Genomic DNA, 57,671 nt, shown 5'->3' on the forward strand with positions numbered 1-57,671 from the left:
GGAGTTATGGTAAAGCAGTCGTTATGCCAGATTTAGGAGATCTTGCTTTATTGGTAAAAGATGAAGGTTATAGAGGTGAGTTTTTTGAACCTAGCTCAGTGGATAGTTTAGCATTAGCAATTGAATCTATTGTCACAGATGAAGCCAATAGAATCGCATTAGGAATTTCTAATTTTGAAGCGGCAACGGCTTATCCAATGTCGAAAATAGCGGAGATGTATTTGAATAATTTTGATGCTATTATTAATAAGAAATTTACTTTAGTCTCTCAACCTGCTCAAAGTATTATGGTTTAATTAAGTGTTTAAAAGCAGCCTTTTTATTGCCATTCGTGTTAATAAATCCGAAATATTTTTGAGTATTTTTTCGCCAAGGAAGTCGTCCAACGACTTCCTTGGGTATTTCTATAAAGTCGTATAATGTCCAAGACATAAACTGAATGTTGTTTTTGAAAAAGATGGTTTGCGCTTGTTGATGATATTCAGTTTGGTCTTTTTCTGAATTTCCAAAAGGATTCCAAAGCCCTTTGTAAGATGATATACCAAATTCTGTAATGGCTATTTGCCTGTTTGGTATTTCAAGTTTTAAATTTTTATAGACATCGTCTAAGTCATCTAAATCTTTGTAGTAGTGAAAGGTTATTATATCCAATTTGTCTTTGAGGATCGTTGCGCTTTCTACATTAGACCACCCAATAGTAACCGGGTGGTTTGTGTCTATAGATTTTACTAAATCAATCATTTTATCAAGCCAAGCTTTAACCAATGATTCGCCACGATTATCGAAATCTAAATTTGGTTCATTTTTAATATCCCAAGCAAACAGAGCGGGGTGGTCTTTTAATTCGGAAACGATGGTTTCTGCGTGACGTTGATTTAAGGACCAATCTAAAACGGAATAATCGCCATAGAAATCAAATAAAGTTACCATCACTTTTAAGTTGTTCTCTTCAGCTAAATCTAAAACGTCTTTTAATTTTTTAAGCTTTTCAGTATTTACATTAGCTTTTCCAAAATCATCATATTGCACAAAAATTCTAACTGAATTTAAACCAGCATCTTTTATAATTTTAAAATCTTTCGAAATGATTTTAGGATCAAAGGCATCTCCAAACATGTCCCATGGTGTATTTTGTGGATAGTAATTTATTCCATTAATTTGTGTGCTTAGACCAGTAGCAGGAACGAATTTGGTTTTATAATCTTCAACTTGTATTTTAGTAATATGGCGAATGCGCCAAAAACCATCTTCTAAAAGTAAAGTTAATTTGTAGGTTGCTTTTTCTGTTGTTTCTAAGACACACGTTCTATTTTGAAAAACACGTTTGTATTCAATAACATCTTTGTCTGTTATAACTGCTAATTGTCCATCCTCACTAAAAAACTCTAGTGTTGGATGATGTTGTAGCGTTGTACTTTCGATTGAAATTTTCTCAGTAGTATTTAGGTCAATAGTACTATAAATGTTTTTTTTAGCACTTTTAGTATAATAGTCTTCAATTCCAATTGTGGTATTTGTTTTATATGCTATTTGTTTTACATACCAGGCATCTAAGTAATCATTTTCGATACTATTAAGGGTTTGGGCATCCATAAACCTACCTTCGTTGTTTAAAGTTTCCCATTCTATTTTTGGTAAGTATTGATCAATCTTTTTAATTTCGGTATGTAACATGGTGCTTCTGTCGGCGCCCGTGTTTAAATAGCTATATAAATTGCTTATTCCGAAAATTAAGAAGGCCGTAATAATGATATAAGACAGCACTAAAATAAAACGCAATATGTTTTTGTTTATTTCTATCACAGCTTTATTTGCTTAAACGGTTTTTCAATACCTGCGGTTTCTATTTTAAAATTATAAATGTCATTTGTAAAATCATTGGTATTTAATTTAAATGTTGCGTAACCTCCAAACGAACTTTTAAGAAGGGTTTTATGCTTGGTCTTATTTTTAAAAACCGAAAGGGATACTTCTAAACCATCAGGAATCATTTGATTCATAAAACTTTTTAAAGGACCAATCGTAATGGTTCTATTATCTTCAGAAAAAACGACTTGAAAATCTAATAACGCAGGTTTATAATCTAATTCAATAGTGTTACTTTTTGCCATACCCTCGATAATTGCCTTGACTTTCCAGCTGTCTTCGTGGTCAGGATGAATCATTTTAGCTGACGCAATGCCATTTATCGTAGTGCCAGAAGTTTTTAAAATAGCTTTGGATTTGTTTGAGATAAAAAACGCTGCATAGGTACCATCACTAACTATATTTCCATAGTTGTCTTTTATTATTGATGTTGTAAATGAGGTGATTTGGTTACCATCAGCATATTGGTGGTTTCTATCAAAATAAATTTCAAAATCTGTTGGGAGATCTGGTAAAACATTAAGTGTAAATTCTTTAGAATTTTTACCTAAACATTCTGAACTTATAAGCATCCTCCCAGTTTTGGTTTCAGAAAATATGTTCTTATAGCTAATCCCATTTTTTATATAAACCGTATTATTCTCTTCATTATTTAAAAACTGATGTTTTACATTAACCGCGGTACTATCTTGTAAAGGGTTATCAAAACGATCAGTTGGAATTACAACCAACATGCTAAAATCTGTTCTACCAGCGGCAATACTTGGTGGTCCTAAATAGGTTTCCATTGATATTGCCTTGGTTTTTGGCAGAATATGGCATTTACCAGATAAAGTTTGATTATCTGCTAATAATTTCCAATTAACCACCCCAGATTTACTACTTATAGTTTGAGGGAGATTATAGTTTAACATACCCACTTCAGTCACTGGTTTTATAATGGTGTTGCCATAGCTGTAGCTTGCATAAAGCAAAGGTTGTAAACCTCCTGTAGTTGAAAACTTTAAAACTATTGCATCACCTGCTACAAACTCGTTTTTTGTTGCTATTAACTTGTAATCATCATTTAAATCAACAGGCATATCAGTGCTATTTAATGATAAAAATAGCAATGTAGAAATAATCAGATATATTAGTTTAAATTTCATTAATTTGGATTTCCTATATAGGTGTTTAATTCAATTTTGATAAAACTATAATTTGAATTCTTAATAGGCTGTAAAACGCTATGTGTTTGATTTATTTTTCGATTGGGCACAACTTTATTTGATATAGCATCGTTGGGCAAACCGTTTACAAAGCAGTTTTCCATATTACTATTTACTATCTTAATATCGTCATTTTTTAAAACCTTATATGAGAATGATTGTTGACGCTGTTGCCTAATACCTGACTTTAAAAATAAATGGTCTACCCAAAGCATCGTTTTATTTTTATCGTAATAGGTAATTAATAATTGTGGAACGGTAATTTCTTCTAAACCAGAATTAAAAAGTTTTCCAGTTATAATATCTTCAGATACATCTAAATTACTTAACGTAGCACCTTTGTATAAATCTGAACTAGAAACATTACCCGCTACTTGTAAATTAAATTTAGTGGGTTGTTCTTCAAATTCAATAGGAGTGAATTCATCAGGGTTAAAGGTTTTTGGAATAGAGTCTTGAGTTTTAGACCACGCAATACCTTCAAAATTAATTTTAAAAGCACTCACTTCCTTAGGCATAAGTTTGTGCTTTACGTGATATTTAGCGTTGTATGTAGCCAGCTGTTTATTGTCATCATTATATAGTGTGCCTTTTAAAACCACATCCGCAGGAACATTATCTATATTTTGAACTTCACCAATTAACGCATAACTACCATTATGTTTTACCAATTTTGCCGTTAGAATTTCTAAAACGGGTTGTTTTAAAACATCTTCGTGATGGGTTTGTTCTGTAGTAATTCGTCTGCGTCCTTGGTTAAAATAACGTGTGGAATTATCAGAATACAATTGGTCTGGAGGTAAATCTAAATCAATATCTTCTGGTTGGATATACCATTTATTGTTAAGTTTTACTAAAGATCTAAAATCAGTTCTTTTAATTTTTTCCAAAGGTGTAATCCAATTGGTATTAACTTTTACTGTTACTAAACTATCCGATTCTGATGTTATAATGGTTTCAATGGCGTCTAATTTAGCATAGGAGCTTAATAAGCCATCGGTTACTGAAATTTCCAACATATACTGAGCTATTGGCAAATTACTTTCAGGGTTAATTAAGCCATATGTGGTTTCAAATTCTTTAAAGTCTAGGGCATCATAATAAGCTAAAATGGCATTTGTAGGCGAATGATGTGCATCGTTTTTAATATAAAATTTATAAACACCATAAAATATAAAAACAATTAAAATTACAGACCAAATATGCGTTATCTGAAGTACTGTTTTTGAAAAATGAGAATACGTGCTTTTAAAGTTTAAATATTCAGGAATAACTTTAACTTTTCTTTTTAGCGTTCTAATCCAAAGCATTTGAATGTTTAGTATGAATGCAATAATAACAGTAAGAAACGGAATAATACCCCACATAATTTTTTGCCATTTGGCGACATCATCTTTTGGTAATATGGATGAAATTGGCGGTACATTTAGCTTTTCCCATACTTGTATACCATTTTCCAATTGCCTTAGACGTTGCCAACCACAGAAGTATAAAATAGGGTCGTAAAACTTATCATTTGAGAATATATATTTTAGATTGTATTTTTCTGGGGCCGTTAAGAATTGTTGTAAAGAACCAATACCTTCTACACCTTTAAATTTTGAATTCTCTAGGCGCTCAATAGGGCGTGTGGTGAGTTCTGGTAAACGCCTTGCGGAATGATAATTACCATCGACACTCATAGCATTGGTTTGTGCCGCTAACCACGCCATTTGATCGCCAAAGCCTAAAGTCATATACCGCCATTGGTCGTGCTGATCTTGATTTAAGAAGTTTACAATGGGTAACATTTTTATTTTCTGAGGTTGGGATGGTCTAAAATATCCCAAACTCATTGTAAAAACGGTCATAAAAATGAATAGACCAGCCAAAACTCCACCAATTAAACGATGGTAAATTGCTCCAAATTTATTCTGAATACGTGTTTTTAAATCGCCCTCAAAAAACCGAAACACAAATTCACCAAATAGAGGAAGCGACATTATAGAAGCCCAAAGCGTAAAACGGTCTAATGTTAAAATATTAAATGCAGTTTCACCCAAAAAGAGTTTTGGAACAGGGGTTGTACCTCCAGTTCCTAAAACAGTTAGAATTGTTATAGATAAACCAAAAAACAAATAACGCTTGCTATAATATCTATAGAAAATATAGGGTAAAAGCACTAGTAAAATACCCCAAGGAATTAAAAAGAATACTAAACCTGAAGAGGTTATTTCTAAAAAATCATCTCTAGACCCATGTGGTATGGGGACTTGTGTAATAGGGTTGTTTTTTGAGTTTATCCAATAGGGCAGAATACAGCCAATAATAATAATTAATGATAGCATCCCGAAGCTAACAATACGTTTAAAGAGTTTTAAAAAACTGTTTAAAAAGACTTTAAATGTTACCGCTTTCATCGAATCTACTTCCTCCTTTGAAACATCCATTAATACCATGCCTATTAATGGAAAAATAAAAAATATCATCCCAAATATGGGTGTAACATGATGTGAGGTAACCGTAACCGCTATTAATGATAATGATGTTAAAAGATATCTATACTTACCCGTTTTTAACCATAAATAGATTTCTGGTAAAGCATGCATTAAAACCGATATACCAATAATACTTGGTAACTGTCCGAAAACATGTAAGGTTTCTACAAACGAAGATGATAAAACCGCTAAAATTGCGGCATAACCTGCAACAGTTCTATTGGAAGTTATTAACAATGAAAACCTGTAAACCCCGGTTATAAATAGAATAATACTAATTATAGCAACAGTGAATAATCCAAATTTCAAACCACCAATCATAGAAAGTAATCCTATTGATTGATGCACTAAAGGGGGATAACTCATTACTGTAAACCCCGTGTACCACTCATAATTCCAAGGTTCAAACCAGCTGTTCGCATAATGATCTGCAAAAAACAGATGTATTAAGGCATCATAGGTGTTTTCTAAAGTAAAGAAGATGGAAGTCCCATGAAACGCCAAGCCTAAAAGGAGTGCAGTAATTAAGTATTTATTTGAGGTTTCTTTCATTAAAAGCCTAAACTATAACAATACTGTAAATATATATAATTTTTGTAGGGGTTTATTTATTAATTATCTACAGAAAACTGCCATTCGTCGACACAAAGATATGGGTTAAACCAAATAAGAATTTTGTAAACGTCTTTCACAGTACTTTTGAATCATCAATAACAAATAAAATAGCTTATTATGAAAGTTTTAGCAATAGATGACCAACAATTAGTATTACTTCCTTTACAGAAGCGTTTAGTAGAACTTGGGTACGAAGTGAGAATAGAAACTGATTCTAAAAAAAGTTTAGAATTATATGATTCTTTTAATCCAGATTTAGTTATCGTCGACATCAATATGCCTGGGATTTCAGGTTTGGATGTTGTTAAATATATTAGAAGTTCTAAAAATGGCAATACACCAATCATGGTTTTATCAGGTAATACAACGGACGATATAATTACAGCAGGTTTTGATTTAGGTATTAATGATTATATGAAAAAGCCACTAAGCATTAATGAAATTTGTGCTCGTGTTAAACGATTAATTGGTGCTCCAGAAGTTGAGAATAACACGACAACTAATAATGTTATGATACAGCAACGTTGTGTTGGTGTGGTAATACCATGCTACAATGAAGAAGAGCGTTTGTTAAGTAAAGAGTTTACTGATTATATTGATAAAAATTCAGGTTATCATTTGTGTTTTGTAAATGATGGAAGTAAAGATAAAACGTTAGAAATACTTCATGATTTGCAAAGCGGTAGAGAAGATTTTATTACTGTTTACGATTGTGACAAAAATGGAGGAAAAGCCGAAGCGGTGCGTTTAGGTATGTTACATATGGCTAAAAAAGCGGATTTGGATTATATAGGGTTTTTAGATGCTGATTTATCTACAGATTTAACAGATTTTGATGATTTAGTTAAAACTATTGAAAGCTCAGATTTTAAAATAGTAAGTGGTTCAAGAATCTCTAGAATGGGGGCAAATATCACCAAAGAATCTGCTCGTAAAATTATTAGCTTAACGATCAATTTTATTATCAGAAAGATTTTGAAAATGGATTTTAAAGACACACAATGTGGTGCTAAGATTTTTCATAAAGATGTTATCAACGTTGCTTTTAGTAAAAAGTTTGTAACGCAGTGGATTTTTGATGTGGAAATCTTTAAAAGAATGAGTCTTTATTATGGCTTAAAACAAGCAAAAACTATGCTTTGCGAGCAACCTTTAAAAAGATGGATTCATGCAGATGGTTCTAAATTATCTATGAAAGATTCTATAAAAATTGTTGGTCAGTTAGCTCAAATAGCGTGGGTTTATAGAGCAGGGAAAATGGATAAAGTAGTTAATCTAACAGATGCTAAATATACATTGAACCAAAATGTAGCTGCTTAAAACTCGTAGCTAGCTGTCCACTTTTTTGTTGTAAGTCCAATATTTAAGTGAAAGAGTTTAATTTAAAAAATTTGCTTTTATCATAGGATACATAAAGACAGGAACGATTTGGCATCCTCTTTTTTTAAAGTCTTATTAAAAAATACAATAATTCACACAGCGACTAGGAACTATTGAATTTTACGATATAACTCTATAAAAATTAACAAAAGGATGAGCTTCCCTACTGGTATAACTACACGTGGTATACAATTTGACAAATTTTACTCTCAAGAATTACTATTAAATTAATTTTCGAATTCTCTTTTTTACTGTAGCGCTTGGTTATTGATTTTCGTAATGGGTATGAAACAAATTTTAAATAATCAAATTTATACTATTATGAAGAAATCTAAGTTAAATTTTAATAAATTATTTTTGCTGTTTATCCTATTATCCACATCATTACTTCTACAAAGTTGTTCTAATGATGATGATTATGAAGACCAAAGGAGTATTGACAATAGGTTAATTCTTAAATATTTAAGTGATAATGAAATAGATGCCGAAAAAGATAAAAGCGGCTATTATTATGAAGTAATTAAATCTAACACTTCTGGTTCTGAAGTAAAGGATAAAGATATATTGTCGGTCTATTATAAAATGAACCTATTGAGTGGAAAAAAAATAGATAGTCTAGTCAATGGTACTGACCAGCCTGCGAAATTTAAAATTACTGATAAATCACTTATACCGGTAGGGCTTAGATTTGGATCATCAAAAATGAAAGAGGGCGAAAAATTTAGATTCTTTATTCCATCACATCTGGCATATGCTGATTATTCTTACGAAGATCTTTTTCAAGCTAACTCGATATTTATTGTTGAAAGTGAAATAGTAAAAATTGAAACAGAAGATGATCAAAAAACAATTGATAAAGATTCAATTGATGATTACATAACAGAAAATAGCATCGAAAACATAGAGAGACTTACATCCGGACTTTATTATAAAAGAGTAACTGAAGGGGAAGGTGATGAACCTGTAGAAGGAAAAACCGTAAAAATACAATTTGTTGCTAAATATTTAAACGGAGCTACTCTTGATAGTACAAAAGTAGATAGCCCATTTAGTTTCAAAATTGGAAGCAATACCGTAATCAAAGGGTTAGATGAAGGTGTAAAGTTGATGCAGAAAGGAGAAAAAGCAACCTTAATTATTCCTTCGCATCTAGCTTATGATGAAAGTTTACAGATATTCCCTGAAAAAGTACGGGAGGATCTCTTGAAAAAGGAATTGATTTTCGAAGAGACTCCCCCTTTTTCCATTTTAAAATTCGAAGTTGAATTGGTAGAAATCCTTTAATACAATTTATATTACATAGAGTACTGTAGCGTTTTAATGCTTAAGTACGTACAGATAAAATAGAGTAGAATTACAAATAAATGTTTAACTATTTAAAATTAAAATAATGATAGGAAAAGTAATGTTAATTAACAAATATATTATTGTTACAGCCATTTTGTTTTTTGCAGCATCTTGTAGTGATACAAGAGATAATACGGAATTGGAAAATCATAAGAAAGTGAATTTAATTGTTAACAAGCAAGCATTTGAAAAAGCGGAAAACAATCGTAAAAATAGCACTGGTCATGAATTAAGTGATCCGTTTAATATTGAAAGCATTGAACGAGTAGAAGATATTTTAAAAGTGAAAGTGTCCTATTCAGGTGGCTGTAAAGAGCACACTTTTGAAGTAATATATGGAGGTCAAATACTTCTTTCTAATCCGTGTCAGATTAATCTAATTTTAACACAAGACGCAAAGGATGACCCTTGTGAAGCAAACCTTACGGAAACTTTAGAAATTGATCTTAATAAATTGGTTGGTGATAACCAATATAAGGATGCATGCACATATAATGTGTTTAATGTCTTAAATGCCTCAAGTGACCCGGATGGTGTTGTTACCTCATTAGACAATTAACTTCAGATATTTTTTTAATATCCAAACTTAAATAATTCATGAGGAATACTATAAATATTCCTCATGAATTATTTAAGTTTAAGAACTATACGTGAATCACCAACAAATACACTCTATAATAAATTGAAAGATAATTACGAAGATTCTATTGAGTATGAAATCATAGAGGGGTGCAAACTGGAGAAGAGTGAATATCAGGAAAAGTTGTACAAACATTTTTATGGATACGCTTTTAGTATTTCCAGATTAAATACATATTCAAGGGAAGAAGCTGTTGATGTAATGAACGATAGTTTTATAAAAGTGTTCTCAAATATTCACCGATTTGATTTAAAACAGTCTTTTAAAGCATGGATTCGAAGAATTATAATAAACACTGCTATTGACAATTATCGAAAAAATAAAAAACATTACTTTCTATTGGATGTTGTAGAAGTAGATCCTCCAGAAGTAAATGAAAGTGTAATTAGTAAGTTAACTGCTGAAGATATTTTGAAATTATTGGATCAGTTACCAAAACCACACAGATTAGTCTTTAACCTTTATGAAATACAGGGCTTTAACCATAAAGAAATAGCAGAAAAACTCAATATAAAAATAAGTTCATCTCGAACATTTTTAACTCGGGCTAAAAATAAATTGAGAATATTATTAAACGAAAATTTTAAAAACTAAAATGAAAGAAAATTTCAATAATAAATTCAGTCAAAAGGTTAAGGATGTCTTTGAAAATAGACAAGAACCTTACAACCCGGAAGATTGGGAAAAACTCAAAGCAAAAAAGGATGAAAATAAGGATCGTTTCTTGTTTTGGTTCTTTCGTAAATATGCTGCGGTTATTTTACTTTTCATAATAATTGGCGGGACAGGTGGACTGTTATTATATAATACACTTCAAAACACAACTACACCAATTAATGATGAAGGAGAGATAATTATTGGGAATACCAACTCAAATAATAAATCAAATAAAAATATTAACGACTCGATTAATCAGGATTCTCTAAAAAACCCAATTTATAATTCGTATAAAAAAAATATTGAAAATATCATTAATGAAAGTAAAAATAATATTACCAAAACCGATGGTAAAGATGATATAAAAAATAATGGGAAAGAGAATAATAAAACAAATAGAAAGAACTTAAATAATAATCTAAATCAAATAAGTGAAAAGAAAAGGGTAAATAAAAGCAATGCTATTGTTTCCATTCAACAAAAGAACAATAATCAAAAGAAGAAACTCTTATCAGAACAGATTACAAATTCTAGAGATGAAAAAGATAGTGTTAATACCCTGATCAACAAATCTAAAGTTGTTACTGCCAATTTGGACTTGCCTAAAGCCTTAAAGAAATTACAAAAGATTGATTCGACGGATATTATTAATCAAAAAATACTGATAGCAGACTCAAATAAATCAGCACCTCTTGATTCTCTCTCTAAAAAAGATATCAATTCGGAATTAGAAAAAATGAATGTAGATAAGATTAAAAATAATGCTGTTACGTTTAGTCTTGCAATTTCACCAAATATAAATTATGATCAAGCAAATCAAAACACCAATATTGGTCTGGGAGGAGGGGTTTTATTGGAGATCCCCTTTTTTAAAAATTTTGAAATTTACACAGGTTTATTAGTAACCAATCAAAAAATAAATTTTCAGGAGAATGCCTTACAGGAAATTGCAAGTGGTGCCCAATTAAAATCTAAAGAAGCTGTTTTAACTGGGTTAGATATACCTATCAATTTAAAATATAATTTTGAAATGAATAATAACAAAATGTTTGTGGCGGTCGGATTATCTTCTGTAACCTATCTTAAAGAAAATGTTGAATCTACATTCCAGGTGAGTAATACTGTTCTTATAGAAACTGTTGATAATTTTGATAATCCAATAATATTATCTAATATAGAAAACACATTCGAAAAGGAAACAGAAACCCTGGGTTCGTTTAACAACTTTCATTTTGGAAAAATCATTAATCTTTCTTTTGGAGTAGAATTGCCATTTAAAAGTAGTCGTCAGTCTCTAATTATCGAACCGTATTTCAAATATTCATTAGAGCCTTTAACTAGTGAGCAAATTAATTTTTCCAGTGGTGGAATCAACTTAAAATTAAATTTTAATAGTAGGAATAAATCTAAATGAAAAAATCGGAAAGACTTTAACGACACTATTCTAAAAAGTGTGTAAGTTCCATTTTGTTGTTTAGCCTTATTTCAGGACAGGGTCATACTTACTTTCAACTGGTTATTTTAGTTTGAATGAATGGCTTTCCTTATCATACTGCAAAGAACCATTTGGAATACTGGATTAATCAGAACCCGATAAAAATACAGATATTATTTAAACGAATGCTTTTTTATAAGGATTTGATATTGGAATACGTATATCTTAAGTTCCTATGCTAGTGCTTATTTATTGGAAATATTCTAGTGTTAGAAATTTTCAGGATGACGATACTGTTTTAGATAACGACTAGACAGGGTTTATTGGTTAATGGCACTCGTTATAAACGAGCGCTAGCATAGGGACTTACAGATTCGAACTCTTTTAAGATTCAATACGAGGCTTAATTGTTAGGTGTGCTATTAATCTAGAAGCAGACCGTAAAAAACACAAAAACCTTTCAATTTCTCGAAAGGTTTTTATTCAATTTGCTATTAAATTGATTCAGGGGTAAGACTATTATTTTTCCACTAGGGGTGTGAAACTCTTTTTCTTAAACTGTTTAGGGCTATAGCCGTATTCCTTTTTAAAGATCTTGCAAAAATAACTTCGGCTTGTAAAACCAATAGTATAAACAATTTCAGATATATTTAAGTCGGTCGTTTTTAGAAGATGTTCGGCTTTTTTCAAGCGTACAAACCGAATATGCTCCGATACCGTTCTATTAAACATGGCTTTAAAACCAAGCTGTAATTTAGAGGGTGATAGCCCCGAACTTCTGCACAACATATTAACGGTATAGTCGTCTTCAGGATTCGCTATTATGTCTTCTCCCAAGGACTGTACCTTTTCAAGCTCAGAATCTGTAAGGTTCGATTGTGACATAGACGCCATTGTGCTCTCATATATTTGTTTGATATGATTCGCGAAAATGAGATAACTAGCACCTTCAAATCTCATGAATTCTGTTATCGCATTGTTTTCAGTAGAAGGGAACAATTGGTTAACGTACTCTACAATTTCTAAATTGTAAAATTTTAAATGTAATTTATTCCCCTTCTTTTCAATACTTCTAAGCAAACTCAACAGTTTGGATTTAGGAGCATTTTTAGTGCCATTCACATCCTTAAAATAGACCGCTTTATCAATACATATTACGCTAAACGTGGTTTCACATCCGGCTTTTATTAAAATAAAATTCTGGAAATTGTGCTCACTCTCTACAGCTGCAGTCTGCTGTTTGGCAAGCGTATTTGTGGTATGCGAGTTGCAGGATGCGTAAGAGAAAGAGCCATTTAAGCAAGAAATAAAATTTAAAAGCTCAGATTTGGATTGACCAATATTAAAGATAAAGCTACTTGTTAAATGTACATTGGCAAAAATACTTACCAAGCCTTTACCAAACTTTAAAAAGCGGAAGTGACCTTTACCGTTTTCGTTATCAAAATATAATGTTTTGATGCCATTTATTTCTTCAATATGTCCACCAAGACTAGATTGAAGATCCGTCAAATTAAATAATAATTTACTCGTATTAGAACTAGACATAATTATTTAAGCAGATAATGGGTTTTATAACCTTAATACAAGGATATACTGCAAAAGTATAGACACCACCTAAGCTTGATTGCCGTTTTAAAGAAATACTTTAACATTAAGCGGTTTTTTGGGCTTATTTTGCTCATATTTGAAAAATATTAGCTTCTAAATAGTTGAAATTTAACTTTTTAAAACAAAACGTTGACGTTAAACAGGATATTTCGCTTTATCAAATGAGTTCGATATTAATTGAAAGGGGATAATCTAAACGATGATATTTCATTTATTTTGTATAAAAAAGTAACCATGTGTTATAAAATATCAAATACAGCAGACAGAACGGCGATTGAGAGGTCTTTTGATATTTCATTTAAATATCCTAAACTTCACAAACCTAAACCTGTTATAAATGGTTTAGCAGAATCTTCTGTGCTTACCATAAATCAAAACAACCAAAGCGAAGTAACCTTAGCTATTTGGGGTTTATTACCAGAATCTTTTCAAGAAGATTGGCAAGTGTACCAGGACATAAAAAACACGCTTAATATTGATGTAGAGGAAATCGATCAGAATTCAGACTATATTGACGCATTGCAACATAGACGTTGCATTGTTATAGTTACAGGATTCTTTACCTATTATTTACATGATGGCGAATTATACCCATATTATGTATATTCTGAAACAGAAGAACCTTTTGGATTAGCTGCTGTTTACAACGAACTTGAAGATGGCTTTACTACAGCTTCCATATTGGTGTCTGAAGCTAATGATTTTATAAAAAAAATACATAATGCAGATGCGCTCATGCCCGTAATTTTAAACAAAGACGATCATAATTTATGGTTGGATGCTAAAACAGAAAGCACAGACCTGGAACTCCTGTTCCATACGCCTAACCAATTAAAGCTTACAGCGCACCCTATTGCTAAAGAGTTTCACAAGTCTGATATTATATACGATTCTGTATTAGACCCAGTAGAGTACAAAAACATACCAAACATTAAGCGCATTAGAAGAATGGACTAATGCCAATTATATTTATTTACTAACGCTCTTGATTTCTGTTCTATATTGACTAGGGAGAATACCATAGCGTTCAATAAAAATCTTGCTAAAGTAACTTCTGCTGCGTAAACCAATACCATACACAATTTCAGAAATGGTTAAATCTGTTTTTAGCAATTGATCTCTAGCCACCTCAAGTTTTAAATCTCTAATATATTCGTTTACAGATTTTGAAAAAAGAACCTGAAACCCTGATTGTAGTTTCTTGGGGCCTAATCCTGATAGTGTGGATAAAGCTGTTACTGAAAGCGGTTCAGACAAGTTATCTGAAATATAACTGGTAAGTTCATGAATTTTTTTGATATGACTTGACGACAAGGTATCTGGCAGAACGGTTTTGCTTTGGAAATTCTGATGTTCAAGTATTTGCATGGCCATGATTAAGTTAATTTGGCCTTCAATGGACAAGGTTCTAATAATACCCTCATCGTGTGAATTAGACATCTGTTTAATCTGATCAGCGATTTTGAGATTGTAATTTCCCAAATGCTGATAAGAGACGGTGTCATTTTCTTTATTAAAAAGCTGACTTAAAACCTTGTCTAAATACTTAATATTATTATTTTTCTTGCCTAAATAGTCTGAAGTATCTAATTGAATGATGTTTGTTTTTACCGCTTTATCTTTAGGGAATACAAATGTTTTTCGCTTTGCCTTCTTATCGGAAATGATAATGTTTTGGTAACGATTAAATGTTGAGAGTTCTTTATTGGTGCTATAGCCAAATTCTAAACTACCTTCTGACACAAAAATAAATTCTACAAGTTTTCTATTCTGGGAAACAAAAATGATTTTCGTCACTTCTTTAAATGTAACATCAAAATCTATTAAAGACAGTCCCCAATCAAAATCGATTCCTCTAATGACACCATGACCATATTTATTGTCGAATGTTAAAGTAAATTCACCACATGATGAAACAACATGTCCATCCAATACCTCACTTAATTGGCGTATGGTATTTTCGGTATTTGAGTTTTTAATAACAATTTCATGCATAACTTGATGGTGAAATTTTTATTCATTTCAGCATACAAAGAACTGGATATTGTCAATTAGTGTTTAGCGATTCTGAAAGATAAATTAACACTATTGGGCACAAAAAGAACTCAAAAGGGCAAAAATTTGGTTACAAAATACTATGCAGATTTCTCCTTTCTGGATTTAATCATGTAGGCTTTTGGTGAAATACCATATTTTTTTTTGAAGATTTTGGAGAAGTAACTTCTGGAATTTATCCCTATTTTATAGGTGATTTGGGTGATGTTTAAACCCGTAGTTTCCATCAATTTACGGGCTTTCTCTAGTCTGTAATCTCTTATAAATTCTTTTACCGAAGCGTCATATAAATGTTTAAAGCCATTTTGAAGTGCGTTTTGGTTTAAACCCACGCGTTTGGCCAGTACTGTAATATTGGCTACGGTGTCAAGTTCTGTTTTAATAATATCAACAGCCTTCTCAATACTTTTAATGGTAGATTGTCGTAATATCTTTCTGTTTTCAGGGCCGTTTAAATCATCAAGGTACTGTTTAAGCTGACTCATGACAATAGCATATGTTTTACCTTCCAGAAATACCGATTTCATAAAGCCTTCCAATTCGCATTCAACACATTCATCTAAATCCTGAGCGATATCTAAACTATAGTTTCCCTTATAATAAAATTTGTTGACGCCATTAACATCTCTAAACATGCTTATTAAATCATCATCCATTTCAGATAAAAACGTCTCAATCTTTTCTTCAAATTCCTTTCTATTAATTTCTATAGTAAATAAACAAACAGACTTGTTTGCAGGTATTTTAAAGGTGTGATTGTTTTTAGGCGCACTAGCCACAATAGCACTTTCAAGACGGCCTATACTATGTAAATCGTCATCCTGTTCAAAACTGTGCTTAATGGAAGACTCTCTATTGAATATAAATTTTAATGGATGTACAATGTCGTGCTCAAATTCAAGTATAAGTTCTTTTTTCAATGAAAAATCGATATCTACCACACCAACACCATGTTCAAAAGTGGTGGTTTTAATGTAGCCTTTTCCAAATTCTTTAGGAATATTTAAGCAATGCTCATTCTGTGATTCATGATAATCGACTTTGAGCAGTTTAGCCATATCTATTACAATTTGACTAACATCAGTGTCATTAATTTTTAAAGTTGTCTTCAAAGGGATAGCAAATAAGGGTTTTTACAATCTTATAAAGATAGTTTAATTTAATTAGCAAATAAAAATTTTAAAAAAAAAGACCTTGATATTTATATCAAGGTCTTTCCGAATAACCAAATTCTAACTACCAACCACAAACTAACTAACTAATGTCTTCTAGTCTTTTAATTTTGTTTAAATCGCTTTGGATTTGACTCCATTGATTTTTTAATATTGAGGCCGTTCGTTCAGGAAAACGAGGCTCGTTATCGCTTAAGGCGTCTTCATAATCGTCCAACGCAGCTCTTTCTCCAGTTATGGCAGCTTCTAACATAGACTCATCATTATCTGAAGAGAACAGTGCTTTAGTATCCATCCAAGTTCTGTGTAAGGCTCCAGTAACGCTTCCTCCTTTGTCAGGTTCTTGACCGTAAGTTTTTAATTCACTTTTTATCTCGTGTCCGAAAGAATTTCTTTCTGCTGCTTTTCTATTAAAAAAACGTTTCAAGCTGTCTGATTTCGCATTTTCTGCCGCTTTACGATATCCTTTTTCTGCATCGTAATTCTTCTCTAATAAGTCATTTAACTTATTTCCTACTTCTTCTGTATAATCGTACATAATATGTTTTTATTTAAAAATTACAGGTATGTTCTTTTTTGATGCCTACCCTTTAACATCATTATGTTTTGCTTACAGTGTAAATTTACAACCATAATGCGCTCTAACTTTGTTCATTTAATATGGATTTTGACTCATATAAATTTTAAGGGCTTTTTAACATTTTCGAGCGATTTTACTTCTTTCTACAATCGCTCATATAAGCATTATAGTTGTCTGCTAATGTTGTTTTTTGAGATTCGGATAATACTTTTCCAGCAAGTTGAAAAAAGGTATGTTCTTCGTCTTCTAAATGATGCTCTACTTTTTCTTTTAAATTTTTGGCATACTTTAACCACGCAGACGAATCGTAATCTGTTTTTTCTAAGGTTTCAACAATTTCATCTATCTCATGGTGTTCAGCTACTCCATGTCTAGCGTGTGGTTGTGTTTTATCGATATCGATTAACGGCGAGTAAAAATGACGTTCTTCACCATTTGCATGAATTTCCAGTTCGTGCTTCAAGGCTTTAAATGCTCGGTCCCTGGTTTTAGAGTCTCCTTCGGTTTGAACTAATACCTCTAATAATTGTCTTTGTATATCGTGGTCTTTTCTTAAGCTTTCAAAAATATTCATTGTGATTGTGTTTTTAGTTATTTGATAAAAAAAAGTGACTTGAGCATAAGCCTAAGTCACTTTTAAATAATTTATAGTGTAATGGGTTTATGCTAGTCTGAGTATATTTCTCTGTAACCTTCAACCATTTTTTCAACGTCTTTCATACTAGAATAGTATTTATAAGAACTGTTAAAAACTCTATTCGGTCTTTCACCAACTATAATGTGCTTTACATTTAAATCTGGTGCATTTAAGGTCAGTTGATCTGAGATACGTAATTTTTTATCACCTAATGTGGTTTCTTTTTTCTCAAGTTCAGAAACTACAATGATATTATTTTTACTAGCATATACTTTTTTAATCTCAATTTCATGCTCTGTACCATCTACTTCTGCTTCAACTCTAATTGTTCGTTCCTCTTTGTCTCCAAATTCGTCAGGCATATCTACGTCTACATAAGGCACTTCTACTTCTACCTCTTCCATTACAACAACCACTTTAGGTACTTTTACCATTTTAGTTCTTGTTCCTACATTCACATCTGCCCAGTCCACATCAAAAGAAGGTAATTGTCCTGATTCTGCGTCGATATCTAAATCTACTTCTGGTAATTCAGCTTCTTTAGTTTGATCTATTTTGCAACTTGTAGCGAATAATAAGGCTACTGTTGACATTGCTAATATTGTTTTTTTCATAATCGATATTTTAATTAGTTAATTAATCGTTACAGCAAAATTAAGCCCTTAATTCAAGAGGACTTTGCTCTAAAGGATTATATCTTAACTCAAACAAGCAGTCTATTATTATGGAATATATAAACTTACTTTCACATGCTTTTTTTGATTAATTTTGCAAAGGTTGGATTTTATATAGCTCCACATCCTAATAACATTATGATCACAATTAATATTACTGCCAAGAGCACCGAGGGGACAGTTAAACAAATACAAGCGGTTTTAGGCGGCACTATTTCTGAGCGTTGGGGTGAATACGTATTGGATATTGATAATGAAAATGCGATTGGAAGCATTCGCTTTATTACTTTTGATTGGGGCGGTAGCCTATTAGAGTATCGAATTGTGTTTTTTGAAGAGATTGAGCTCATCATGGATACTTCGGAATTTAATCCTATTCACTTTACTTACTGTTTAAAAGGCCATTGTTTCCATAGCTTCAGGAAAGCGGATCAACCTATTAAACTGGAGGAGTTGCAACCTGTTATATTCACTAGTAAGGATGACGGGTACAATTACGGCTATTTCCCTAAGGATATAGAACTGCATATAAACACTATTCAAATAAGTCGTGTCAAGTTTATTAGGAAGCGCTTGAATGATGCGTCCATTTTAAATCAAAAATTATATAAAGTGTTCCATGACGACCAGCATGAAAGGGAATTCTCTTATTTTGGAACCTATAATTTAAAATTGGCCCAACTGGTAAAATCACTTAAAAAGGTGAAACAGGAAGGGATGATTCGTATCATGCTTATAGAAGGTATTGTCTACCAAATATTGTCGCTACATATGATTCAGCATGACAGGGATGTACAGCGCAAAAAAGGAAAGGCACCACTTTTAAAGCGTGAATTAAAAATTATCAGAAAAATTGCAGAGCAAATTACCTTAGATGTTTCAAAGGATTATAATTTGGAAGCTTTGTCTACTCAAACAGGTTTAACTCAGGCCAAGTTGCAAGAAGGCTTCAAGCATTTCTATGCCAGAACGGTTACAGAATACGTGCGGCATGTACGTTTAGAAAAAGCGAGAGATTTAATTATAGAAACCGACCTTAATATTTCTCAAATTGTATACTCCATTGGTTTTAGCAGTAGAAGCTATTTCTCTAAAATCTTTAAAAATAAATATGGTATTAGTCCTAGTGAATTTCAGCAGAATAAAAGAGGATTAGAGATAGTAGCATAAAACCTAAAATTACGTTTCTAATTTTTTTATATTTTAAAAGACAATCCATTTAATGATTTTATGACGAAAATTATTCCCCAACCCATTAAAAAAGAAGTTTTAGAGGCTTTGTCTTTTTTTCCGCAATTGGAAGATGTCAAGATAACTTTTCAGATAAAAAAGAATATTAAAAAATCGACTATGCAAGCGCGTCCAGCATTTGGTAGTTTTTTTAAACGCAGAAAGCATAGAAACTATTTGATACTTATTAGCGAAAAGTTTAAAATAGCAGAAACCTCTTTTTCAACATTACATATTCAATCTGATATTTTAGTGGGTTGGATTGGGCATGAGTTGGGACATATTTTGGATTATGAAGGACGCAATAGGTGGAATTTAATAAAATTTGGCATTAACTATTTGTTTTCTGAAGTGTCTATAGTAGAGGCAGAGCGTTCTGCAGATACCTTTGCTGTAAAACAAGGCATGAAAGACTATATTCTAAAAACGAAAAATTTCATCTTAGATCACGCCGATATTTCTGATGCTTACAAACTTCGAATAAAAAAATACTACTTATCTCCAGAGGAAATTATGGAAGTCGTTAACGAACATGAAAATGCATAATATTCTTATTGCTGACTAACAAAGTCTTCCCATTCGGCAAATTTTTCTTCGTTCATAACGCGTTCCATTTTTACTTGGCCACCTTTCTTCTTGTTGTGCCCGCTCCATTCATGAAATATCTCGCTAGAAATCACATGCACTTTAACACCTTTTAAAGCCTTGCTTCTCGCCACTTTATAGTTTTTATTAGCGCTTTTTAAAAAGGTATCTAGTGTTTCTGCAACTACATTTTCGTCGGCATTCATAGCACTACCTATATACCAAGTATGGTAAAATTCATCATCTTCATAGCGTTTTGCGCAAATGGTATATTCTGAAATTTTAGTATCAAATTCAGATTCTAAATGATTCATCGCATCATCCATTTTATTTACAGATAATTGAGAGCCCACAGTATTTAAAAAGAACTTGGTACGACCTGTAATTTTAATTTCGGCACGTTCTGTGTCTGTAAACTCAATGGTATCACCAATAATGTAGCGCCAGGCACCACTAACGGTACTCATAATGAGCACATAATCTTGATTGGTAGTTACATCTTTTAATGCCACCGTTGGGGCATCATCAGTTAAAGAACCATCTTCGTTGATATACTCGGGCTTAAAAGGGACAAATTCATAATAGATGCCATTGTCTGTAATAAGTTGCATAGCATCCGTTTCTGGTCTGGTCTGGCAGGCGATAAAACCTTCTGAAGCTAAATACGTATCGATAACCGTTACAGGTTTGCCCATTAAAGCTCGAAAACTTTTTTCGTATGGTGCAAATGCGACACCACCAGAGGTATACACTTGTAAGTTTGGCCAAATATCGTGTATGTTTTCAAGATTATGATATTCAATCACTTTTTGAAGCATGAGTTCTATCCAAGATGGAATGCCACTAAGTGCACCAATATCCCATTCTTCGGCACGTTCGGCAATACGTTGTACGCGTTCGTCCCAATCGTCAATTTTAGCAATTTCGACACCAGGTTTATAATAATTTTGAAACCAAAATGGGATATTACTTGCACTAATACCACTTATTTCGCCTTCTAATTTATCATTGCGTTCTTCTAAATCTGTAGAACTGCCTAACATCATGATTTCTTTTTCGAAAAATTCGGCAGGAAAATCAAAATTATTTAATGCCAGTACTTGATTTATTCCGGCCTTTCTTATCGCATCTATCATGGCGTCTGTTACTGGTATTCTTTTGCTTTCCTTTCCTGTTGTACCAGAACTCAAAGCAAAATAAGATGGCTCTTCTGGCCAGGTCACATTGGTTTCTCCTTCATGCAGTTTATGCCACCACTCATCATTAATTTTATTATAATCAAAATATGGTATCGTCTGCGAAAACATTGTACTTGGTGCTTCAGAATCTAAAATAGCTTCAAAATGGTAGAATTCTCCAAACTGCGTATTTTTGGCTTCTGTTAGAAGGTTTTTAAGGACTTCTTCCTGTGCCGTAACATGGTTGGAATTTGATGTAAAATAATCTGCGGCATAAATAATGCCTTTAATAATGTTTCCTAATATGGCCATTTTTTGTTTTTTTAAATATTATAATAAGGGACTAAATATTTTAGCCATCCCCTCTAAAAGTTTATCTGATACGGGTCTTTCTTTAAACGTTCGATAGTTTAATACGCGGCAATTTTTAATGTTGTTTTCGAAATCCTCTACCATTTCAATAGCGATGGCTTCGTCAAATATCAAGGTGTTCACCTCATAGTTGTATTCAAAACTTCTATAATCAAAATTACCAGAACCAATAGAAGCAATTTGCTTGTCAATAACAATAACCTTACTGTGTGAAAAGGTGTCTTTTAGCGTGTAGATATTAACCCCTACTTCTAACAAACTTTCAAAATTGCCAAACATACTGTTTTTGGCCATTTTACTATCGCTATTTGTAGGCACCATAATATTCACTTTCACACCTCTTAATACGGCCATTTTTAAGGCTTCTAACAGCATTCTATTAGGAATAAAATAAGGGTTTTCTATATGGATGCTTTCTTCTGCACTATGTACCATCGTTACATACTGATGCAAAATAGAAAGGTGTTTTAAATCTGGACCACCACAAACAATCTGTAAAAGGGAGTCGCCTGCCTTGGTTTGTTTTGGGAGGTATTTTTTGTTGGTAAGTAGGGTTTCGTTACTTGCAAAATAATAATCTTTAATAAAAACACGATGCAAATGATCTACAACACTGCCTTCTAGCTTGATATGTAAATCGTCCCAAATTCCCATTGGAGAATGATCTGAAATGTACTTATCTGAAATATTCACACCACCTGCAAAGGCCACACAACCATCTATAACTATAATTTTACGATGATTTCTAAAATTGAGCGTTGATAAAATAGTACTTAACTTAATTGGCAAGATTGGAAAGACATGCACCCCGGTTTTTTTTAGCTTCTTAATCGTTTTATCTTTCCAACCGAAACTTCCTAGGGCATCATATAGAATGCGTACTTCAACACCTTCTTCAACTTTTTTTTGGAAAAGGGCGCACAATTTATCTAATATCTCTCCTTCTTCCAGAATATAATATTGCAAATGAATAAAATATTTAGCATCATGTAAGGCCTTAAATATAAGGTCAAAGGTGTCTTGGCCATTTTTAAGCAATGTCACACTATTTCCATCAATAGCTGGAAAACCAGAACTATTTTCTAAAAGTTTAGCAATTCTTCCAAACTTATCAGAATCAAATTTATGCTTAAATTCTTCTATATTTTCACTGGTATGGTTTAAATCGTATAACCGCCTTTTGGCATTAAAATTAAGGGTAAAAAACCTGAATTTTTTTCGGTTTATACCAAAGAGCATGTATAAAATAACCCCAAGTATAGGAAAAACAATCACAACAAAAATCCAACCAATAGAACGTGCTGGTCTATTCCCATAAAGTATAATGCTCAAAATTGCCCAAAGCGTGCTTATAGCATAAAGAATTAAAAAAGCGTATAACATGTAATTTGAATATTTTGAATATTGAAAGTTATCAATATTTCTTCGCAATTTAAAACCTTATTATCAAAGCATTGTGCTCATTTACAATAAGCATTAGCAATTATTATAGTTTAACTCATAATCTGCTCAAAAAGCGTCTCTAAATCAGGTAAATTTATCGGTGAGGGGTATAATAAAATAGATTAAATCAACAAATGTGCTAAAAACTGTGTCAATATTGCTAATTTTTAAAGTATTGAGGCTATACTTTTGTCGGGTTAAAAAGAATTGAATTTTGAACCTTATTTTTATGTTGCGCTATCCCATAGTTTATCTGGCTATCTCATTAATTTCCGGGATCTTAGGATTTGGCGGCGTTGCTGAGTCGGCATCTGGAATAGCTATATGGTTCTTCTTCCTTTTTCTTGCACTCTTTGTGATCTGTACCTTAAGCAGGTTAAAAAGATAAATTTAAATCTCATTACCAAGATTTAAACAAGTGCTTACAATAGTTTGACAACTATTTTAATAGTAGTTATTCAAACACAGCAACCCAACTAATTTATCAAAATTTTTTTAAAAAGCATTTAAAGAGTTGATTTCTAATGGAGGTCTACTTTTTGCAAAAAATATTGTCATGGTACATATTAATGGTAAAATTGGGAATAACGGTGTTATTAAAGATATAACGAAACGACCGGAAGCGGTTTTAGATTTGTATAATCTAATCTATGCGCAACCTGAGATGTTGAATATTAGCAGATCTTCTAAAACTGAAAGCACTTACATATATAAAATGAATGGGAAAGAAATTATTAATCCCACAGAAATAGAACGGATTAATAATTTAGTTATCCCGCCTGCATGGAAAAAGGTAAAGATTGCTAACCAGGATAATGCTCATTTGCAAGCGGTTGGTAGGGATGATAAAAACCGAAAGCAATATATATATCATCCCAAATGGAATGTTATTAGAAACCAGACTAAATTTACCAAGTTAAATGATTTTGCTAGTGCTTTGCCTAAAATGAGAGAACAGATTGCACTTGATATAGAACAGAAAGCATGGAACAAAACCAAAGTTTTAGCTATTGTTATTAGGCTCCTTGAAGAATCTCACATTAGGGTTGGTAATTCATATTACACCAGAAAGAATAAAACCTATGGCTTGTCAACACTTAGAAGTCGTCATTTGAATATTTCTAAAAATAAACTGAATATTGAATTTATAGGTAAAAAAGGTAAAAAGAATAAGGTCACTATTGAAAATAAAAAACTTGTAAAACTAGTTAACAGATGCGAAGAAATTCCTGGTTGGAGACTTTTTCAATATTATGATGAAAATGGTGATGAGCACGCTGTGGAAAGTCAAATGATTAATGAATATATTCAAGAAATAAGCGGAGAGAATTTTTCTGCCAAGGATTTTAGAACATGGTCTGCGTCTTTAATTTGTTTTGATGCATTAAAGCAATTCAAATATTCAAAAAAGGAATCAACACGCGAAAAACATGTTATTCAGGCCATTGACCAAGCCGCAGAGTCCTTAAATAATACACGCGCTGTTTGTAAAAAATATTATGTCCATCCAGTTATTATAAATAGCTATATTGATGGGAGTATTGACCCTTTTTTTAAGCAGATCAGCAAAACCAAATCAAAATCGGAATACGAGCTTCAACCCAACGAACGTGCCTTAAAGGCCTTATTAAAAACCTATAAACCAGAAGCATTAATTTTAGAATAAATTACTATAAGTTGGGGGTTATCATTTTTTTTAATTAGCTTCATAAGCTCATTATTACCCAAATAAATTTACAAAGAGAACTTAACTTATGTCATTTTCGCGCACCCAAGAAAAACTTAAAATTTTAGCCGATGCGGCCAAGTACGATGTGTCTTGTTCTTCAAGTGGAAGTCATCGTTCCAATGCTTCAAAAGGACTAGGCGATGCAACGGGCATGGGCATTTGCCATAGTTATACGCAAGATGGTCGTTGTGTTTCTTTACTAAAAATTTTACTTACAAATCATTGCATTTTTGATTGCGCGTATTGTGTGACAAGAAAAAGTAACGATATAAAACGAGCCGCTTTTAAAGTACAAGAAGTCGTCGATTTAACAATCAATTTTTATAGAAGAAATTATATTGAAGGCTTGTTTCTTAGTTCTGGTATTTTTAAAAATGCCGATTATACTATGGAGCGCCTGGTAGCCGTAGCGAAGAAATTAAGAACTGAAGAAAATTTTAACGGCTATATTCATTTAAAATCCATTCCTGGAGCTTCAGATGAATTAATGCGAGAAGCCGGTTTGTATGCTGATAGATTGAGTGTTAACATCGAAATACCAACAAAAGCAGGTTTGAAAATGTTGGCGCCAGATAAGAATCATTCAGACTTTATTAAACCCATGAGGAAGGTTAAAAATGAAATCATTCAATATAAATCTGAAAAGAAAATAATAAAAAGCACGCCTAAATATGCTCCCGCAGGACAAAGTACTCAAATGATTATAGGAGCAAGTGGAGAGAGTGATTTTCAAATTATGCAATCTTCAAATTTTTATTATAAAGCATTTAATTTAAAGCGAGTATATTATTCAGGTTACGTGCCAATAAGTTACGATAATAGACTACCTCAAATTGGTACAGAAGTTCCTATGCTTAGAGAGAATAGGTTGTACCAAACCGATTGGCTCATGCGATTTTATGGTTTTGAATTTGACGAGATTCTCAATCAGAATTACCAGCAATTAGATTTGGATATAGACCCCAAGTTATCGTGGGCATTAAGACACATTGAGCAATTTCCTATCGATATTAACACTGCAGATAAGAGGATGCTGGCTAGGGTACCAGGTTTGGGAATGAGATCAGTGTATAAAATTTTGCATGCTCGAAAATTTAGAGATCTCAACTGGGAACATCTAAAAAACCTTGGCGTAGCCTTAAATAGGGCGAAGTATTTTATTATATGCAATTCTAGAGATTTCGAACGTAAAGATTTAATGCCCTCTCAGATTAAATGGCATATTTTAAATACGACTAAAAGTAAATATAAGAACGTTTTTAACAACCAGTTAAGTTTATTTGGATAATGGAGGTGTCATTAATTTACGATGGCACATTTGATGGCTTTTTAAGTGCTGTATTTGAGGCATTTGAACTGAAAGCTAGCAAGGTTAATATCCAAAAGCAATCACAGGTTCAAAACACCATATTTTCTGAAAGTGTTGAGGTGACCACCGATCATAAGAAATCTGATCGTGTTTGGAATGGGCTTAAAAAGAAATTATCGGCCTATGGCCGCAACCAATTGTATTATGCCTTTTTAAGTGAAATAGTTCATGTTGAAAATGTGCTCTATGATTATATTCAGCAAACTTTTAGTTCTTCAAAATCTATAGAAAAAGATTTTTCGAATGCAACTGTTTTAAAAATTTCGAAGTTGGCAAAAAGTGTTGGGAGAGAGAAGCATAGGATGGAGGCTTTTGTTCGTTTTAAATTAACGAAAGATGATATCTATTTTGCAAATATTGAACCAGATTTTAATGTGCTTCCGTTGATTTCAAAACATTTCGAAAGACGATATGCGGATCAAAAATGGATAATTTATGACATTAAGAGAAAATTTGGGATATATTATAATTTAAAAGATGTTGAAGTTATCGAAATAAATTTTTCTCCAGACTTTAATTTCACAAAAACTGATGGTGAATATTTTAAAGATGAAGAACTTGATTTTCAGCAATTGTGGCAGGACTATTTTAAAAGTACAAACATTGAATCTCGTATAAATATGGCGTTGCATATTAGGCATGTTCCAAAGCGTTACTGGAAATACCTAAGCGAAAAACAAGTCTAAAAGTTTAGGTACAATTGAAGTTAAACGAGGGTGCTTAAATAAGAACACCTGATAAAATAACAGCAAGGATTAGCAATACTAGAACAGCTATTACAAAATAAGTAACGTTTTTAGTGATTTTATCTTTTTGGAATATATAATTGCTTTTTTCTTCTTCAGGCTCTTTTACAAAATCAAAATTTCCTTTTTCTTTTTTCATAATATTTTTTTTAGTCTTCTATTTGAAGTTCTCATCTTCAATGGCATCATCCATTGTATGTCCTTTTTCTATGCCTGCCGAATCCACACCAAAAAATTCGAAAAAATCAAATCGATTGGTAATTACTCTGTACTTTTCACCATTAATAGCAATGGGTTGTTGTAATAGAGCAGGGTTCGCATTAATAAGTTTAATCCAATCATGATCGCTAAAATCTGACCCATCACCTAGTTCTGGAGCGTCAGGATGATCTGAAACAAATAATTCTGAAAAGGGTATATTTAGTTTTTCAGAGAGTTCTGCCCAAATCGTATCTGCAATCTTAGTTTTTTCTAATTCAATTGTCTGTATGTGTTTGTCAACACTGTTTGCATAGGCAAGAACCTTCTTGCCTAAATCGGAATCGCTAGAATATATATAGGTTAGCTGGTGTTTATCTGTAGCTAAAATACCCATCTTATTTATTTACAATTAGTGCGTGAATAACACCTGGAATCCAACCTAGTAAGGTTAATAAGATGTTTATTAATAGCGTGGTGCTCAATCCGTGTTTCAGAGCCACGGCTACAGGAGGTAATAATATGCTTAATATGATTGTTAATAATGACATAATTTTTGTGTTTTAAAGTTCAAGACAAAATTATAATAGGAATGTGTATTCCTTTAGTTCTAATAAATTAAATGTTGACTCTTATAACAATTATAAATAAGACCTTCTAAAGAAAACTTGTGTATACATAATGTACCTAATGCTGTGAATCACATGAATTTTTGAGATCTTAATATCGTTCTTTATTTTGGTTTTAACTTAATAATAACGCCAGAGATTTATATAAATAGAACCCTTCTTAGTTTTAAATTATTATCAAAGGTTTATTTGAATAGGTAATATGCTGATTACAACATTTATAATCATTGTTGTCCGATTAAAAATAGTTCGTTTAAAGAAAACCTTTGTGAACACAGGGTTTTCAAGGCTTATAAAAAAGAGGGGCTTGCTTTTTGCGATTACTGAAAAATTTTATTTTTTAGAAAGTTATGAATTTAAAGATCACTGTTTATCAATTAGTTACAATCAAGTCTTTGTTCTAACAGCAAAGCGGTCTTGATTCTTTAATCGGACAATAATGATTTATAATTTTAAAATATTTTATGTTTTCTAAAACCATTTTCCTAAAACCAATTTTATATATTTGTATCAGAAGAAAATTGAGGGATTGATTTTTCCTAAAAAGACGGTGATTTTAATCGAATTTTTACACCGTTAATGGTGTTTCTTAAATAGTTTTTTGACGATTTTTTTTTGCTAACTCCCTTTTTTTCATAACTTTAACTCCAAATGACAGGACATAATAAAATAATTTTGGCCTCAATCTTATTTGTATTAGTAAGTGTGGTGTGTTCTGCTCAAGGCGATCCAGTTTTACCGCCACCAGGACCACCCCCTGCACCTGGTTTTCCAATTGATGGCGGCGCCATTGCAGGTGTTGTTGTCGCTCTTTTTTATGGAGCTAAAAAATTATTAAAAAAGCATTAAAACTGCTCCCGTTCCTTTTTCTGTAATAACCTTGCAACATATTTCCCCAATACATCAAATTCTAAATTGACCATATCACCAATTTGTAGTCTGTTAAAATTCGTATGCTCAAAAGTATAAGGTATAATGGCAACACTAAAGCTGTCCGTTTTAGAATTAACAACCGTTAAACTCGTACCATTTATGGTTATAGACCCTTTTTCGATGGTAACATTGTTTAAAGAAGCGTCATAGCTAAAGGTGAAAACCCAACTTCCATTAGCGTCTTCAATTTGGGTACATTGGGCAGTTTGGTCTACATGACCTTGTACCATGTGACCGTCTAGTCTATCACCAAGCTTCATTGCTCGCTCTATGTTAACTTGGTCATTAATTTTCAATGCTCCAAGATTCGTCTTATCTAAAGTTTCTTTAATGGCGGTAACGGTGTATTCGTCATTGTTAATATTAACAACGGTTAAACAAACACCGTTGTGCGCTACACTTTGGTCGATTTTCAATTCTGTTGCTAATCGACTTTTTATGGAAATATGAAGGTTTTCTAGTTCATGATCCAAAAGCGTTACTAAACCTGTATCTTCAATAATGCCTGTAAACATATTATTATCTGTTTATTTGGTTAAATTTGCAATATCAAAATTACGAACAAAAGTTATCTTTTTAATGAAGACAGAAGAAAATATACTAGTAGGCATATCAATTGGTGACTTAAACGGTATTGGAGGAGAGATCATCCTAAAAACATTTGAGGATGTTAGAATGTTGGAGTTTTGCACGCCTGTAATTTTTGCATCCATAAAAACGCTAAGCTTTTTAAAAACGCACTTTAAATCTGGAATCAATTTCAAAAGCATTGATAATATTAATCAAATTGAAGTTGGAAAAGTAAACGTCTTAAATTGTTGGAATGAGGCGATAAATATAGAGTTTGGCCAAGAAGACGCTACTATTGGAGCATACGCCTTCAAGTCGCTTCATGCTGCAACAATAGCATTAAAAAATAATGACATAGATGTGTTGGTAACGGCACCAATCAACAAACACAATATTCAATCTGATGATTTTGCCTTTCCCGGTCATACAGATTATTTAGCAAAAGAGCTTGAGGGAGAAAGCTTAATGTTTATGGTAACCGATACGTTAAGAGTGGGCTTGCTAACAGACCATGTGCCTGTTAAGGATGTGGTTAGCCATATTTCGTCAGAACTCATTCAGAAAAAAATAAATACGGTTTATAAATCATTAATGGAAGACTTTAAGATAAGACGACCAAAGATTGCTGTGCTAGGAATTAATCCGCATACAGGCGATAACGGGGTTATTGGTACAGAAGATGATGATGTGATGAGGCCCACGCTAGCAAAAATTAAGGAAGAAGGGAAACTGGTTTATGGCCCTTATGCTGCCGATAGTTTCTTTGGATCCAATAATTATAAGAATTTTGACGCTATTGTGGCCTCCTATCACGACCAAGGCTTAATTCCCTTTAAAACCTTATCATTTGGAAATGGTGTAAATTTCACGGCCGGATTGAATAAGGTAAGAACATCGCCAGACCATGGCACCGCTTATGAAATTGCAGGAAAAGGAATAGCAGACGAAAACTCTTTTAAAGAAGCGGTATTTACAGCCATCAAAATTTTTAAAAACCGCCAAACACATAGAGAACTAACCGCCGATGTTTTGAAAAAAGCACCGCGAATCAGGCAAAACAAACCAACTTATAACCGGCAAAAGGATTAAAATTGCAGTGGTGTTTTCATGCAAACTGTAAATGCAAATTGCCGTCTAAAGATATAAACAAAAAAATGTTTATAAGTATCGCTACGTAAATAAAAATTTATATATTTGCAGGCTCAAAATAGATGTGAGAATGAAGCCATTGAAAGAGTTTACAATTCCATTTGTAGGGTTAAAGATAGCAAAACATCATTTTGAGTACGATATTGAACAGTCGTTCTTTGAATATTTTGAGTATGAAGATTTTAATAATGTAGATGTTAAGGTAAATGTGGTTTTAGATAAAAAATCGACCTTACTGGAATTGCATTTTGAAATTTCTGGAACTGTTAATGTAAATTGTGACTTGACCAATGAACCTTTCAATCAAGCGATTGATAATGAATTTGATTTAGTGGTTAAGTTTGGAGAAGCGTATAATGACGAAAATGAAGATATTCTCATTGTTTCTCATGGCACTTACGAGATTAACATTCAGCAGTACATATATGAGTTAATTGTACTTTCAGTGCCGACCAAAAGGATTCACCCAGGGGTTGAAGATGGCACATTAGACTCAGACATACTTGATAAGTTAGAAGAATTAAGTCCGAAGCAGGACAGGAAAATAGAATCAGAACAGGACATCGATCCTAGATGGAATACATTAAAAAAACTATTAACGGATAAATAAAAATATAAAATGGCACATCCTAAAAGAAAAATCTCGAGAACGAGAAGAGACAAAAGAAGAACACATTATAAAGCAACTGCGCCACAGATTGCTACTTGCCCTACTACAGGAGAACCGCATTTATATCACAGAGCGCACTGGCATGAAGGTAAGCTATACTACAGGGGTCAAGTATTGATTGATAACTCAGAAGAAGTAGAAAACGTAGCATAAGTTTTATGCATGCATATTATAAAAACGCTCACATGTGAGCGTTTTTTTTATGATATGTTTTTTCTAAAACACAAAATCACTTAATTTGCGTATTATTTCGCCAAAATTTAGTAGTTTTCACGAAATTTTTAACGTTTTTGAGCAAATTATTGATGTTTGGTTCAAATTAACTAAGAAGGTATGAGTAAAATTTCAGCAGCTATTACAGCTGTAGGTGCCTATGTACCAGAGTTTGTATTGACCAATCAGATCCTAGAAACCATGGTTGATACTAACGACGAGTGGATTACTGCGCGTACTGGTATTAAAGAGCGTCGAATACTTAAAGACGACGGAAAGGGCACTTCTTTTCTAGCTATAAAAGCCGCTCAAAATCTTATTGAAAAAAAGGGCATTGATCCTAAAGATATAGAACTTGTTATTGTTGCTACAGCAACTCCAGATATGAAAGCGGCCTCTACAGCTGCTTTTACTGCAACCCATATTGGTGCAACTAATGCCTTTTCGTTTGATTTGGATGCAGCATGCTCAAGTTTTCTATTTGGTATGTCTGTTGCCGCTAAGTATATTGAATCTGGGACTTATAAGAAAGTACTCTTAATAGGTGCAGATAAAATGTCATCCATGGTCAATTATAAAGACAGAGCAACATGTATCATTTTTGGTGACGGGGCAGGTGCCGTTTTATTTGAACCTAATAACGAGAGTTTGGGACTTCAAGACGAGTACCTAAGAAGTGATGGCTCAGGACGAGAGTTTTTACAAGCCACATATGGCGGTTCTTCATTTCCATCAACACCAGAAGCCATAGAAGAAGGAAAACATTTTGCTTTTCAAGAAGGAAAAACTGTATTTAAAAATGCTGTATTTAATATGGCAGATGCAGCGGTCAAAATGTTAGAGCGTAACCAGCTTACAAATGATGATATTCAATGGTTAGTAGCGCATCAAGCCAATAAACGTATTGTTGATGCTACCGCTAATCGAATAAATCTAGACGATAAAAAGGTCATGATGAATATACATAAGTATGGCAATACAACATCAGCAACCTTGCCTTTACTTCTGCATGACTATGAATCACAGCTTAAAAAAGGAGATAATTTGATATTCGCAGCCTTTGGTGGCGGATTTAATTGGGGGTCCATTTACCTAAAATGGGCATATAATTCATAATACTAACCATAAACTAAACATGAAACTATGGATTTAAAAGAAATTCAAAACTTAATCAAATTTGTTGCCAAATCAGGTGCAAGCGAGGTTAAATTAGAAATGGATGATATTAAAATTACGATAAGAACAGGTTCCGAACAAGAGCATTCTACAGTGCATTATGCACCTATGCAAGCACCAATGCAACAAGCGCCTCCAGCGCCTTCTGAGCCACAACAAACAGGAGCTAAACCAGCAGTAACAACCAGTGCAGCTGATGAGAGTTCAAAATATATCACCATAAAATCACCAATCATTGGAACATTCTATAGGAAACCTTCTCCGGACAAACCTTTATTTGTTGAAGTAGGTCAAACTATTGCAGAAGGGGATGTACTGTGCGTTATTGAAGCGATGAAACTTTTTAACGAGATAGAATCTGAAGTGTCTGGAAAAATTGTCAAGATATTAGTGGATGATTCTTCACCAGTAGAATTTGATCAACCATTATTTTTAGTAGATCCATCTTAATTTGAAGTTTAAAGTGAACGTTTAAAGTTTAGGAGCACCCTTTGCAACTAAATCACAAACGAACTAACCATAAACTTTTAAACTCATAAAGATATGTTTAAAAAAATACTAATTGCCAACAGAGGTGAAATAGCATTACGTGTTATTAGAACCTGTAAAGAAATGGGCATTAAAACTGTAGCTGTCTATTCCACGGTCGATGCCGAAAGTCTGCATGTAAAGTTCGCAGATGAAGCGGTTTGCATTGGTCCAGCTGCTAGTAGTGAATCCTATTTAAAAATGTCTAATATTATAGCCGCTGCCGAAATTACCAATGCAGATGCTATTCACCCCGGTTATGGGTTTTTATCAGAAAATGCTAAGTTTTCAAAAATCTGCGAAGAGCACAATATTAAATTTATTGGCGCATCTCCGGACATGATAGACCGCATGGGAGATAAAGCCAATGCTAAAGAAACCATGAAGGCTGCTGGAGTACCTTGTGTACCTGGAAGCGATGGTATCATCAACACATTTGAAGAATGCCAAAAGGTTGCAAAAACAACTGGCTATCCTGTTATGCTAAAAGCATCAGCAGGTGGAGGCGGTAAGGGCATGCGTGGTGTTTTCAAGCCAGAAGATTTAAAGGACGCTTGGGATTCTGCAAGACAAGAAAGTAAAGCAGCATTTGGTAATGATGATATGTATATGGAAAAGCTCATCGAAGAGCCCCGTCATATCGAAATTCAAATTATTGGGGATTCTCGCGGTAAAGCCTGTCACTTATCAGAAAGAGATTGTTCAATTCAACGTCGCCACCAAAAATTAACCGAAGAAACCCCGTCGCCTTTTATGACGGATAAACTTCGTGATAAAATGGGAAAAGCTGCCGTAAAAGCAGCAGAATATATTAAGTACGAAGGTGCTGGAACTATCGAATTTTTAGTCGATAAGAACAGAAACTTCTACTTTATGGAAATGAATACCCGTATTCAAGTAGAACACCCAATTACAGAACAGGTTATTGATTTCGACTTAATTCGTGAGCAGATTTTAGTGGCTGCAGGCGTGCCCATTTTAGGAATTAATTATACGCCTAAGTTACATTCTATTGAATGCCGTATCAATGCTGAAGATCCTTTTAATGGCTTTAGACCATCACCAGGAACAATCACAACATTACACGCGCCTGGAGGTCATGGTGTGCGATTGGATACGCATGTATACGCAGGTTATGCCATTCCACCAAATTATGATTCTATGATTGCGAAGCTTATTACAACGGCGCAAAGTAGAGAAGAGGCCATAAATAAAATGAAACGTGCCTTAGATGAATTCGTTATAGAAGGGATTAAAACAACTATTCCTTTCCATAGACAACTTATGGATCATCCAGATTATTTGTCGGGTAATTACACCACCAAGTTTATGGAAGATTTTGTCATTAAAAAACAAACTGAAGAATAAAAAGTATAAAACTCCGGAAAGCTATTTTCGGAGTTTTTTTTATGGCGTTACCACAAGGGTCGGGCTTTTCGCTATATCTTTTTAAAATGTCATAGTAATTAGTGAGCGATGTGAATGCCCCATTATTATTTACTTGACAATTAATTTAGTCCCCGCCAATTTTAAAAAGGATGCCGCTACAATCCCTAACGCAAACCAATTCAACATCAAAGTAAAATAGTAAATTAGCATTATGAATTTTTCATATTGGGAAATAAAAACCTGGTTATCAAATATCGATTTCACTATTGTTGGCAGCGGTATTGTAGGACTAAGTTGTGCGTTACATCTAAAAAAACGATTTCCAAAAGCAAAAATTTTAATACTCGAAAAAGGAACACTCCCACAAGGCGCCAGTACAAAAAATGCTGGATTTGCATGTTTTGGAAGCCTTAGTGAGATTATTGAAGATTTAGAATCACATGCTGAAGATGAGGTTATCGAGCTCATTAAAAGACGCGTTCAAGGTTTAGGCCTATTAAGAGAAACTTTAGGCGATAAGAAGATAGACTATCAAAATAACGGCGGCTACGAACTCTTCGATAACAGTAATAACGATTTATATAACACCTGTTTATCCAAAAGCAATGAGATAAACAAGTGGCTTAAACCCGTTTTTAAAGATGATGTTTTTAGTTTAACCACTAACCTATTTCATTTTAATAATATAAACAATCAATATATCTTTAATAAGTTTGAAGGCCAAATAGATACGGGTAAAATGATGGAGGCGTTACTTCAAAATGTACAATCTAAAGGCATAAAAATCTTGAATAACGTTATGGTTGAAGCATTTTCAGAAGACGAGGATGCTGTGAAATTAAAAACAAATATCTTTGAGTTTTCAACAAAAAAATTATTGGTGGCTACTAACGGATTTGCTTCGCAACTCATTAGCGAAAAAGTAAAACCTGCACGCGCACAAGTACTCATTACTAAACCCATAAAAAACCTTCACATAAAGGGCACATTTCATTTAGATAGAGGCTATTATTATTTCAGAAATATTAATGATAGAATCCTTTTAGGAGGTGGACGCCATTTAGACCTTAAAGGTGAAGAAACTACAGATTTAAGTCAAACAGCAGGTATTCAAAATACCTTAGAAACACTGTTAAGTCAAACCATTTTACCAAACACCCCCTTTGAAATTGAGCATCGTTGGAGCGGTATTATGGGTGTAGGCAATCAAAAAAAGGCCATTGTAAAACCACTTTCTAACCATGTTTTTTGTGGTGTACGTCTAGGAGGCATGGGTGTTGCCATTGGCAGTTTAGTTGGGAAAGAGTTGGCAGATTTAGTGTAGATGAATATAAAGCAACAATTATTTAATCAATGTTCTAAATGTCTTGATGCGAGGTATCAAACCATTCAAGATACCATAAACGGGATACAGGAATCCTTAACGTCTGAAACTAAAAGCAGTGCAGGAGATAAGCATGAAACAGGTAGAGCGATGCTTCAATTGGAACGTGAAAAAGCAGGCAATCAATTAGCGCAAGTTCAAAAAGAAAAAGACATACTTGCCAAAATAGATATATCATGCACTTTTCAAACTGTTGGCTTCGGGAGTGTGGTATATACCAGTAAAGCCAATTATTTTATAGCGATAAGCGCGGGTAAAATGACTGTAGAAAACGATGCATTTTATGCCATTTCAGCAGAAACACCAATAGCTAAATTACTAAAAGGCCATACCACAGGCGATGTGCTAAGGTTTAGAAATGAAACATTCACCATAGCATCCATTCTCTAATTTCCATGGCATTTAAATTACACCTATCTTTAATCAAAATTGGTTTTAGAAAAAGCGCCCGTGGATCTATCAAGCTCAAAATTTGATGTTATCATTATTGGCGGTGGGTTAGCAGGCTTGTCGGCAGCTATTCATCTATCCAAAAGCCAGCTAAAAGTTTTAGTTATTGAGAAAAGCAGTTACCCAAAACACAAAGTTTGCGGCGAATATATTTCTAATGAGGTATTGCCTTATCTTGATTTTTTAGAAATACATGTTTTTGAATTAGGAGCGACGGCTATTTCAAAATTTGAGATGTCTTCACAAAACAACAAATCGCTGAAAGCACAATTACCTTTAGGCGGTTTTGGTATTAGTCGGTATACCTTAGATGAGGCTTTGGCTCTTAAAGCTAAGGAAAAAGGAGTTTCCCTGGTTATGGACACCGTTATGGATGTCACATTCCAAAGCGACCTATTTACAGTACGTACAAAAAACGGTCAAGATTTTAATACAAAAATCGTAATTGGTGCTCATGGGAAACGTTCCAATATTGATAGGAGTTTGAAACGTGATTTCATAAAAAATAAGTCGCCCTATTTAGCAGTAAAAACACATGTAAACGGCGATTTCCCAGATGATTTGGTAGCGCTACACAATTTTAAAGGCGGGTATTGTGGTGTTTCTAAAGTTGAAAACGGGATTATAAATCTCTGTTATATCACCAATTATAAAGCCTTCAAACAGTATAAAGATATTAATGAGTTTCAACAGGAAGTAGCCTATAAAAATGATGCTTTAAAAAATATATTTAAAAGCACCTCTCCCATATTTGAGACGCCGTTAACCATTAGTCAAATTTCTTTTGAAACAAAAAACCCAGTAGAAAACCATATCCTAATGTGTGGCGATTCCGCCGCTATGATTCATCCACTTTGTGGCAATGGCATGAGTATGGCGATAAGAAGTGCTCAAATAGCATCAGAACTTATTATTGATTATCTTCAAAGAAAAATTGAATCGCGACTTAGCTTAGAAAAAGCCTATACTCAACAATGGAATAAAGAATTTAAAAAACGCTTAAGAATGGGACACCTCGTGTCTAAACTGTTTAGAAGTGCTTATTTATCTGAGTTTATGCTATTTTTAGTGCGTGCAAATCGCAAAATTTTACCTTATATTATAAAACGAACTCATGGTAAACCCATGCGCATTAGATGAGCCTATTGGTAAACACAAAATACAGAACGGATGCTACCGAAATTATGGACGATTTCTCTATTAAAGGGGAACTATTGCATGATTCTCTGGACAAGTTAGCACATATTAATACCTGGTTAGGTGGCAACCAAGTTACTATAAATGGATTAAAAAATATATTAAAGAACCACCCAAAAAATCAGCCGCTAAAAATAATGGATTTGGGTTGTGGTGGGGGCGATATTTTAAGAGATGTTGCAATGTTTGGTAAGCGCAACCAGTATCAATTTGAACTTATTGGTATCGATGCTAATAAAGCCACAGTAGACTATGCTTCAAAATTATCAGAAGGATACGAGAATATAAGTTTTTTGCATCTCGATATTTTTTCTGAAGCCTTTAATAATCTGGAGTACGACGTCGTTTTAGGTACTTTATTTCTGCATCATTTTAAAGAAGATGAACTTATTATTTTGCTTAAAAATTTATTAAACAAAACTAAAATAGGTATTGTTATTAATGATTTACATAGGCATAAGATGGCATACTATTTATTTAAAATTTTATGCCTCACCATAAGTAATAAAATGATTATTGAAGATGGCTTAACATCCGTGTTACGCGGATTCAAAAAATCGGAAATTGAACATATTTCCAACAAAATTCATGCGAAATATTCTGTTAATTGGAAATGGGCTTTTCGCTATCAATGGATTTTACAAAAGCACCATAACAATATATGAGCGTAAAAATAGTAGCCGTGGCAAAGCAATTGCCAAAGTATACCAGAGAAACTAAGGATATTATTCCGTATTTAAAAATATGGATGTCCGGTCAGGACGACCGTTTTCAGCGTAAAGTGATTAAGCTTTTTGAAAATGCTGGTGTAGACCGTAGATATTCCATTATGGATGCTGAAGATGTTTTTTTAAGAACATCTTTTGAAGAAAAAAACGATATCTACGCTAAAGAGGCAGTTAACCTCGCAGAAAGCGCTTTGATAAAATCTTTGGATAAAGCCAATTTAAAAGCTCAAGATATCGACTATATCATTACCGTAAGCTGTACGGGTATGATGATTCCGTCTATGGATGCCTATTTAATCAACCGACTTAAAATGCGGCAAGATATTGTACGCCTCCCCGTAACGGAGATGGGTTGTGCGGCAGGTGTTTCAGGGATTATTTATGCAAAAAATTTCTTGAAGGCAAATCCTAATAAACGGGCTGCGGTTATTGCTGTAGAATCCCCCACTGCCACGTTTCAGTTAGACGACTTTTCAATGGTGAATATTGTTAGTGCTGCTATTTTTGGAGATGGTGCGTCAAGCGTTATTCTTTCCTCTTATAAAGATGAAGAGGGTCCAGAAATTATAGATGAAGCGATGTATCATTTTTATGATGCAGAAACCATGATGGGCTTTAAATTAGTGAATACAGGTTTGCAAATGATTCTTGATAAGGCAGTTCCGGAAACCATTTCGAATCATTTTCCTAAAATAGTCCATCCGTTTTTGGCACGAAATAAAGTCTCTATTGAAGATGTTGACCACTTAATTTTCCACCCAGGTGGTAAAAAAATTGTACAAACGGTTGAGGAATTATTTGGATCTTTAGGAAAAAATATTGATGACACGAAGGAAGTTCTTAAATTGTATGGCAACATGAGTAGCGCGACTGTGTTATATGTTTTAGAGCGCTTTATGGATAAGCAATTACCCAAAGGCGACCTTGGCCTAATGCTGAGTTTTGGCCCTGGGTTTTCAGCACAACGGATACTATTAAAATGGTAATATGAATAATGAATTTGAACATAAAAACTATTGGGCAGTAATTTTAGGCGGGTCTAGCGGTTTGGGTTTGGCGACAGCTAAAAAACTAGCCAAACATGGTATGAATATATGTGTCATTTATAGAAATTCGAGAGCTCAAGAAGCCGGTGTTAATGCAGAATTTGAAATGATTAAGGCAGAAAACATCGCATTTAAATCTTATAATGTAGATGCTTTTAAGGCAGAAAAAAGGGATAACATAATTTCAGAATTAAAAGGCATTTTTGGGATTAAAGGAAAAGTACGAACCTTAGTACACAGCGTAGCCAAAGGTAATTTGAAACCGATGATAGATGATGAGAAACCCACCTTGCAACATGATGATTTTAACTTGACCATAAATGCTATGGCCATCAGTTTATACGATTGGACAAAAGCTATTTTTAATGCCAGGTTATTTGCTGAGGATGCTCGAATAATAAGTTTTACAAGCGAAGGGAATACCAAGGCCTGGAAAAATTATGCTGCAGTATCGGCAGCTAAAGTGACCTTGGAAGCGATTACCAGAAACTTGGCGTTAGAGTTCGCGCCGTACGGTATACGGGCAAATTGCATTCAAGCAGGCGTTACGGATACAGCCTCATTACGAATGATTCCTGGAAGTGAAAAAATCATAGAATTCACTAAAAAAAGAAATCCTTTTAAACAATTAACCCAGCCTGAGCAGGTGGCAGATGTCGTGTATTTGTTATCCAAGGATGAGGCCAGTTGGATTAACGGTTGTATCATTCCGGTAGATGGCGGTGAGCACATATCTTAATCTATTTCAATTTGTAATTTATGCAGATGAAGTGATTCAGAAATTAAATGACATATGGACAGTGATCAAATTATAAATCTATTACCCTATCAAAAACCGTTTCTGTTTGTCGATGGACTTACTTCAGTTTCGGAACATAATATCACGGGACATTATACCTTCAAAAAAGACGAGTATTTTTATAAAGGCCATTTTAAAAACAAGCCCGTAACCCCAGGTGTGATACTAACAGAATGTATGGCGCAAATAGGTGTGGTGTGTTTAGGTATTTATATAATGAAAAATCAATCGGATAATTATCCGGATTCAGATGTGAATCAGCCGCAAATTGCCTTGACATCAAGCTCTATGGATTTTTTTTTACCTGTTTTACCTGGTGAGCGGATTACGGTAACTTCAGAAAAAGAAGTTTTTCGTTTTAATAAATTAAAATGTAAAGTCAAGATGTATAATGATGAAGGAGAGTTGGTTTGTAGAGGTGACATTTCAGGAATGATGAACCCATGAAAAACAAGGTCGTAATTACAGGTTTAGGTGTTGTCGCTCCAAATGGAGTGGGGCTCGATGCATTTACAGAGGCCATAAAAAATGGTAAATCGGGCATTGTATTTCATCAAAATCTTGAAGATTTAAATTTCTCGTGTTGCATCGGTGGTATTCCACAAGTTTCCGAAGAAAAAAAACTAGAGTATCTAACACCTTTACAACTTAGAGGGTTTAACAGCTCGGGTATTTTATATGGGTGTATGGCGGCTATAGATGCCTGGAAAGATGCTGGATTGAATGTTGATCCTAAAAGCGAATTGGACTATGATTCTGGGACTATTTTTGGTACCGGAACTTCTGGTGTAGATAAATTTAGGGACGCCATTTACAAGTTAGATGATAAGCAAGTCAAGCGTTTGGGAAGTACCGTTGTCGTGCAAACGATGGCTAGTGGCATCAGCGCCTATTTGGGAGGTATTCTCGGTTTGGGCAATCAAGTCACGACGAATTCCTCTGCATGTACAACGGGTACGGAAGCCATTATCATGGGTTTTGAGCGTATCCAATCTGGAAAGGCAAAACGCATGCTGGTTGGTAGTTGTAGCGATGATGGGCCTTATATTTGGGGAGGTTTCGATGCGATGCGCGTCATGACCTATAAACATAATGAATCACCAACACAGGGATCTAGACCAATGAGTGCTTCGGCAAGTGGCTTTGTTCCCGGAAGTGGCGCAGGAGCCTTCGTGTTGGAATCTTTGGAAAGCGCTTTGGAAAGAGGAGCAACCATTTATGCTGAGGTTTTGGGAGGCCATGTTAATTCTGGTGGTCAACGACATTCGGGAACAATGACGGCACCCAACCCTGAGGCGGTACAAAAGTGCATCACAAAAGCGATGGATAATGCGAATATAAAATCTTCGGATATTGATGTTATAAATGGGCATTTAACGGCTACCTCAAAAGATGTTTTGGAAATTGAGAATTGGATTAAGGCTTTAAACCGAAACGGAAAAGATTTCCCCCATATAAATTCCTTAAAATCTATGGTGGGCCATTGTTTAGCGGCAGCGGGGAGTATTGAAAGTGTGGCTACCGTATTACAGCTAAACGGTCAGTTTATCTTTCCTAATATTAACTGTGAAGATGTACATCCAGAAATTTTAGAGCTCATAGCGGAAGAAAAGATTCCAAAAAAAATACTGCAAAAAGAATTGCGCATGGCTATTAAGGCCAGTTTTGGTTTTGGTGATGTCAATGCTTGTGTTATATTTAAAAGATATATTGAATAAAATTATGAATAAAGAAGAACTCATTGTTAAACTTAAGTCTATTGTTGCGCCATATATTCAAGATGAAGTGGCTTTCAGTAATTTATCTGAAAGCACAAATTTCATAACCGATTTAAAAATTAATTCAGCTAATTTAGTAGATGTGATTTTAGATGTTGAAGATGAATTTGACATCAGGATTGAAAATGATGAAATGGAACAAATGACATCCGTAAAAGCTGCAATGGATATTGTTACTATGAAACTAGCCGATAAATGATAGGGAATGACGTGGTCGATTTACACAGCGCATCTTTAGATTCTCCAGATAGTTCCAAAAATGCACGACGTTATAAACGTTTTTTAGATAAAATCTTTTCGATTAAAGAACAGGAAATTATTAAGGTTTCTAAAGATGGACATCAAACCATTTGGTTGCTTTGGAGCATGAAAGAAGCTGCTTATAAAATATATGTTCAGCAATTTAAAAAGCCTTTTTATAATCCTAAAAGGATAGAATGTCAATTACTTTTAAGCAGTGAAGGCTTAGTGAAGATTGAAAACACTAGTTATAAAACGCGTTCTAAAATCTCTAAAGATTGTATTTATACAACGGCATCTTCAATGGAGAGTCGTGTATTGAAATCAAAGTTTTTTCAATGTAAAATTGGTGACGCCGTCGTAACATCAGAGTTTATAAAAAACAAGTTGATAAAACATGTATCTAAAGCAAGTCAATTACCTATTTCAGCGTTTTCAATCAAAACATTTGATTTGGGTATTCCGAAGTTGTACCTAAATAATTCCAAAACAAACGATTCCATATCTTTTACGCACCATGGTCGGTTTTCTGGCTATGCAATCTCGAGTTAATCTTTAAATACACCACATCGCCTACTGCCATTTCTATGTCATGATGAAAGTAAATGATGTTATCATTTAAATTCGCTTCAACCAAATAAAAATGGCCATTGAAATATGATTTTGTCACGGTAACTTTTAACTCAGATGATGCAACGACCCTCAATTGATGGGCGTAAATAATGTCACCATTTAGCTCATTAAACTCACCAAAAAAAGCAGCAATTAATTTATCTTTAGGATGTTCGTAGAGCGCCTTGGGCGTATCATGAGCTACTATTTGATGATTATGCAAAACCATCATACGATCCGAAAACGGCACGACATCATCTTTATCATGTGTCGCCACAATGCAGGTAATTTGTTTTTCTTTTAAATATTTGAAAAGACCTCGCCTAAGCGATTGCTTTTTAAAATTATCAATATGACTAAAGGGCTCGTCAAGTAAAAGCACTTCGGGTTGATTGGCAATGGCGCGGGCAATGGTGACGCGCTGCTTTTGGCCACCGCTCAAATACTTCACTTTAATAGTTGCAAAATCACCTAATTCCACAACATCCAATAGTTCGGCAATACGCTGCTTTTTTTCTTTAGGATAAAAGTTTGACAGAAAAGCACCTATGTTTTCTGATACGGTGATAAAGGGCATTAAGTCGAATTCCTGAGCCACATATTTCATAAAATCCGGACCTATAATAAGATTAGATTTTGGTCCTAAAATTTCAATGTCTTTCCAAAAAATATGACCCTCATTTAAATCATAGGTCCCATAGAGTAATTTTAAAAGGGTACTCTTACCAGAGCCACTTTCCCCTATAATTGAAAAGTGATCGCCTGCTTTAACTGAAAAACTGATGTTATTTAGAACAGCTTTTTTTTTATAGCGAAAGGATAAGTTGTTTATTTGGAGCATATGAATTTATAATTAGGCCTGTCTGGACACAAAACCAAACAGGTCTAAAAATACTATATATTGAATTTAACCTTTGATCTTTTCTTTGGTTTTGCTTGGCAACACATCGTAACCCATATTATAAAGTGTAAATCCAAAAATATCGGCAGATTGCTCGATCGTTTTACTAACAGGCGTTCCTGCGCCATGTCCAGCATCGGTCTCAATTCGGATAAGGGTTGGGTTACTGCCAGTTTGTTTACTTTGTAATTCTGCAGCAAATTTAAAACTGTGTGCAGGGACTACACGGTCGTCATGATCTCCAGTGGTAATTAGTGTTGCCGGATACTCAACTCCTGTTTTCACGTTGTGCACTGGGGAATATGCTTTTAAATATTCAAACATGTTCTTGCTCTGTTCTGCTGTGCCATAGTCGTATGCCCAGCCCGCTCCAGACGTAAAAGTATGATAGCGCAACATGTCTAAAACACCAACTGCGGGGAGTGCTACTTTTGCCAAATCTGGACGCTGTGTCATAACAGCGCCAACTAATAAGCCACCATTACTGCCACCACGGATAGCCAAATAATCTGAAGAGGTATATTGGTTTTCAATCAAGTATTCTCCAGCCGCAATAAAGTCATCAAACACATTTTGCTTTTTCAATTGCGTACCCGCATCATGCCATGCTCGACCGTATTCACCACCACCACGTAAATTCGGAATGGCCAAAATGCCACCTTGTTCCATCCAAACGGCGTTGGTAATACTAAAGGATGGTGTTACGCTAACATTAAACCCACCATAGCCATATAGAATGGTTGGATTTTTTCCATTAAGGGCCAATCCTTTTTTATGTGTGATCATCATCGGTACTTTGGTGCCATCTTTAGAGGTGTAAAATACTTGATTACTCTCATAATCATCACTGTTAAAGTTAATTTCTGGCGTCCAATAAGTCTTGGTTACTCCACTTTTTGGTTTCATGGCATAAATACTTGATGGTATTTTATAATTGGTGAAAGAAAAATAGATGGTTGAATCCTCCTTCTTACTTCTAAAACCATTAGCTGACCCAAGCCCAGGTAATTTAATATCTCGAATAAATGTCCCGCTATAATCGTATTGCTTAACCTTAGAAATAGCATCAACCATATATTCAGCAAAGAAATAACCACTACCAGTTGATGCGCTCAAAACATGTTCTGTTTCCGGAATGAAATCGACCCAATGTTCTGGTGTTGGATTGGAGGCATCAACCGTAACGACTTTAATATTTGGGGCATTTAAATTTGTAACTAAATAAAGTTTACTTCCTTCATTTTCAATAATGCTTGTATTGCTATCTGTATGATCTAGAATGGTAACCAACTTGCTATTTGGTTTCGATAAATCCTTAATATAAAGCTTATTGCCAGAGGTGGAAATTCGAGGTGAAATCACCAAATATTTGTTGTCTTCAGTTACCGTTCCGTAAATATAGCGGTGTTTTTCGCTTGGGGTGCCCCCAAAGATTAAGGCATCCTCCTTTTGAGGTGTCCCCAATTTATGATAGTATACTTTGTGTTGATCTGTTTTTGCTGAAAGCTCACTACCCTTCGGTTTATCATAGCTTGAATAGTAAAACCCTTCACTCTTATACCATGAAATACCACTGAATTTAACATCGATTAAAGTATCTTCAATAACGTCTTTAGTTTCGGTATCAATCACAATTATTTTACGCCAATCGCTACCGCCTTCGGAGATAGAATATGCTAAAGTTTTTCCGTTTTTAGAGAAGCTTGCGTTTCCTAGAGAAATGGTACCGTCTTCTTTAAAAGTATTAGGATCCAGAAATACAGTTGCTGTACTTGGGTCTTCACCAATTTTGTAACGATAGATGACGTATTGGTTTTGAAGACCATTGTTTTTATAGAAATACATATAACCGCCTTCTTTAAAAGGAGCGCTAAGTTTCTCGTAATTCCATAAACTGGAAAGGCGTTCTTTTAAGGCTTCCCTAAAAGGAATTTGCTCCAGATAGCCTTGAGTGGTTTCGTTTTGGGCTTTCACCCAAGCTTCGGTTTCTGTACTTCTGTCATCTTCCAACCACCTATAGGGATCCTTCACTTCTGTATCAAAATAGGTGTCAACCGTATCAACAGTTTTTGTTTCGGTGTAATTCACAATGAGGGATTTTTTTTCTGGGTTTTCATCTTTGCAAGCCACTAATAGAGTAAGTACAAAACAGTTATATATAAATTTTTTCATGATGGTGTTGGTTTACCTTCAAAAATAAACAAAAAACTCCTGCATGCCTATACAGAAGTCTTAAAACCATCTTAAAATAATAAGTCTAAACTAGACCATTTTCAATTAAATATTCACCTATTTGAACGGCATTTGTGGCAGCGCCTTTACGTAGGTTGTCTGCAACAATCCACATGTTTAAAGTATTTGGTTGCGTCTCGTCTCGTCTGATGCGCCCAACAAATACATCATCTTTACCATGGGCATAAATGGGCATAGGGTAAGTATTGGTATCCGTATTATCCTGAACGACAACACCAGGTGTTTCATGAAGCATTTTGCGAACATCAGAAAGATTAAAATCATTTTCAAATTCAACATTTACAGATTCTGAATGGCCACCAGCTGTAGGAATTCTAACAGCTGTAGCGGTTACAGAAAAGGTCTTATCATCAAATATTTTTTGAGGTTCTCTGGCAAGTTTCATTTCTTCCTTCGTATAGCCGTTATCTAAAAACACATCACAATGTGGGAGTGCGTTTCTGCCTATTGGATAAGGATAAGCCATTTCTCCTTTAATCCCTGCAATTTCATTTTCCAGTTGCTTTACCGCCTTAACACCGGTTCCAGAAACCGACTGATATGTCGAGATTACCACACGCTTCATTTTGTATTTTTTATGAAGTGGTGCTAAAGCCATAACCAATTGAATGGTAGAACAATTTGGGTTAGCGATAATTTTATCGGCTTTTGTTAATTGATGCGCATTAATCTCAGGAACCACTAGTTTTTTGGTCGGATCCATGCGCCACGCAGATGAATTATCTATGACCGTGGTACCAACCTCGGCAAATTTAGGGGCCCATTCTAATGAGGTATCCCCGCCTGCAGAAAAGATAGCAATATGTGGTTTTAAAGTGACTGCTTCCTGTAAACCGATAATGGTATACTCTTTATTTTTATAGGAAAGTTTTTTTCCAACAGATCGTTCAGAGGCGACGAGTATCAATTCTGTTAAAGGAAAATTCCGTTCTTCCAATACTTTAAGCATTACTTCGCCTACCATACCTGTGGCACCAATAACAGCTACTTTCATTTTAATTTTATTTAGAGTAATTACATCGCAAAACTAAGTATTAATTTTTTTAACAAATCTAAAAAAAGACCTCAAATTTTAAATCTGAGGTCTTTATAACAACAAATAACATTGAGTTATTTAATTAACACTTTGTTATTTTTTTAACAAATCTCTTATTTCAATAAGAAGCTCTTCCTGTGTGGGACCCACTGGTGCAGCTGGGGCTTCTTCTTTTGGCTTTTTAGTTTTGTTATAAGCCTTTATAATCATGAATAAAACAAAGCCAACAATTATTAAATTAATAATGGAATTAACCCAATTTCCATACATGACGGCGTTTTCAGGTTTAATAATGGCGCCATCTGTACCTACCGTTGCTGGAGAGAGAATGTATTTTAAATCGGCAAAGTCCACACCACCAGTAAAGTTACCGATAATGGGCATCATGATATCTGTTACAAATCCTTTCACTACCAAGCCTACAGCGCCTGCCAAAATTACGGCGACGGCCAAATCAATGACGTTACCAGTTAGAATAAACTTTTTAAACTCTTTAAACATGGTTATAATTTTTTAGTTAGTATGAGTATGGCTCTAAGATAGCTCAAAACATGTGATAAGCTTCTTATTTTATAAAAAATAGTGTGTCATGCTGCTGGATTATCCTACTGATGACCACGTAATTAGATAAAAATGCGTTTGACCCGTTGGGAAATGGCCGTTACAATTTCATAGGAGATGGTATTCGCTGTTTCAGCAAAGGCTTCTGCCGAATGGGTGTTGCCAAAAACAACAACTTCATCGCCTTCTTGGCATTCAATAGTGGTCACATCAACCATAATCATATCCATGCAAACGTTACCCACTATGGGCGCTTTCTGATTTTTGATGAACACATAACCTTTACCTTGGCCATATTGCCTGCCAATCCCATCAGCATGACCAATAGGCAATGTGGCCGTTTTTATAATGGACTCGCTTTTAAAAGCTCTATTATAACCAACGGACTCCCCTTTTTTAATGTGATGAATTTGGGAAATAATGGTTTTTAATGAGGCTACCGGTTTGAAGTTTTTGTTTTCTTCTACTGAATTTCCATAGCCATATAAACCAATGCCGCTTCTAACCATGTCAAAATGCGCTTCCGGATAATTTAATATTCCAGAGGTATTAGTCATGTGAAGCATAGGTCTATACCCTAAGGCTTCTGTAAATTCATTCGCAATGCTTTTAAACGCGTTGATCTGATTTATGGTGAATGTCTTTTCCTCTAAATCTTCACTAGCGGCTAGATGGGAAAATAGCGATTCAACTTTAACTGAGGTTTTCTTTTTCAAAGTAGATAACACGGTTTTTACATCATCTTTATTAAAACCTAATCGGTTTAAACCCGTATTAAATTTTATATGAACAGGATAATGTTTTTGATTTTCAGCGGAAGCGATATCAATAAACTCTTGCAATATTTTAAAGCTGTATAAACTGGGTTCTAAATTATAATCAATTAATGCTTTAAAACTTACAGCTTGTGGATGGAGTACTAAAATAGGTGTTGTGATTCCTGCTTTCCGCAATGCGATACCTTCATTACTATAGGCCACCGCAAAATAATCGACCTTTAAGTCTTGTAAATAACGGGCAATGGTTGCGGCGTCACTTCCATAAGCAAAGGCTTTTACGACCGCTAAAAATTTAGTTTGAGAAGCGAGTTTTGATTTGAGATACTCAAAATTATGTTTGAGTGCTTTTAAATCAATTTCAAGAACAGTTTCTTGCACTTTGGGCATTAGATTTTTTTTGATTGGGATGTGATTTCTTCGGCGTCGTTAACCTTCATATTCCTAACTTTATCGCGCATCATGGCTTTGTAAAACGCTGCTCTACTTAAGGGCTCATATTCATCGACTTCACCTAAAAGCACAAGGTTATCACTTTTCGCTTTTCTGTAACTGTATTGCGCTAAATTTCCTGTTCTTGTACATACCGCATGAACCTTGGTCACATAATCTGCGGTGGCCATTAAATAAGGCATAGGTCCAAACGGGTTACCTTTAAAGTCCATATCAAGTCCAGCCACAATTACACGAACGCCTTTGTTTGCTAAATCATTACACACTCGAACAATCTCATCATCAAAAAATTGCGCTTCATCTATACCAACCACATCACAGCCATCGGCTAAAATAGGAATATTGGCAGCTGCCGGAACGGGGGTAGATCGAATTTCATTGGCATCGTGAGAAACCACCATGTCTTCATTATAACGCACATCCATAGCGGGTTTAAAAATCTCAACTTTTTGTCGAGCAAATTGGGCACGTCTGAGCCTTCTGATTAATTCTTCTGTTTTTCCAGAAAACATGGAGCCACAGATAACTTCAATCCACCCAAATTGTTCTTTATGATTTACAGTATTTTCGAGAAACATTTTGTAATTTTAACATGGAACTCATTCTAACTATTAGATTGAAGCGAAAATCAGTCATTTTGTAGTCATTTAAAAGCTTTTTTGAGTTGCATAGCATCGCTACGAAATGAAAAAAAGACAAAAATAGATGCAAAAGGGCAATTTTTAGCCAATAATTAAAGTTAAAATAAGTTCATTAAACAAACCAATTATTCGTTTGTATAAAGGTGGCGTAAATTTATTAAAAATCAAAAGTCTATATAGCAATTAATTTTAAAAATTATCAATAATGAAAAAGAAGCTTGAATCAGAACTGGTTAGCATTGCGCATAGGATTCTTAAATTAAAAGGAAAGGAGGACGTTTTAAAAATGCATGCAGAGGCAGTAGTGCTTCTGGAAAAACTGTCGGTATTAAAATTTGCACATGAAACGTTCGAAGATGATATTCCAACGATTGGCAGCGATTCGTCATTTTTTGGGATGTTAGATGATGCTTTTAATAATAAAATTAGCGACACTATTGAGGTTGAAGATAAAATCTACATCAATCTTGATGAGGTTGAAGATGATGACATTATGGAGCCAGTCATGGAAAAAATTAAGGATATGGTAGCACAAATGCCACAAGAAACACAGCAAGTGGATGCTATTTTTGAAGAAGCCATTCCTAGAAGCTCACATCCTCAAAAACATGATTTAGATACCCTTACGGCAGGTTTTGAGGAGATGCCCGTTTTTGAGCCTGTGCGTAAAGTGGCATCATCAAAGGATAAAAAATCGTTGAATGAGAAATTAAAAACAGGGGGTTTTAATATAGGTTTAAATGATAAAATTGCTTTTATAAAGCATTTATTCGATGGTAAAAATGAAGATTATGATCGTGTCATTTCCCAACTGAATACGTCAAGTTCATTTCGAGAAGCTCAACAATTTATAGAAGATATCGTGAGACCAGATTACAATCAATGGGATGGCAAAGAAGAGTTCGAGGAGCGTTTTTTACAAATTATAGAAAGCAAGTTTGATTAATGGGCAAACTTTATATGGTACCCACACCTATTGGTAATTTAAAAGATATCACGTTTAGAGCTGTTGAGGTTTTAAAGGACGTCGATTTAATTTTAGCTGAAGACACCCGAACTTCTGGGAAACTATTAAAACATTTTGAAATTTCAACCCACATGCAGTCGCACCATATGCATAATGAGCACAAAACGGTTGCACAGATTATAAATAAATTAAAAAGCGGTGCCACCATAGCACTTATTAGCGATGCTGGAACGCCTGCTATTTCAGACCCAGGTTTTTTGTTAACTCGTGCTTGTATTGAGAACAACATTGAAGTAGATTGTTTACCTGGAGCTACGGCTTTTGTTCCCGCTTTAGTAAATTCTGGATTGCCAAACGATAAGTTTGTGTTCGAAGGTTTTTTGCCCGTTAAAAAAGGAAGACAAACCCGGTTACTCCTTTTAGCTGAAGAAACCAGAACCATCATTTTTTATGAAAGTCCACATAAACTCGTAAAAACCCTAGGGCATTTTTGCGAGTATTTTGGTGAAGATCGGTTAGTTTCCGTTTCTAGAGAACTTACCAAATTATACGAGGAAACCGTTAGAGGAACTGCAAAACAAGTTTTAGATCACTATACCAATAAACCACCTAAAGGCGAGATTGTTATAGTGGTAGGCGGTAAAAAATAACACATTAATTATGGAGTATAGAATATTAGGGAAAACAGGTTTAAACATATCAGAAATAAGTTTAGGAACCTGGCAAGTAGGAGGAAAATGGGGAAGTGAATTTAATTTCGAAAATGCAGAAAAAATTTTAAACACGGCCATTGACAATGGCATAAATTTTATTGATACAGCCGATGTTTATAGTGATGGGTTAAGCGAGAAAACGGTTGGTAAAGTTGTACGATCTAGATCTGAAGAAGTCTTTATTGCTACAAAATGTGGACGGTTTTTGGACCCGCACACAAATGAAGCTTATACAACTGCTGCACTACGGAAGTTTGTTGAAGACAGTTTGTCCAATCTTGGAGTAGAAAGGATTGATTTAATGCAATTACATTGTCCGCCTACAGAAGTGTATTATCGCCCTGAGATTTTTGGCCTTTTCGACGACTTGATCAAAGAGGGAAAAATTAGAAACTATGGTGTCAGCGTTCAAAAAGTGGAAGAAGCGTTAAAGGCCATAGAGTTTGAAGGCGTAAGTGCGGTTCAAATAGTATTTAATATGTTTAGACAACGGCCAACAGAGTTGTTTTTTAAGGAAGCTAAAAAGAAACATGTTGGCATAATTGCCCGTGTGCCCTTAGCAAGTGGTTTATTAACAGGGAAATTCAGTAATTCAACCACTTTCAAAAAAGACGATCATCGGTTTTTTAATAGAGAAGGTGAAGTCTTTGATAAAGGTGAAACCTTCTCAGGAATAGATTACCATTTAGGTCTACAAGCAGTAGACGAGCTGAGACAGGTTTTTGACGAAAATGAAAGTTTAGTCCATAAAGCGTTACAATGGATTTTAACCTTTAATGAGGTAAGCTGTGTTATACCTGGGGCATCAAGTTCAGAACAATTACTGTCTAATATTGATACTTATAAAACCAAACCGATAACCGAGGGAGATTTACAAAAAGTGAAAGTGATTTATGAGAAATATATAAAAAAAGAAGTCCATCATTTATGGTAAAAAAATAGTGCGCTTAAAGGTGATATTGTTGTTGTGATTGGTGGAAAACAAACAAAGCGTTTTTATAAAAAACAATATTTCTTCATTTTTGTTTTTATATAAAACACTTTTTACTTATTTTTGTTTCAAAATAAAACACAAATGGAAGATTTTGTTGTATTACAAGAACAATTTTTAGAGAATATTTCCTGCGAACAACGCTACTTAATAAATGTAATAGACTGGTCAAATAGGTTAATTGGAATAAAAGGCGCAAGAGGTGCAGGCAAAACCACACTGTTATTACAATGTATAAAATATAAACTAGATGAAAAAGCGGAAGCGCTTTACGTTTCATTGGATAGTCTATACTTTTTAGAAAATACATTAATTTCTTTAGCTAAAGACTTTGTGTTGCAGGGAGGAACGCATTTGTTTTTAGATGAAGTTCATAAATACCCTAATTGGTCTAGGGAATTAAAGTTAATTTACGACCAATTTCCAAAATTAAAAACAGTATTCACATCATCTTCAATTTTAGAAATTTACAAAGGTGAATCTGATTTAAGTAGAAGGGTTGTTACTTATCACCTAAAAGAATTATCATTTAGAGAATTTCTTTATTTTGAGAAAAACGTGGTACTGCCCAAAGTAGGATTTTCAGAGCTTCTTGCAAATCATAAGGAGATTGCTAGAAAAGTAAAAATAGAAACAGATACTGTGATTAAGTATTTTAGGGATTATTTGAAATATGGGGCATATCCATACTATTTAGAGAACAAAGAAAGCTATTTGCAAAAATTAAATCAAACCATAACATTAATTTTAGAGGTTGATTTAAATGCAGTAGAAAATGTAACCTATCAAGACAGTAGAAAAATTAAAAAATTATTGTTGGCAATTGCCCAAAGTGCTCCATTTACTCCAAATATTAAAAAACTAAGTGAGCGATTAGGAGTGCAACGTGCTTTTTTAATTAACGCTTTACGACTTTTAAATAGAGCAGATTTAGTCATGGAATTGTATAAACCAACAAAAGGTATTGGTGCGTTTACAAAACCAGAAAAGCTTTACCTTAACAATTCTAATCTAGTATATGCTTTAGATAATAAAAACGCAGAAATTGGAACTTTGAGAGAAACTTTTTTTGCAAATCAAATGAAACATATACATGAGATTCATCTTGCCGAAAAAGGAGACTTTTTAATTGATAGAACTTATACTTTTGAAATTGGAGGTAAAGGAAAAACATCAAAACAAATACAAGGTGTAAAAAATAGTTTTGTAATTAGGGACGATATGGAAGTTGGAAGCCTTAATGTTGTTCCCCTTTATTTATTTGGGTTCTTATATTAGATAAATGTGAAAAATCTCCTCCAAGACATAAAACAATGTACCATTTGTAAAGATTATTTGGTTTTAGGTCCACGCCCTGTAGTGTCGGCACACCCAAATTCCAAAATCGTTATTATTGGTCAAGCTCCAGGAACAAAAGTGCATGATTCAGGAATTCCTTGGGACGATGCTAGTGGTAGGCAATTACGAAAATGGTTAAACGTAACAGATGAAGAATTTTATGATGAAACCAAATTTGCCATTATACCTATGGGGTTTTGTTATCCTGGAAAAGGAAAAACAGGCGATTTACCACCACGACCAGAATGTGCACCACAATGGCATCAACAACTATTTGATTTGATGCCAAATATTGAATTGGTCATTTTAATTGGGATGTATGCCCAAAAATATTATTTGGGGAAAAATGCTAAGAAAACCTTAACCGAAACAGTAGCGAATTATAAAGATTACTTGCCAAAATATTTACCATTACCACATCCATCACCTAGAAATAGATTTTGGTTGACTAAGAATCCTTGGTTTGAGGTTGAGGTGTTGCCTGAGTTACGTTTTAGGATAAAAGGCTTAATTTAATCTTTTTCAAATATATTCTTTTAACATTTTCAAAACCTCAAGTAGTACTTTCATTTTGGGTATGACATTTTTGAAAGCTTGTTCTAGTAATTTAAGGATGAACCTAATTTTTTTCTTGTTTTTCATGACTTATAGTATTGAAAAACGAAAATATATTAAGGTGTTTGATTTCTTTAAGACATGGTTTTGAATCGAATTTGCATATGCAAAAAAGAAAGATGTTGGAAGTAAAATATTACAAACAAAAACATCCCCATTTCTGGTAAGGTTTTAAGTAAATATAATTCGCGTCTTCATTTTTAAATAAAAAGGCAGATAATTATCATAAGATTCCTGCATTACTCATTGATTTATAAGTTATAATATTGTATTCGTGAATCTCCGATTCCGCAGGAATAAAAATCTAAATCATCTAAAAGCAAAGCGTTCTAAAACTCTAATAATCTATAAATGCTTCCCCTTTTCCCAACCATGTTTGCCAAGGTATTGTTCACCGCTCTCAATATCCAAATAAGGAAATCACGCCTAACATTTCGACAATTTCACCTTTATCCCAGTGCTCGTACAAACGTTTTTTAATAGCTTCATCAACACCATTGGGAACTTAAGACGCTTATAAGCTGAAATCCAATGCCGTACGTTCGGCTTCATTAAAAGCAGGATGCATGCGCAAAAATATAATTTGGAAAAAGACACTAAAAAAATCTTAACCGAAACAATTCATAATTATAATGAATATTTACCATTACCTAGAAATAGATTTTGGCTAATTATAAGCCATAGTTCGATTTTGAGGTATTACCCGAGTTAAGGAATAGAGTGAATAGTCTTATTTAAGAATTTAAAATGTTGTATGGGTATATCAATACAAATATTTTAAAAATAATGAAGATTTTTTTTAATGTTGTGGTTATGTATGGGCAATTAATTAGAGCGCAATGGTCTTTTATTTTAGGTTTGAGAACCTAACAACTAAACTTTAAATTTATGAAGAATTTTACAAAAAAAGGCATCAAAAATTGCTTTAATCTTATTTTATTAGCATTTGGAACTCTGTATAGTTTTGCACAATGCCCAAATATTGTTTGGGCTGATGAATTTTCAGGAACCTCACTTGACCAAACAAAATGGAACTATCAAATTGGCGATGGTTGTGCTGAAGGAATCTGCGGATGGGGCAATAATGAATTACAGTCTTACCAGGAAGGCAATGTTACAGTTAGCAACGGAACTTTAAAAATTAAGGCTCAAAAGGAGCGAATTAAGGGATCTCAATACACCTCTGGGAGAATCAATTCGAAAGCAAAAGGAGACTTTACCTATGGGCGCTTTGAAGCTTCTATTAAGCTTCCGGCAGGCGATGGTCTATGGCCCGCTTTCTGGATGCTATCAACCAACGAGCCTTATGGCGGGTGGCCGCAAAGTGGTGAAATTGATATTATGGAGTTTGTGGCCTCCGATCAAAATACCATTTTAGGCTATATGCATTATGGCGATCCGTATCCAAACAATCAATCCCAAGGAAATACCTATTCACTTACTAATGGTACGTTCCCAGAGGCATTTCATGAATTTGCTATTGAGTGGGAACCAGGCGAGATCAGATGGTTTATGGATGGTATTCTATACTCAACAAAAAGAACTGAAGACGTCTCGCCATTTAACTGGCCTTTTGATCAGGATTTTCATTTCCTATTAAATGTTGCTGTTGGGGGCAATTTAGGTGGTGCTGTAAATGACAGCATGTTGCCCGCCACTATGGAAGTTGATTATGTACGCGTTTATGATGGATTCAAATCATATATCAGTGGAAACACGGTAGTTTTAAACCAATCCAAAGGTGAGACCTATGCTATTGGAAATTTAGCCAATAATGTAAGTGTAAGCTGGTCGGTACCAGTAGGAGCAACTATTGTTAGCGGACAAGGTAGTAACACGATTTCCGTTGATTTCGGAAATACTTCAGGAACGGTCTCGGCTTCTTTCGATGATGGATGTCAAACCCAAGCGCTAAATCTTTTTGTAGAGGTTGAACCCCCTTTTAACAGAGCACTCTCATTTGAGAATTTTGATGAAACACCTACCGCAAGCTTAGCTTTAACAACAGGCACCCTTACCGAAGTAGCAAATCCAGCAGCCAATACTATAAATAATAGCGCCCTCTCTGGAAAATATGACAGAAACGGAGGTGAACAATATGACTTGGTTGTGTATGATGTAACCAACATTACTGATGCCTCTCAATACGTAAATAAGGATAAGAAATTTGCTCTAGATGTTTATACGACCGCACCTATTGGTACCGATATAATTTTACAACTAGAAACTGCTGATGCCACATCGAGTAATTACCCAACGGGAAGGCATAGTCGATATATAGCGACAATTGCAGAAAATAATAATTGGCAACGTTTATTTTTTACCTTATTAAATAGACCTGATGGAACTGCAGCTGATACTGATGTTCAAACCATGGTTTTGTTATTCAACCCTAACAGTTTAACCAGTGATACTTATTATTATGACAATTTTGACAGTTATGATGCTGGTACGGGTACGGTTTCAAATGTAGCACCAACAGTTAGTATTACAAGCCCTACTGATGGATCCAGTTTTGATGAAGGAACAAGCATTACCGTAACGGCTGATGCAGCCGATTCAGACGGATCTATAAGTCAGGTTGAATTTTTCGTAAACGGGAGTTCAATAGGTGTTGATTTTTCTCAACCATATTCAATGGCTTATGTCGTTCCATCAGGCACTTCTTCATTAACAGCTGTCGCAACAGATAATGAAAGTTTAGGCACAACATCGCAAACTATCGGAATTACAGGGCAAACATTAGGAGATCCAACAAGCGTACATGTTAATAGTATAGTCACAGGTACTTTAAGCGCAGGTAAGGGAGCAAACTATGGAACTGCAACTGTACATATAGTTGACGACCTTGGTAACAATATTTCGAGTGCTACCGTAACAGGAACATTCAGTGGGAGCTTTAACGAACAGGCCACGGGAACTACAGACACAAATGGTATCGTGGTATTGCAAACGCAAGCTAGTGCTAAAGGTGGCGTTACCGTAAATTTATGTGTGGATAATGTTTCATATGCCCTTTTGCCGTATGACCCAACTAGTAATACTGTAAGTTGCTCAAGTGTAGCTGCAAAAATGGTTTCGAAAAATAAAAAAGCGGTTGATGAACTAAATAGTGAGCTTAAATTTTCTATATACCCAAACCCAGTTAATGATGTACTTAATTTTAGATTAGATGACTTTGCTACGAAAATTAAAATTTATGTTTATAATAGTTTGGGAAAGACTGTTTTAACAAAAGAATTCAATGATAATAAAGGTGAGGTAAATGTGGCTTTTTTAACTAGAGGAATATATTTTGTAAAAGCAGAAGATGAATTAGCTCAAATTAAAATAATGAAAATAGTAAAACACTAAATATAATAAGCACACTAAGCAATAAAGGGCTGTTCGTTATATAACGAACAGCCCTTTATTGCTTTAATACTTTTTTTATGCATGCTTCCCCTTCTCCCAACCATGTTTACCAAGGTATTGTTCACCACTCTCAATAGCGCCTTCTTCAACGGAAGTTCCCATACTATCATTCCAACGGTTTAAATATCCAAATAACGAAATCACACCTAACATTTCTACAATTTCGCCTTCATTCCAGTGTTCGTATAAACGTTTTTTTATAATCTCATCAACCCCATTGGGGACTTGAGAGGCTTGTAAACTAAAATCCAATGCCGTACGTTCGGCTTCATTAAAAGCTGGATGTGTTCTATATTCCCAAATATTATCCAATTGTT

The 57,671-nt window shown here is 34.1% G+C and carries 58 protein-coding genes and 1 pseudogene (2 of these 59 only partly in view); 36 read left to right on the plus strand and 23 right to left on the minus strand.

Annotated elements, in window-relative coordinates; genetic code table 11:
- Nucleotides 1-296, plus strand: partial view of a glycosyltransferase gene (locus FAF07_RS07855; RefSeq protein ID WP_142784577.1) — the end only. 925 nt of this gene lie to the left of the window's left edge; only the last 296 of its 1,221 coding nucleotides appear in the window; the start codon falls outside the window, past its left edge; its stop codon occupies nucleotides 294-296.
- Here the strand turns inward: FAF07_RS07855 and FAF07_RS07860 are convergent.
- The 3 genes from FAF07_RS07860 to FAF07_RS07870 are packed head-to-tail and all read right to left on the minus strand — an operon-like array spanning nucleotide 286 to nucleotide 6,103.
- A complete protein-coding gene (locus FAF07_RS07860; RefSeq protein ID WP_142784578.1) occupies nucleotides 286-1,803 on the minus strand; it encodes a cellulase family glycosylhydrolase in 1,518 nt (505 codons plus the stop codon). The genes FAF07_RS07855 and FAF07_RS07860 overlap by 11 nt on opposite strands.
- Nucleotides 1,800-3,014, minus strand: a complete 1,215-nt coding sequence (locus FAF07_RS07865) for a hypothetical protein (RefSeq protein WP_142784579.1) — start codon at nucleotides 3,012-3,014, stop codon at nucleotides 1,800-1,802. The genes FAF07_RS07860 and FAF07_RS07865 overlap by 4 nt, the downstream gene beginning before the upstream one ends.
- Nucleotides 3,014-6,103, minus strand: coding sequence for a hypothetical protein (locus FAF07_RS07870; protein WP_142784580.1), 3,090 nt, complete (start codon nucleotides 6,101-6,103; stop codon nucleotides 3,014-3,016). Before FAF07_RS07870 ends, FAF07_RS07865 begins: the two co-directional genes overlap by 1 nt.
- Nucleotides 6,104-6,283: 180 nt before the next feature.
- Here FAF07_RS07870 and FAF07_RS07875 point away from each other — a divergent pair, with 180 nt between their 5' ends.
- The 5 genes from FAF07_RS07875 (at nucleotide 6,284) to FAF07_RS07895 (ending at nucleotide 11,604) form a co-directional block, all read left to right on the plus strand.
- Complete coding sequence (locus FAF07_RS07875) at nucleotides 6,284-7,486, plus strand: response regulator (RefSeq protein ID WP_142784581.1); 1,203 nt, start codon at nucleotides 6,284-6,286, stop codon at nucleotides 7,484-7,486.
- Between the two features lie 381 nt (nucleotides 7,487-7,867).
- A complete protein-coding gene (locus tag FAF07_RS07880) occupies nucleotides 7,868-8,830 on the plus strand; it encodes an FKBP-type peptidyl-prolyl cis-trans isomerase (protein WP_185956542.1) in 963 nt (320 codons plus the stop codon).
- Nucleotides 8,831-8,936: 106 nt separating this feature from the next.
- Nucleotides 8,937-9,452 (plus strand): hypothetical protein, encoded by a 516-nt coding sequence (locus tag FAF07_RS07885; RefSeq protein ID WP_142784583.1) that lies wholly within the window; start codon nucleotides 8,937-8,939, stop codon nucleotides 9,450-9,452.
- A 63-nt stretch (nucleotides 9,453-9,515) separates the two neighbouring features.
- Nucleotides 9,516-10,127 carry an RNA polymerase sigma factor gene (locus FAF07_RS07890; RefSeq protein WP_142784584.1) on the plus strand — a complete coding sequence of 204 codons (612 nt, stop codon included), beginning with the start codon at nucleotides 9,516-9,518 and terminating at the stop codon, nucleotides 10,125-10,127.
- A gap of 1 nt (nucleotide 10,128) precedes the next feature.
- Nucleotides 10,129-11,604, plus strand: a complete 1,476-nt coding sequence (locus FAF07_RS07895; RefSeq protein WP_142784585.1) for a porin family protein — start codon at nucleotides 10,129-10,131, stop codon at nucleotides 11,602-11,604.
- Nucleotides 11,605-12,144: 540 nt separating this feature from the next.
- Here FAF07_RS07895 and FAF07_RS07900 read toward each other — a convergent pair.
- A complete protein-coding gene (locus FAF07_RS07900; protein ID WP_142784586.1) occupies nucleotides 12,145-13,173 on the minus strand; it encodes a helix-turn-helix domain-containing protein in 1,029 nt (342 codons plus the stop codon).
- Between the two features lie 297 nt (nucleotides 13,174-13,470).
- On the opposite strand from FAF07_RS07900, the gene FAF07_RS07905 reads away from it, so the two are divergent.
- A complete protein-coding gene (locus FAF07_RS07905; RefSeq protein WP_142784587.1) occupies nucleotides 13,471-14,193 on the plus strand; it encodes an SOS response-associated peptidase in 723 nt (240 codons plus the stop codon).
- 12 nt (nucleotides 14,194-14,205) lie between these two features.
- Here the strand turns inward: FAF07_RS07905 and FAF07_RS07910 are convergent, their stop codons facing one another.
- From FAF07_RS07910 to FAF07_RS07930, 5 genes are all read right to left on the minus strand, one after another.
- Nucleotides 14,206-15,231, minus strand: coding sequence for a helix-turn-helix transcriptional regulator (locus FAF07_RS07910; protein WP_142784588.1), 1,026 nt, complete (start codon nucleotides 15,229-15,231; stop codon nucleotides 14,206-14,208).
- Nucleotides 15,232-15,371: 140 nt separating this feature from the next.
- Nucleotides 15,372-16,403, minus strand: coding sequence for a helix-turn-helix domain-containing protein (locus FAF07_RS07915; RefSeq protein WP_246067812.1), 1,032 nt, complete (start codon nucleotides 16,401-16,403; stop codon nucleotides 15,372-15,374).
- Between the two features lie 142 nt (nucleotides 16,404-16,545).
- The gene (locus FAF07_RS07920) at nucleotides 16,546-17,001 is read right to left on the minus strand and encodes a ferritin-like domain-containing protein (RefSeq protein ID WP_142784589.1); all 456 of its coding nucleotides are present in this window, start codon (nucleotides 16,999-17,001) and stop codon (nucleotides 16,546-16,548) included.
- A gap of 175 nt (nucleotides 17,002-17,176) precedes the next feature.
- Complete coding sequence (locus FAF07_RS07925; RefSeq protein WP_142784590.1) at nucleotides 17,177-17,617, minus strand: hemerythrin domain-containing protein; 441 nt, start codon at nucleotides 17,615-17,617, stop codon at nucleotides 17,177-17,179.
- Nucleotides 17,618-17,709: 92 nt separating this feature from the next.
- On the minus strand, nucleotides 17,710-18,273 hold the full coding sequence (locus tag FAF07_RS07930) for a hypothetical protein (RefSeq protein ID WP_246067813.1): 564 nt from the start codon (nucleotides 18,271-18,273) through the stop codon (nucleotides 17,710-17,712).
- 156 nt (nucleotides 18,274-18,429) lie between these two features.
- On the opposite strand from FAF07_RS07930, the gene FAF07_RS07935 reads away from it, so the two are divergent.
- Both FAF07_RS07935 and FAF07_RS07940 read left to right on the plus strand, forming a co-directional pair.
- The gene (locus tag FAF07_RS07935) at nucleotides 18,430-19,524 is read left to right on the plus strand and encodes a helix-turn-helix transcriptional regulator (RefSeq protein ID WP_317130345.1); all 1,095 of its coding nucleotides are present in this window, start codon (nucleotides 18,430-18,432) and stop codon (nucleotides 19,522-19,524) included.
- Between the two features lie 60 nt (nucleotides 19,525-19,584).
- Nucleotides 19,585-20,130: a hypothetical protein gene (locus tag FAF07_RS07940; protein WP_142784592.1), complete on the plus strand. Its 546-nt coding sequence runs from the start codon at nucleotides 19,585-19,587 to the stop codon at nucleotides 20,128-20,130.
- Nucleotides 20,131-20,135: 5 nt separating this feature from the next.
- Here the strand turns inward: FAF07_RS07940 and FAF07_RS07945 are convergent, their stop codons facing one another.
- Entirely contained in the window at nucleotides 20,136-21,659 is a 1,524-nt protein-coding gene (locus FAF07_RS07945; RefSeq protein ID WP_142784593.1) for a GH3 family domain-containing protein, read from the minus strand.
- An 18-nt stretch (nucleotides 21,660-21,677) separates the two neighbouring features.
- Entirely contained in the window at nucleotides 21,678-23,102 is a 1,425-nt protein-coding gene (cls, locus tag FAF07_RS07950) for a cardiolipin synthase (protein WP_142784594.1), read from the minus strand.
- Between the two features lie 289 nt (nucleotides 23,103-23,391).
- Between cls and FAF07_RS07955 the strand changes: the two genes are divergently transcribed.
- The 4 genes from FAF07_RS07955 (at nucleotide 23,392) to FAF07_RS07970 (ending at nucleotide 26,946) form a co-directional block, all read left to right on the plus strand.
- Complete coding sequence (locus tag FAF07_RS07955; protein WP_142786572.1) at nucleotides 23,392-23,550, plus strand: DUF1328 domain-containing protein; 159 nt, start codon at nucleotides 23,392-23,394, stop codon at nucleotides 23,548-23,550.
- A 168-nt stretch (nucleotides 23,551-23,718) separates the two neighbouring features.
- Nucleotides 23,719-24,828 carry a DNA topoisomerase IB gene (locus tag FAF07_RS07960; RefSeq protein WP_142784595.1) on the plus strand — a complete coding sequence of 370 codons (1,110 nt, stop codon included), beginning with the start codon at nucleotides 23,719-23,721 and terminating at the stop codon, nucleotides 24,826-24,828.
- A gap of 88 nt (nucleotides 24,829-24,916) precedes the next feature.
- On the plus strand, nucleotides 24,917-26,179 hold the full coding sequence (locus FAF07_RS07965; RefSeq protein ID WP_142784596.1) for a putative DNA modification/repair radical SAM protein: 1,263 nt from the start codon (nucleotides 24,917-24,919) through the stop codon (nucleotides 26,177-26,179).
- A complete protein-coding gene (locus tag FAF07_RS07970) occupies nucleotides 26,179-26,946 on the plus strand; it encodes a TIGR03915 family putative DNA repair protein (protein ID WP_142784597.1) in 768 nt (255 codons plus the stop codon). The genes FAF07_RS07965 and FAF07_RS07970 overlap by 1 nt, the downstream gene beginning before the upstream one ends.
- A 34-nt stretch (nucleotides 26,947-26,980) precedes the next feature.
- Here FAF07_RS07970 and FAF07_RS18530 read toward each other — a convergent pair whose 3' ends face one another.
- From FAF07_RS18530 to FAF07_RS07980, 3 genes are read right to left on the minus strand one after another with little or no spacing between them, the layout of a single operon-like run.
- Nucleotides 26,981-27,145: a hypothetical protein gene (locus tag FAF07_RS18530; RefSeq protein WP_185956543.1), complete on the minus strand. Its 165-nt coding sequence runs from the start codon at nucleotides 27,143-27,145 to the stop codon at nucleotides 26,981-26,983.
- 18 nt (nucleotides 27,146-27,163) lie between these two features.
- Complete coding sequence (locus FAF07_RS07975; RefSeq protein ID WP_142784598.1) at nucleotides 27,164-27,601, minus strand: arsenate reductase family protein; 438 nt, start codon at nucleotides 27,599-27,601, stop codon at nucleotides 27,164-27,166.
- A 1-nt stretch (nucleotide 27,602) separates the two neighbouring features.
- Entirely contained in the window at nucleotides 27,603-27,755 is a 153-nt protein-coding gene (locus tag FAF07_RS07980; RefSeq protein ID WP_142784599.1) for a YqaE/Pmp3 family membrane protein, read from the minus strand.
- Nucleotides 27,756-28,484: 729 nt separating this feature from the next.
- On the opposite strand from FAF07_RS07980, the gene FAF07_RS07985 reads away from it, so the two are divergent.
- Nucleotides 28,485-28,682 carry a PID-CTERM protein-sorting domain-containing protein gene (locus FAF07_RS07985; protein WP_142784600.1) on the plus strand — a complete coding sequence of 66 codons (198 nt, stop codon included), beginning with the start codon at nucleotides 28,485-28,487 and terminating at the stop codon, nucleotides 28,680-28,682.
- On the opposite strand, the gene FAF07_RS07990 is transcribed toward FAF07_RS07985, so the two are convergent.
- Nucleotides 28,679-29,281: a riboflavin synthase gene (locus tag FAF07_RS07990; protein WP_142784601.1), complete on the minus strand. Its 603-nt coding sequence runs from the start codon at nucleotides 29,279-29,281 to the stop codon at nucleotides 28,679-28,681. The two genes, FAF07_RS07985 and FAF07_RS07990, sit on opposite strands and share 4 nt — an antisense overlap.
- A 64-nt stretch (nucleotides 29,282-29,345) precedes the next feature.
- Here FAF07_RS07990 and pdxA point away from each other — a divergent pair, with 64 nt between their 5' ends.
- The 16 genes from pdxA to FAF07_RS08070 all read left to right on the plus strand — a co-directional run bounded on the left by pdxA (nucleotide 29,346) and on the right by FAF07_RS08070 (nucleotide 42,635).
- Nucleotides 29,346-30,425, plus strand: coding sequence for a 4-hydroxythreonine-4-phosphate dehydrogenase PdxA (pdxA, locus tag FAF07_RS07995; RefSeq protein ID WP_142784602.1), 1,080 nt, complete (start codon nucleotides 29,346-29,348; stop codon nucleotides 30,423-30,425).
- A gap of 130 nt (nucleotides 30,426-30,555) precedes the next feature.
- On the plus strand, nucleotides 30,556-31,095 hold the full coding sequence (locus FAF07_RS08000) for a YceD family protein (protein WP_142784603.1): 540 nt from the start codon (nucleotides 30,556-30,558) through the stop codon (nucleotides 31,093-31,095).
- A gap of 9 nt (nucleotides 31,096-31,104) precedes the next feature.
- Nucleotides 31,105-31,308: a 50S ribosomal protein L32 gene (rpmF, locus tag FAF07_RS08005; protein WP_142784604.1), complete on the plus strand. Its 204-nt coding sequence runs from the start codon at nucleotides 31,105-31,107 to the stop codon at nucleotides 31,306-31,308.
- A gap of 180 nt (nucleotides 31,309-31,488) precedes the next feature.
- Nucleotides 31,489-32,484, plus strand: coding sequence for a beta-ketoacyl-ACP synthase III (locus tag FAF07_RS08010; RefSeq protein WP_142784605.1), 996 nt, complete (start codon nucleotides 31,489-31,491; stop codon nucleotides 32,482-32,484).
- Nucleotides 32,485-32,511: 27 nt separating this feature from the next.
- A complete protein-coding gene (accB, locus tag FAF07_RS08015; protein ID WP_142784606.1) occupies nucleotides 32,512-32,994 on the plus strand; it encodes an acetyl-CoA carboxylase biotin carboxyl carrier protein in 483 nt (160 codons plus the stop codon).
- Between the two features lie 93 nt (nucleotides 32,995-33,087).
- Nucleotides 33,088-34,440 carry an acetyl-CoA carboxylase biotin carboxylase subunit gene (gene accC / locus FAF07_RS08020; RefSeq protein ID WP_142784607.1) on the plus strand — a complete coding sequence of 451 codons (1,353 nt, stop codon included), beginning with the start codon at nucleotides 33,088-33,090 and terminating at the stop codon, nucleotides 34,438-34,440.
- A gap of 232 nt (nucleotides 34,441-34,672) precedes the next feature.
- Complete coding sequence (locus tag FAF07_RS08025; RefSeq protein WP_142784608.1) at nucleotides 34,673-35,785, plus strand: NAD(P)/FAD-dependent oxidoreductase; 1,113 nt, start codon at nucleotides 34,673-34,675, stop codon at nucleotides 35,783-35,785.
- Nucleotides 35,786-36,235 carry a 3-oxoacyl-ACP synthase gene (locus FAF07_RS08030; protein WP_142784609.1) on the plus strand — a complete coding sequence of 150 codons (450 nt, stop codon included), beginning with the start codon at nucleotides 35,786-35,788 and terminating at the stop codon, nucleotides 36,233-36,235.
- Between the two features lie 60 nt (nucleotides 36,236-36,295).
- Nucleotides 36,296-37,435, plus strand: coding sequence for an NAD(P)/FAD-dependent oxidoreductase (locus FAF07_RS08035; RefSeq protein ID WP_185956544.1), 1,140 nt, complete (start codon nucleotides 36,296-36,298; stop codon nucleotides 37,433-37,435).
- Nucleotides 37,432-38,157 (plus strand): methyltransferase domain-containing protein, encoded by a 726-nt coding sequence (locus FAF07_RS08040; RefSeq protein WP_142784611.1) that lies wholly within the window; start codon nucleotides 37,432-37,434, stop codon nucleotides 38,155-38,157. The genes FAF07_RS08035 and FAF07_RS08040 overlap by 4 nt, the downstream gene beginning before the upstream one ends.
- Nucleotides 38,154-39,206: a type III polyketide synthase gene (locus tag FAF07_RS08045; protein ID WP_142784612.1), complete on the plus strand. Its 1,053-nt coding sequence runs from the start codon at nucleotides 38,154-38,156 to the stop codon at nucleotides 39,204-39,206. The genes FAF07_RS08040 and FAF07_RS08045 overlap by 4 nt, the downstream gene beginning before the upstream one ends.
- Before the next feature lies 1 nt (nucleotide 39,207).
- The gene (locus tag FAF07_RS08050; RefSeq protein ID WP_142784613.1) at nucleotides 39,208-40,005 is read left to right on the plus strand and encodes an SDR family oxidoreductase; all 798 of its coding nucleotides are present in this window, start codon (nucleotides 39,208-39,210) and stop codon (nucleotides 40,003-40,005) included.
- A gap of 54 nt (nucleotides 40,006-40,059) precedes the next feature.
- Complete coding sequence (locus tag FAF07_RS08055) at nucleotides 40,060-40,512, plus strand: 3-hydroxyacyl-ACP dehydratase FabZ family protein (RefSeq protein WP_142784614.1); 453 nt, start codon at nucleotides 40,060-40,062, stop codon at nucleotides 40,510-40,512.
- Complete coding sequence (locus FAF07_RS08060; RefSeq protein WP_142784615.1) at nucleotides 40,509-41,783, plus strand: beta-ketoacyl-[acyl-carrier-protein] synthase family protein; 1,275 nt, start codon at nucleotides 40,509-40,511, stop codon at nucleotides 41,781-41,783. The genes FAF07_RS08055 and FAF07_RS08060 overlap by 4 nt, the downstream gene beginning before the upstream one ends.
- 4 nt (nucleotides 41,784-41,787) lie before the next feature.
- Nucleotides 41,788-42,042 carry an acyl carrier protein gene (locus FAF07_RS08065; protein WP_142784616.1) on the plus strand — a complete coding sequence of 85 codons (255 nt, stop codon included), beginning with the start codon at nucleotides 41,788-41,790 and terminating at the stop codon, nucleotides 42,040-42,042.
- Nucleotides 42,039-42,635 (plus strand): 4'-phosphopantetheinyl transferase superfamily protein, encoded by a 597-nt coding sequence (locus FAF07_RS08070; RefSeq protein ID WP_142784617.1) that lies wholly within the window; start codon nucleotides 42,039-42,041, stop codon nucleotides 42,633-42,635. Before FAF07_RS08065 ends, FAF07_RS08070 begins: the two co-directional genes overlap by 4 nt.
- Here the strand turns inward: FAF07_RS08070 and FAF07_RS08075 are convergent.
- The 6 genes from FAF07_RS08075 to FAF07_RS08100 form a co-directional block, all read right to left on the minus strand.
- Nucleotides 42,592-43,536, minus strand: a complete 945-nt coding sequence (locus FAF07_RS08075) for an ABC transporter ATP-binding protein (protein ID WP_142784618.1) — start codon at nucleotides 43,534-43,536, stop codon at nucleotides 42,592-42,594. The genes FAF07_RS08070 and FAF07_RS08075 overlap by 44 nt on opposite strands.
- A 66-nt stretch (nucleotides 43,537-43,602) precedes the next feature.
- Entirely contained in the window at nucleotides 43,603-45,768 is a 2,166-nt protein-coding gene (locus FAF07_RS08080; RefSeq protein WP_142784619.1) for a prolyl oligopeptidase family serine peptidase, read from the minus strand.
- Between the two features lie 85 nt (nucleotides 45,769-45,853).
- Nucleotides 45,854-46,843: an aspartate-semialdehyde dehydrogenase gene (locus tag FAF07_RS08085; protein ID WP_142784620.1), complete on the minus strand. Its 990-nt coding sequence runs from the start codon at nucleotides 46,841-46,843 to the stop codon at nucleotides 45,854-45,856.
- Nucleotides 46,844-46,978: 135 nt separating this feature from the next.
- Nucleotides 46,979-47,386 carry a large conductance mechanosensitive channel protein MscL gene (mscL, locus tag FAF07_RS08090; RefSeq protein WP_142784621.1) on the minus strand — a complete coding sequence of 136 codons (408 nt, stop codon included), beginning with the start codon at nucleotides 47,384-47,386 and terminating at the stop codon, nucleotides 46,979-46,981.
- Between the two features lie 122 nt (nucleotides 47,387-47,508).
- Nucleotides 47,509-48,612, minus strand: a complete 1,104-nt coding sequence (alr, locus tag FAF07_RS08095) for an alanine racemase (protein ID WP_142784622.1) — start codon at nucleotides 48,610-48,612, stop codon at nucleotides 47,509-47,511.
- Nucleotides 48,612-49,253 (minus strand): thymidine kinase, encoded by a 642-nt coding sequence (locus FAF07_RS08100; RefSeq protein ID WP_142784623.1) that lies wholly within the window; start codon nucleotides 49,251-49,253, stop codon nucleotides 48,612-48,614. The genes alr and FAF07_RS08100 overlap by 1 nt, the downstream gene beginning before the upstream one ends.
- A gap of 268 nt (nucleotides 49,254-49,521) precedes the next feature.
- On the opposite strand from FAF07_RS08100, the gene FAF07_RS08105 reads away from it, so the two are divergent.
- The 5 genes from FAF07_RS08105 to FAF07_RS08125 all read left to right on the plus strand — a co-directional run bounded on the left by FAF07_RS08105 (nucleotide 49,522) and on the right by FAF07_RS08125 (nucleotide 53,841).
- Nucleotides 49,522-50,262 carry a hypothetical protein gene (locus FAF07_RS08105; protein ID WP_142784624.1) on the plus strand — a complete coding sequence of 247 codons (741 nt, stop codon included), beginning with the start codon at nucleotides 49,522-49,524 and terminating at the stop codon, nucleotides 50,260-50,262.
- Nucleotides 50,262-50,933, plus strand: coding sequence for a 16S rRNA (cytidine(1402)-2'-O)-methyltransferase (gene rsmI / locus FAF07_RS08110; protein ID WP_142784625.1), 672 nt, complete (start codon nucleotides 50,262-50,264; stop codon nucleotides 50,931-50,933). The genes FAF07_RS08105 and rsmI overlap by 1 nt, the downstream gene beginning before the upstream one ends.
- 10 nt (nucleotides 50,934-50,943) lie before the next feature.
- Complete coding sequence (locus tag FAF07_RS08115; RefSeq protein ID WP_142784626.1) at nucleotides 50,944-51,930, plus strand: aldo/keto reductase; 987 nt, start codon at nucleotides 50,944-50,946, stop codon at nucleotides 51,928-51,930.
- A gap of 141 nt (nucleotides 51,931-52,071) precedes the next feature.
- Nucleotides 52,072-53,265, plus strand: coding sequence for an ATP-binding protein (locus FAF07_RS08120; protein ID WP_142784627.1), 1,194 nt, complete (start codon nucleotides 52,072-52,074; stop codon nucleotides 53,263-53,265).
- Nucleotides 53,266-53,271: 6 nt separating this feature from the next.
- On the plus strand, nucleotides 53,272-53,841 hold the full coding sequence (locus FAF07_RS08125; protein WP_142784628.1) for a uracil-DNA glycosylase family protein: 570 nt from the start codon (nucleotides 53,272-53,274) through the stop codon (nucleotides 53,839-53,841).
- A gap of 444 nt (nucleotides 53,842-54,285) precedes the next feature.
- On the opposite strand, the pseudogene FAF07_RS18865 reads toward FAF07_RS08125, so the two are convergent.
- Nucleotides 54,286-54,511 (minus strand): annotated as a pseudogene (locus FAF07_RS18865) (carboxymuconolactone decarboxylase family protein); the annotation flags it as partial.
- A 317-nt stretch (nucleotides 54,512-54,828) separates the two neighbouring features.
- Here FAF07_RS18865 and FAF07_RS08135 point away from each other — a divergent pair.
- Nucleotides 54,829-57,294: a family 16 glycosylhydrolase gene (locus FAF07_RS08135; RefSeq protein ID WP_142784629.1), complete on the plus strand. Its 2,466-nt coding sequence runs from the start codon at nucleotides 54,829-54,831 to the stop codon at nucleotides 57,292-57,294.
- A gap of 75 nt (nucleotides 57,295-57,369) precedes the next feature.
- Here FAF07_RS08135 and FAF07_RS08140 read toward each other — a convergent pair whose 3' ends face one another.
- Nucleotides 57,370-57,671, minus strand: partial view of a carboxymuconolactone decarboxylase family protein gene (locus FAF07_RS08140; protein WP_142784630.1) — the 3' portion only. It continues 289 nt past the right edge of the window; the window shows 302 of its 591 coding nt (coding positions 290-591); its start codon lies off the right edge, out of view; the stop codon is at nucleotides 57,370-57,372.

Source organism: Changchengzhania lutea (assembly GCF_006974145.1).
GTDB lineage: Bacteria > Bacteroidota > Bacteroidia > Flavobacteriales > Flavobacteriaceae > Changchengzhania > Changchengzhania lutea.

Bases quoted from the DNA above. Each gene is read 5' to 3' on its own strand.
- FAF07_RS07865 (WP_142784579.1), bottom strand. From the start codon at position 3,014: ATGAAATTTAAACTAATATATCTGATTATTTCTACATTGCTATTTTTA.
- FAF07_RS07870 (WP_142784580.1), bottom strand. From the start codon at position 6,103: ATGAAAGAAACCTCAAATAAATACTTAATTACTGCACTCCTTTTAGGC.
- FAF07_RS07875 (WP_142784581.1), top strand. From the start codon at position 6,284: ATGAAAGTTTTAGCAATAGATGACCAACAATTAGTATTACTTCCTTTA.
- FAF07_RS07880 (WP_185956542.1), top strand. From the start codon at position 7,868: ATGAAGAAATCTAAGTTAAATTTTAATAAATTATTTTTGCTGTTTATC.
- FAF07_RS07885 (WP_142784583.1), top strand. From the start codon at position 8,937: ATGATAGGAAAAGTAATGTTAATTAACAAATATATTATTGTTACAGCC.
- FAF07_RS07890 (WP_142784584.1), top strand. From the start codon at position 9,516: ATGAATTATTTAAGTTTAAGAACTATACGTGAATCACCAACAAATACA.
- FAF07_RS07895 (WP_142784585.1), top strand. From the start codon at position 10,129: ATGAAAGAAAATTTCAATAATAAATTCAGTCAAAAGGTTAAGGATGTC.
- FAF07_RS07900 (WP_142784586.1), bottom strand. From the start codon at position 13,173: ATGTCTAGTTCTAATACGAGTAAATTATTATTTAATTTGACGGATCTT.
- FAF07_RS07905 (WP_142784587.1), top strand. From the start codon at position 13,471: ATGTGTTATAAAATATCAAATACAGCAGACAGAACGGCGATTGAGAGG.
- FAF07_RS07910 (WP_142784588.1), bottom strand. From the start codon at position 15,231: ATGCATGAAATTGTTATTAAAAACTCAAATACCGAAAATACCATACGC.
- FAF07_RS07920 (WP_142784589.1), bottom strand. From the start codon at position 17,001: ATGTACGATTATACAGAAGAAGTAGGAAATAAGTTAAATGACTTATTA.
- FAF07_RS07925 (WP_142784590.1), bottom strand. From the start codon at position 17,617: ATGAATATTTTTGAAAGCTTAAGAAAAGACCACGATATACAAAGACAA.
- FAF07_RS07930 (WP_246067813.1), bottom strand. From the start codon at position 18,273: ATGTCAACAGTAGCCTTATTATTCGCTACAAGTTGCAAAATAGATCAA.
- FAF07_RS07935 (WP_317130345.1), top strand. From the start codon at position 18,430: ATGCTTTTTTTGATTAATTTTGCAAAGGTTGGATTTTATATAGCTCCA.
- FAF07_RS07940 (WP_142784592.1), top strand. From the start codon at position 19,585: ATGACGAAAATTATTCCCCAACCCATTAAAAAAGAAGTTTTAGAGGCT.
- FAF07_RS07945 (WP_142784593.1), bottom strand. From the start codon at position 21,659: ATGGCCATATTAGGAAACATTATTAAAGGCATTATTTATGCCGCAGAT.
- cls (WP_142784594.1), bottom strand. From the start codon at position 23,102: ATGTTATACGCTTTTTTAATTCTTTATGCTATAAGCACGCTTTGGGCA.
- FAF07_RS07955 (WP_142786572.1), top strand. From the start codon at position 23,392: ATGTTGCGCTATCCCATAGTTTATCTGGCTATCTCATTAATTTCCGGG.
- FAF07_RS07960 (WP_142784595.1), top strand. From the start codon at position 23,719: ATGGTACATATTAATGGTAAAATTGGGAATAACGGTGTTATTAAAGAT.
- FAF07_RS07965 (WP_142784596.1), top strand. From the start codon at position 24,917: ATGTCATTTTCGCGCACCCAAGAAAAACTTAAAATTTTAGCCGATGCG.
- FAF07_RS07970 (WP_142784597.1), top strand. From the start codon at position 26,179: ATGGAGGTGTCATTAATTTACGATGGCACATTTGATGGCTTTTTAAGT.
- FAF07_RS18530 (WP_185956543.1), bottom strand. From the start codon at position 27,145: ATGAAAAAAGAAAAAGGAAATTTTGATTTTGTAAAAGAGCCTGAAGAA.
- FAF07_RS07975 (WP_142784598.1), bottom strand. From the start codon at position 27,601: ATGGGTATTTTAGCTACAGATAAACACCAGCTAACCTATATATATTCT.
- FAF07_RS07980 (WP_142784599.1), bottom strand. From the start codon at position 27,755: ATGTCATTATTAACAATCATATTAAGCATATTATTACCTCCTGTAGCC.
- FAF07_RS07985 (WP_142784600.1), top strand. From the start codon at position 28,485: ATGACAGGACATAATAAAATAATTTTGGCCTCAATCTTATTTGTATTA.
- FAF07_RS07990 (WP_142784601.1), bottom strand. From the start codon at position 29,281: ATGTTTACAGGCATTATTGAAGATACAGGTTTAGTAACGCTTTTGGAT.
- pdxA (WP_142784602.1), top strand. From the start codon at position 29,346: ATGAAGACAGAAGAAAATATACTAGTAGGCATATCAATTGGTGACTTA.
- FAF07_RS08000 (WP_142784603.1), top strand. From the start codon at position 30,556: ATGAAGCCATTGAAAGAGTTTACAATTCCATTTGTAGGGTTAAAGATA.
- rpmF (WP_142784604.1), top strand. From the start codon at position 31,105: ATGGCACATCCTAAAAGAAAAATCTCGAGAACGAGAAGAGACAAAAGA.
- FAF07_RS08010 (WP_142784605.1), top strand. From the start codon at position 31,489: ATGAGTAAAATTTCAGCAGCTATTACAGCTGTAGGTGCCTATGTACCA.
- accB (WP_142784606.1), top strand. From the start codon at position 32,512: ATGGATTTAAAAGAAATTCAAAACTTAATCAAATTTGTTGCCAAATCA.
- accC (WP_142784607.1), top strand. From the start codon at position 33,088: ATGTTTAAAAAAATACTAATTGCCAACAGAGGTGAAATAGCATTACGT.
- FAF07_RS08025 (WP_142784608.1), top strand. From the start codon at position 34,673: ATGAATTTTTCATATTGGGAAATAAAAACCTGGTTATCAAATATCGAT.
- FAF07_RS08030 (WP_142784609.1), top strand. From the start codon at position 35,786: ATGAATATAAAGCAACAATTATTTAATCAATGTTCTAAATGTCTTGAT.
- FAF07_RS08040 (WP_142784611.1), top strand. From the start codon at position 37,432: ATGAGCCTATTGGTAAACACAAAATACAGAACGGATGCTACCGAAATT.
- FAF07_RS08045 (WP_142784612.1), top strand. From the start codon at position 38,154: ATGAGCGTAAAAATAGTAGCCGTGGCAAAGCAATTGCCAAAGTATACC.
- FAF07_RS08050 (WP_142784613.1), top strand. From the start codon at position 39,208: ATGAATAATGAATTTGAACATAAAAACTATTGGGCAGTAATTTTAGGC.
- FAF07_RS08055 (WP_142784614.1), top strand. From the start codon at position 40,060: ATGGACAGTGATCAAATTATAAATCTATTACCCTATCAAAAACCGTTT.
- FAF07_RS08060 (WP_142784615.1), top strand. From the start codon at position 40,509: ATGAAAAACAAGGTCGTAATTACAGGTTTAGGTGTTGTCGCTCCAAAT.
- FAF07_RS08065 (WP_142784616.1), top strand. From the start codon at position 41,788: ATGAATAAAGAAGAACTCATTGTTAAACTTAAGTCTATTGTTGCGCCA.
- FAF07_RS08070 (WP_142784617.1), top strand. From the start codon at position 42,039: ATGATAGGGAATGACGTGGTCGATTTACACAGCGCATCTTTAGATTCT.
- FAF07_RS08075 (WP_142784618.1), bottom strand. From the start codon at position 43,536: ATGCTCCAAATAAACAACTTATCCTTTCGCTATAAAAAAAAAGCTGTT.
- FAF07_RS08080 (WP_142784619.1), bottom strand. From the start codon at position 45,768: ATGAAAAAATTTATATATAACTGTTTTGTACTTACTCTATTAGTGGCT.
- FAF07_RS08085 (WP_142784620.1), bottom strand. From the start codon at position 46,843: ATGAAAGTAGCTGTTATTGGTGCCACAGGTATGGTAGGCGAAGTAATG.
- mscL (WP_142784621.1), bottom strand. From the start codon at position 47,386: ATGTTTAAAGAGTTTAAAAAGTTTATTCTAACTGGTAACGTCATTGAT.
- alr (WP_142784622.1), bottom strand. From the start codon at position 48,612: ATGCCCAAAGTGCAAGAAACTGTTCTTGAAATTGATTTAAAAGCACTC.
- FAF07_RS08100 (WP_142784623.1), bottom strand. From the start codon at position 49,253: ATGTTTCTCGAAAATACTGTAAATCATAAAGAACAATTTGGGTGGATT.
- FAF07_RS08105 (WP_142784624.1), top strand. From the start codon at position 49,522: ATGAAAAAGAAGCTTGAATCAGAACTGGTTAGCATTGCGCATAGGATT.
- rsmI (WP_142784625.1), top strand. From the start codon at position 50,262: ATGGGCAAACTTTATATGGTACCCACACCTATTGGTAATTTAAAAGAT.
- FAF07_RS08115 (WP_142784626.1), top strand. From the start codon at position 50,944: ATGGAGTATAGAATATTAGGGAAAACAGGTTTAAACATATCAGAAATA.
- FAF07_RS08120 (WP_142784627.1), top strand. From the start codon at position 52,072: ATGGAAGATTTTGTTGTATTACAAGAACAATTTTTAGAGAATATTTCC.
- FAF07_RS08135 (WP_142784629.1), top strand. From the start codon at position 54,829: ATGAAGAATTTTACAAAAAAAGGCATCAAAAATTGCTTTAATCTTATT.